Annotated in this window: 54 protein-coding genes and 1 riboswitch (2 of these 55 cut by a window edge); of the genes, 17 read left to right on the top strand and 37 right to left on the bottom strand. The window is 35.6% G+C overall.

The annotated features are described in order from the left end of the window. The 7 genes from HWV59_RS05140 to HWV59_RS05110 form a co-directional block, all read left to right on the top strand. A protein-coding gene (locus HWV59_RS05140; protein WP_102228283.1) for a hypothetical protein crosses the window boundary here: on the top strand, nucleotides 1-203 show its 3' portion. It extends 157 nt beyond the left edge of the window; the window shows 203 of its 360 coding nt (coding positions 158-360); its start codon lies beyond the left edge, outside the window; its stop codon occupies nucleotides 201-203. Nucleotides 204-332: 129 nt separating this feature from the next. After that, a complete protein-coding gene (locus HWV59_RS05135; RefSeq protein WP_175638235.1) occupies nucleotides 333-866 on the top strand; it encodes a universal stress protein in 534 nt (177 codons plus the stop codon). A 217-nt stretch (nucleotides 867-1,083) separates the two neighbouring features. After that, nucleotides 1,084-2,394: a globin-coupled sensor protein gene (locus HWV59_RS05130; RefSeq protein ID WP_175638234.1), complete on the top strand. Its 1,311-nt coding sequence runs from the start codon at nucleotides 1,084-1,086 to the stop codon at nucleotides 2,392-2,394. A gap of 180 nt (nucleotides 2,395-2,574) precedes the next feature. After that, nucleotides 2,575-3,948, top strand: a complete 1,374-nt coding sequence (gene nhaC, locus HWV59_RS05125) for a Na+/H+ antiporter NhaC (RefSeq protein ID WP_175638233.1) — start codon at nucleotides 2,575-2,577, stop codon at nucleotides 3,946-3,948. Between the two features lie 193 nt (nucleotides 3,949-4,141). Continuing rightward, the gene (locus tag HWV59_RS05120) at nucleotides 4,142-5,008 is read left to right on the top strand and encodes a LysR family transcriptional regulator (protein ID WP_175638232.1); all 867 of its coding nucleotides are present in this window, start codon (nucleotides 4,142-4,144) and stop codon (nucleotides 5,006-5,008) included. A 152-nt stretch (nucleotides 5,009-5,160) separates the two neighbouring features. Then, on the top strand, nucleotides 5,161-5,529 hold the full coding sequence (locus tag HWV59_RS05115) for a CidA/LrgA family holin-like protein (protein ID WP_102228278.1): 369 nt from the start codon (nucleotides 5,161-5,163) through the stop codon (nucleotides 5,527-5,529). Continuing rightward, nucleotides 5,526-6,218 carry an LrgB family protein gene (locus tag HWV59_RS05110; RefSeq protein ID WP_102228277.1) on the top strand — a complete coding sequence of 231 codons (693 nt, stop codon included), beginning with the start codon at nucleotides 5,526-5,528 and terminating at the stop codon, nucleotides 6,216-6,218. Before HWV59_RS05115 ends, HWV59_RS05110 begins: the two co-directional genes overlap by 4 nt. Before the next feature lie 459 nt (nucleotides 6,219-6,677). Here the strand turns inward: HWV59_RS05110 and HWV59_RS05105 are convergent, their stop codons facing one another. From HWV59_RS05105 to gsiB, 25 genes are all read right to left on the bottom strand, one after another. After that, a complete protein-coding gene (locus HWV59_RS05105; protein WP_102228275.1) occupies nucleotides 6,678-7,454 on the bottom strand; it encodes a phosphatidate cytidylyltransferase in 777 nt (258 codons plus the stop codon). Nucleotides 7,455-7,726: 272 nt separating this feature from the next. After that, nucleotides 7,727-8,059: a chaperone CsaA gene (csaA, locus tag HWV59_RS05100; protein WP_102228274.1), complete on the bottom strand. Its 333-nt coding sequence runs from the start codon at nucleotides 8,057-8,059 to the stop codon at nucleotides 7,727-7,729. Between the two features lie 15 nt (nucleotides 8,060-8,074). Next, nucleotides 8,075-8,983: an EamA family transporter gene (locus HWV59_RS05095; protein WP_175638231.1), complete on the bottom strand. Its 909-nt coding sequence runs from the start codon at nucleotides 8,981-8,983 to the stop codon at nucleotides 8,075-8,077. 90 nt (nucleotides 8,984-9,073) lie between these two features. Continuing rightward, complete coding sequence (locus tag HWV59_RS05090) at nucleotides 9,074-9,769, bottom strand: helix-turn-helix transcriptional regulator (protein WP_235991798.1); 696 nt, start codon at nucleotides 9,767-9,769, stop codon at nucleotides 9,074-9,076. Nucleotides 9,770-10,024: 255 nt separating this feature from the next. Further along, entirely contained in the window at nucleotides 10,025-10,993 is a 969-nt protein-coding gene (locus tag HWV59_RS05085) for a S8 family peptidase (protein ID WP_102228272.1), read from the bottom strand. A 146-nt stretch (nucleotides 10,994-11,139) separates the two neighbouring features. After that, on the bottom strand, nucleotides 11,140-11,271 hold the full coding sequence (locus HWV59_RS27240; RefSeq protein WP_268921748.1) for a hypothetical protein: 132 nt from the start codon (nucleotides 11,269-11,271) through the stop codon (nucleotides 11,140-11,142). 285 nt (nucleotides 11,272-11,556) lie between these two features. Further along, nucleotides 11,557-12,168, bottom strand: a complete 612-nt coding sequence (locus tag HWV59_RS05080; protein WP_175638229.1) for a DUF3267 domain-containing protein — start codon at nucleotides 12,166-12,168, stop codon at nucleotides 11,557-11,559. 221 nt (nucleotides 12,169-12,389) lie between these two features. After that, complete coding sequence (locus HWV59_RS05075) at nucleotides 12,390-14,054, bottom strand: hypothetical protein (protein WP_175638228.1); 1,665 nt, start codon at nucleotides 14,052-14,054, stop codon at nucleotides 12,390-12,392. A gap of 99 nt (nucleotides 14,055-14,153) precedes the next feature. Then, nucleotides 14,154-17,477, bottom strand: a complete 3,324-nt coding sequence (pelA, locus tag HWV59_RS05070) for a pectate lyase (protein WP_175638227.1) — start codon at nucleotides 17,475-17,477, stop codon at nucleotides 14,154-14,156. A 271-nt stretch (nucleotides 17,478-17,748) separates the two neighbouring features. Beyond that, a complete protein-coding gene (locus tag HWV59_RS05065; protein WP_102228268.1) occupies nucleotides 17,749-18,066 on the bottom strand; it encodes a DUF3243 domain-containing protein in 318 nt (105 codons plus the stop codon). 377 nt (nucleotides 18,067-18,443) lie between these two features. Continuing rightward, the gene (locus tag HWV59_RS05060) at nucleotides 18,444-19,436 is read right to left on the bottom strand and encodes a lipoate--protein ligase (protein WP_175638226.1); all 993 of its coding nucleotides are present in this window, start codon (nucleotides 19,434-19,436) and stop codon (nucleotides 18,444-18,446) included. A gap of 119 nt (nucleotides 19,437-19,555) precedes the next feature. Then, nucleotides 19,556-20,437, bottom strand: coding sequence for an aminoglycoside 6-adenylyltransferase (locus HWV59_RS05055; protein WP_102228266.1), 882 nt, complete (start codon nucleotides 20,435-20,437; stop codon nucleotides 19,556-19,558). Nucleotides 20,438-20,520: 83 nt separating this feature from the next. Next, nucleotides 20,521-21,030, bottom strand: coding sequence for a tetratricopeptide repeat protein (locus HWV59_RS05050; protein ID WP_102228265.1), 510 nt, complete (start codon nucleotides 21,028-21,030; stop codon nucleotides 20,521-20,523). 517 nt (nucleotides 21,031-21,547) lie between these two features. Next, on the bottom strand, nucleotides 21,548-23,752 hold the full coding sequence (locus HWV59_RS05045; RefSeq protein ID WP_175638225.1) for an MMPL family transporter: 2,205 nt from the start codon (nucleotides 23,750-23,752) through the stop codon (nucleotides 21,548-21,550). A gap of 94 nt (nucleotides 23,753-23,846) precedes the next feature. Beyond that, entirely contained in the window at nucleotides 23,847-24,728 is an 882-nt protein-coding gene (locus tag HWV59_RS05040) for a HesA/MoeB/ThiF family protein (RefSeq protein WP_102228263.1), read from the bottom strand. A gap of 21 nt (nucleotides 24,729-24,749) precedes the next feature. Next, complete coding sequence (locus HWV59_RS05035) at nucleotides 24,750-25,655, bottom strand: hypothetical protein (RefSeq protein WP_102228262.1); 906 nt, start codon at nucleotides 25,653-25,655, stop codon at nucleotides 24,750-24,752. A gap of 1 nt (nucleotide 25,656) precedes the next feature. Next, a complete protein-coding gene (locus HWV59_RS05030) occupies nucleotides 25,657-26,853 on the bottom strand; it encodes an acyl-CoA dehydrogenase family protein (protein WP_217708439.1) in 1,197 nt (398 codons plus the stop codon). A 15-nt stretch (nucleotides 26,854-26,868) separates the two neighbouring features. Continuing rightward, nucleotides 26,869-27,255: a hypothetical protein gene (locus HWV59_RS05025; RefSeq protein ID WP_102228260.1), complete on the bottom strand. Its 387-nt coding sequence runs from the start codon at nucleotides 27,253-27,255 to the stop codon at nucleotides 26,869-26,871. An 842-nt stretch (nucleotides 27,256-28,097) separates the two neighbouring features. After that, nucleotides 28,098-29,171: a DUF4179 domain-containing protein gene (locus HWV59_RS05020; protein WP_175638224.1), complete on the bottom strand. Its 1,074-nt coding sequence runs from the start codon at nucleotides 29,169-29,171 to the stop codon at nucleotides 28,098-28,100. Then, on the bottom strand, nucleotides 29,155-29,697 hold the full coding sequence (locus HWV59_RS05015; protein ID WP_102228258.1) for a sigma-70 family RNA polymerase sigma factor: 543 nt from the start codon (nucleotides 29,695-29,697) through the stop codon (nucleotides 29,155-29,157). The genes HWV59_RS05020 and HWV59_RS05015 overlap by 17 nt, the downstream gene beginning before the upstream one ends. Before the next feature lie 183 nt (nucleotides 29,698-29,880). Next, entirely contained in the window at nucleotides 29,881-30,507 is a 627-nt protein-coding gene (locus tag HWV59_RS05010; RefSeq protein ID WP_102228257.1) for a class I SAM-dependent methyltransferase, read from the bottom strand. Nucleotides 30,508-30,755: 248 nt separating this feature from the next. Beyond that, a complete protein-coding gene (locus HWV59_RS05005; RefSeq protein ID WP_175638223.1) occupies nucleotides 30,756-31,436 on the bottom strand; it encodes a DUF1129 family protein in 681 nt (226 codons plus the stop codon). A 463-nt stretch (nucleotides 31,437-31,899) separates the two neighbouring features. Next, nucleotides 31,900-33,954: a catalase gene (locus HWV59_RS05000; RefSeq protein ID WP_102228255.1), complete on the bottom strand. Its 2,055-nt coding sequence runs from the start codon at nucleotides 33,952-33,954 to the stop codon at nucleotides 31,900-31,902. Nucleotides 33,955-34,188: 234 nt separating this feature from the next. Then, nucleotides 34,189-35,040: a squalene/phytoene synthase family protein gene (locus tag HWV59_RS04995; protein WP_102228254.1), complete on the bottom strand. Its 852-nt coding sequence runs from the start codon at nucleotides 35,038-35,040 to the stop codon at nucleotides 34,189-34,191. 836 nt (nucleotides 35,041-35,876) lie between these two features. Then, nucleotides 35,877-36,326, bottom strand: coding sequence for a glucose starvation-inducible protein GsiB (gene gsiB, locus HWV59_RS04990; RefSeq protein WP_102228253.1), 450 nt, complete (start codon nucleotides 36,324-36,326; stop codon nucleotides 35,877-35,879). 202 nt (nucleotides 36,327-36,528) lie between these two features. Here gsiB and HWV59_RS04985 point away from each other — a divergent pair, with 202 nt between their 5' ends. Further along, complete coding sequence (locus tag HWV59_RS04985; RefSeq protein WP_102228252.1) at nucleotides 36,529-36,783, top strand: hypothetical protein; 255 nt, start codon at nucleotides 36,529-36,531, stop codon at nucleotides 36,781-36,783. A 92-nt stretch (nucleotides 36,784-36,875) separates the two neighbouring features. Continuing rightward, nucleotides 36,876-37,622 carry a TrkA C-terminal domain-containing protein gene (locus HWV59_RS04980; protein ID WP_102228251.1) on the top strand — a complete coding sequence of 249 codons (747 nt, stop codon included), beginning with the start codon at nucleotides 36,876-36,878 and terminating at the stop codon, nucleotides 37,620-37,622. A gap of 13 nt (nucleotides 37,623-37,635) precedes the next feature. Here HWV59_RS04980 and HWV59_RS04975 read toward each other — a convergent pair whose 3' ends face one another. Both HWV59_RS04975 and HWV59_RS04970 read right to left on the bottom strand, forming a co-directional pair. Continuing rightward, nucleotides 37,636-38,931 (bottom strand): hemolysin family protein, encoded by a 1,296-nt coding sequence (locus HWV59_RS04975; protein WP_102228811.1) that lies wholly within the window; start codon nucleotides 38,929-38,931, stop codon nucleotides 37,636-37,638. Nucleotides 38,932-39,082: 151 nt separating this feature from the next. Next, nucleotides 39,083-39,259, bottom strand: a complete 177-nt coding sequence (locus HWV59_RS04970; RefSeq protein ID WP_235991666.1) for a hypothetical protein — start codon at nucleotides 39,257-39,259, stop codon at nucleotides 39,083-39,085. Nucleotides 39,260-39,560: 301 nt separating this feature from the next. Continuing rightward, nucleotides 39,561-39,736: riboswitch (cobalamin riboswitch) on the top strand. 132 nt (nucleotides 39,737-39,868) lie between these two features. On the opposite strand from HWV59_RS04970, the gene HWV59_RS04965 reads away from it, so the two are divergent. The 3 genes from HWV59_RS04965 to sda all read left to right on the top strand — a co-directional run bounded on the left by HWV59_RS04965 (nucleotide 39,869) and on the right by sda (nucleotide 43,623). Next, entirely contained in the window at nucleotides 39,869-42,145 is a 2,277-nt protein-coding gene (locus HWV59_RS04965; protein ID WP_102228249.1) for a ribonucleoside-diphosphate reductase subunit alpha, read from the top strand. A 68-nt stretch (nucleotides 42,146-42,213) separates the two neighbouring features. Beyond that, a complete protein-coding gene (locus tag HWV59_RS04960; protein ID WP_102228248.1) occupies nucleotides 42,214-43,263 on the top strand; it encodes a ribonucleotide-diphosphate reductase subunit beta in 1,050 nt (349 codons plus the stop codon). 210 nt (nucleotides 43,264-43,473) lie between these two features. Further along, nucleotides 43,474-43,623 carry a sporulation histidine kinase inhibitor Sda gene (gene sda, locus HWV59_RS04955; RefSeq protein ID WP_102228810.1) on the top strand — a complete coding sequence of 50 codons (150 nt, stop codon included), beginning with the start codon at nucleotides 43,474-43,476 and terminating at the stop codon, nucleotides 43,621-43,623. Here sda and HWV59_RS04950 read toward each other — a convergent pair whose 3' ends face one another. The 3 genes from HWV59_RS04950 to HWV59_RS04940 all read right to left on the bottom strand — a co-directional run bounded on the left by HWV59_RS04950 (nucleotide 43,624) and on the right by HWV59_RS04940 (nucleotide 45,511). Beyond that, a complete protein-coding gene (locus HWV59_RS04950; RefSeq protein WP_175638222.1) occupies nucleotides 43,624-43,827 on the bottom strand; it encodes a hypothetical protein in 204 nt (67 codons plus the stop codon). 72 nt (nucleotides 43,828-43,899) lie between these two features. After that, a complete protein-coding gene (locus HWV59_RS04945; protein WP_102228247.1) occupies nucleotides 43,900-44,496 on the bottom strand; it encodes a DedA family protein in 597 nt (198 codons plus the stop codon). A gap of 118 nt (nucleotides 44,497-44,614) precedes the next feature. Next, nucleotides 44,615-45,511: a YitT family protein gene (locus HWV59_RS04940; RefSeq protein ID WP_407941538.1), complete on the bottom strand. Its 897-nt coding sequence runs from the start codon at nucleotides 45,509-45,511 to the stop codon at nucleotides 44,615-44,617. 412 nt (nucleotides 45,512-45,923) lie between these two features. Here HWV59_RS04940 and HWV59_RS04935 point away from each other — a divergent pair, with 412 nt between their 5' ends. Both HWV59_RS04935 and HWV59_RS04930 read left to right on the top strand, forming a co-directional pair. Next, the gene (locus HWV59_RS04935) at nucleotides 45,924-46,568 is read left to right on the top strand and encodes a cobalamin B12-binding domain-containing protein (protein ID WP_175638221.1); all 645 of its coding nucleotides are present in this window, start codon (nucleotides 45,924-45,926) and stop codon (nucleotides 46,566-46,568) included. Nucleotides 46,569-46,581: 13 nt separating this feature from the next. After that, the gene (locus HWV59_RS04930; protein ID WP_175638220.1) at nucleotides 46,582-47,328 is read left to right on the top strand and encodes an STAS domain-containing protein; all 747 of its coding nucleotides are present in this window, start codon (nucleotides 46,582-46,584) and stop codon (nucleotides 47,326-47,328) included. Nucleotides 47,329-47,369: 41 nt separating this feature from the next. Here the strand turns inward: HWV59_RS04930 and HWV59_RS27235 are convergent, their stop codons facing one another. Next, entirely contained in the window at nucleotides 47,370-47,498 is a 129-nt protein-coding gene (locus HWV59_RS27235) for a hypothetical protein (protein WP_268921747.1), read from the bottom strand. Nucleotides 47,499-47,657: 159 nt separating this feature from the next. Between HWV59_RS27235 and HWV59_RS04925 the strand changes: the two genes are divergently transcribed. Further along, the gene (locus HWV59_RS04925; protein ID WP_175638219.1) at nucleotides 47,658-49,340 is read left to right on the top strand and encodes a catalase; all 1,683 of its coding nucleotides are present in this window, start codon (nucleotides 47,658-47,660) and stop codon (nucleotides 49,338-49,340) included. A 74-nt stretch (nucleotides 49,341-49,414) separates the two neighbouring features. Here HWV59_RS04925 and HWV59_RS04920 read toward each other — a convergent pair whose 3' ends face one another. The 5 genes from HWV59_RS04920 to HWV59_RS04900 form a co-directional block, all read right to left on the bottom strand. Next, a complete protein-coding gene (locus HWV59_RS04920; protein WP_175638218.1) occupies nucleotides 49,415-50,101 on the bottom strand; it encodes a YesL family protein in 687 nt (228 codons plus the stop codon). Between the two features lie 93 nt (nucleotides 50,102-50,194). Next, complete coding sequence (arfA, locus tag HWV59_RS04915; RefSeq protein ID WP_175638217.1) at nucleotides 50,195-51,706, bottom strand: arabinosylfuranosidase ArfA; 1,512 nt, start codon at nucleotides 51,704-51,706, stop codon at nucleotides 50,195-50,197. Between the two features lie 36 nt (nucleotides 51,707-51,742). Beyond that, complete coding sequence (locus HWV59_RS04910) at nucleotides 51,743-52,591, bottom strand: carbohydrate ABC transporter permease (protein WP_102228242.1); 849 nt, start codon at nucleotides 52,589-52,591, stop codon at nucleotides 51,743-51,745. 3 nt (nucleotides 52,592-52,594) lie between these two features. Beyond that, nucleotides 52,595-53,542, bottom strand: a complete 948-nt coding sequence (locus HWV59_RS04905; RefSeq protein WP_175638216.1) for a carbohydrate ABC transporter permease — start codon at nucleotides 53,540-53,542, stop codon at nucleotides 52,595-52,597. Between the two features lie 215 nt (nucleotides 53,543-53,757). Then, nucleotides 53,758-55,065, bottom strand: coding sequence for an ABC transporter substrate-binding protein (locus HWV59_RS04900; RefSeq protein WP_175638215.1), 1,308 nt, complete (start codon nucleotides 55,063-55,065; stop codon nucleotides 53,758-53,760). A gap of 334 nt (nucleotides 55,066-55,399) precedes the next feature. On the opposite strand from HWV59_RS04900, the gene HWV59_RS04895 reads away from it, so the two are divergent. Beyond that, entirely contained in the window at nucleotides 55,400-56,317 is a 918-nt protein-coding gene (locus HWV59_RS04895; RefSeq protein ID WP_175638214.1) for an ArsR/SmtB family transcription factor, read from the top strand. Between the two features lie 188 nt (nucleotides 56,318-56,505). Here HWV59_RS04895 and HWV59_RS04890 read toward each other — a convergent pair whose 3' ends face one another. Then, on the bottom strand, nucleotides 56,506-57,492 hold the full coding sequence (locus HWV59_RS04890) for a Gfo/Idh/MocA family protein (protein ID WP_175638213.1): 987 nt from the start codon (nucleotides 57,490-57,492) through the stop codon (nucleotides 56,506-56,508). A 175-nt stretch (nucleotides 57,493-57,667) separates the two neighbouring features. Between HWV59_RS04890 and HWV59_RS04885 the strand changes: the two genes are divergently transcribed. Beyond that, nucleotides 57,668-57,671 carry the beginning of a Cof-type HAD-IIB family hydrolase gene (locus HWV59_RS04885; RefSeq protein ID WP_407941537.1) on the top strand. Its footprint extends 863 nt past the window's final position, so the window shows 4 of its 867 coding nt (coding positions 1-4); it begins with the start codon at nucleotides 57,668-57,670; its stop codon lies off the right edge, out of view.

Raw genomic sequence — 57,671 nt, 5'->3', positions numbered from 1 at the left:
AGAATAAAAGCGTTATCAGTTGTGAGAACTTCACAAACCTTATTACCTATTTATTAACCGTAAAAAATGGACAAGAGATTAATTTATTCATTAAAGGATCCTATCCACATTTAAAATTAAATGATTTACAGGAGATCATTTCTCCAAAAACTAGATTTGCAAAAAAAGCGATATTACACCAAGCTGTTAAAGCAAAAATTTAATTATTGAAAATGGAGGAATGATGTATGGTACGAACAATTTTGATGGTAGTTGGAGCAATTGTCGTTATTAGCTTGTTACTTAACTTTATCTTTTAATCTGAAAAATCCAATTTGAAAGGATGATTCTAAATGAAAGAACTTAACCATTTAATTGTCGCATTTGACGGTAATGAGGATAGCAGAGAAGCGCTTGAATTAGGTATTAGTATGAGTAAAAAATTGAACTCTCAATTATCTGTTGTGTATATCAGTAAAGAAAATCCTGTTAGTCCTTTAACGGACACTGATCGATCACCATTATTCTCACCCGTTCACGCTTATCCAGTCGGGGAAATGAGAAATTATCCAGCAACTCCTGTACTGCCGGAACAACAGGAAGAAGTGAACCCTGATTCTTCACACGATTATCCTAACAAGAGTCACGAAGACATTGCTATGGAATCAGAAGCAAATCGTATATTACAACATCACCATATGAAAGCAGATATCGCTGTTTCTTACGGGGAACCTTCTGATGCAATCGTCTCCTATGCCGAAGAAAACAATGGTGATTTAATAATCGTTGGAAATCGCAATATTAGCGGATTAAAAAAATTAATTTTTGGCAGTGTCAGTGAAAAGGTTTCACAGTTATCCACGATTCCTGTATTAATTGCAAAATAGTATATTTTCTAAAGGTAGAATTTAATTTCTACCTTTTTTGTACGATTAAACACATAAATTTTTATTGTTAATCGTATAAGAAATAACAGTGACTTCCACCATTCTTTGCGGTAAGTCGTGTTCTTCTACTCATTATTAATATAAAAAAACTAAATACTCTGATACTCCATGCCGATATACCTAATAAGTATATATTACGAAATGGGGAATCTTTTTCATGGGTATCTTATCGTTTAAGAAAGAGAAGAAAGCCGTTACTAAAATAAACAATGAAGAATATGAGGCACTTTTATCAAAGGTAGTGCTAAAAATAGACGAACCAGAACTCCTTTCACAAATCAACATGCTTGGAATCACCAAGCAGGACCTGGCTTTAGCATTAAAGGTTAAGCCGTATATTGAAGAAAACATCCAGGACATTGTTCAAACCTTTTACTCATCATTTGAGGCCGGACAAGGTCTTATCGATATTATTAACAAACACAGCTCTGTTGACCGTTTAAAAGAAACACTTAAAGCACATGTTTTGAAAATGTTTAATGGACAAATGGATACAGAAGATGTTAAACGAATGAGAAGAATTGCGCATATCCATGTAAAGATCGGTCTTGAGGCAAAATGGTATATGGCCGGATTTCAACAGCTTCTTGCTTCTGTTATTCGTACAATTGAGCCTCATTTCAACTCAAAAAGTGAAATCATACTAGCTATCCAAAGCATCAGTAAGCTATTTAGCCTGGAACAGCAGATCGTTTTAGAAGCATATGATAATGAATATGCTGCAATTCGTAATGAAAATGAGCAAGAAAAAGAACAGATCCGTGCTGAAGTGAACCAAATGGCTGCACAGTTAGCAGAAACAACGGAACATACAAAAGCGTTTATTGAAGAAATTCTTGCCCAATCGCAAGAAATTGCTTCATACTCAATTGATCATTCAGAAGCTGCTGCAACTGCGGAAAAACAAGCTCATCATGGAAAAAGCGACTTGGAAAAGCAAAATGAACTCATGACATTCATAGAAAAGAGCACAGTTGAAATTCTGGACAAAATGAAGTCTCTTGAACAAACATCTGAGAAAATTAACCAAGTCGTCTCCATCGTTACATCAATTGCGGAACAAACAAACTTATTAGCTTTAAATGCAGCGATCGAATCAGCACGGGCTGGTGAATATGGAAAAGGCTTTGCAGTCGTAGCAAGTGAGGTTCGCAAGCTTGCTGAAGAAACAAAAAGTTCTGTACAAGGCGTATCAAGCTTAATTTCTAATATTCACACTCAAATTGACAGCATTTCTGACTCTATCAATAAAGTAGCAGACTTAACAACCAAAGGAACTGATCAAATGTGTGAAATGAACACATTCTTTGATAACATTCTCGGTATTATGAATAAAAACAAACAACAAAGCGAACAATCAAAAACAGACTTAACAAACTTTACAAATGTCATAAATGAAGTCTCAAATAGCATCCATTCTATTGCAGACACTTCAGACCAATTAAAAAATATGGCGAGAACAATTTAATGAAGCTTTTATAAATCAGTGAATTTTTTCACTGATTTTTCTTTTTAATCTATTCCAACATAATATTTTTTAAATTACAAACATTCTAAATACTGATTTAAATTGACATAAAAAACTAGATTGGTATAATACTTTTATGCAAGAAAGCGTAAAAGCGTTTAAGTTATGAAGGAGTATTTCATGAATAAAGAAAAAAATTTCCATTTTAATGAAGCAGTCCTGCTTCTATTTCTCATTTTAGCTGTTATTTTTTCAAGTTTATTTCTATTAAAAACTGAACCACATATCGCATTACTCAACTGCTTGTTGATAATATTAGCGATTGGGCTGATGAAAGGATTCAAATGGAAGCAATTAGAGACAGGCATTGTAAAAGGAATCCAAAATGGTGTGCAGCCCATCGTTATTTTAGGATTAATCGGGATGTTAATTGGCGCCTGGATGAGCAGTGGGACAATTCCGACGATCATGTCGTATGCATTAACCATCATTAATCCCAATTACTTGCTCATTACATCACTATTTTCTTGTATGGTCATTTCAAGTTTAGTTGGTAGTTCATTTACAACCGTTAGCACAATCGGGGTTGCTCTTATGGGTGCGGGGGTTGCAGTCGGCTTACCAGTTGAATGGGTTGCAGGTGCTATTATTTCTGGAGCGTGTTTTGGGGATAAAATGTCTCCTATGTCAGACACAACAAATTTTGCCTCAGGTGTTGCAGAAGTTGATTTATTTACTCATATTAGGCATATGTCTTTAACGACTCTACCAAGTATACTCATTACAACCGTGATCTTTTTTATACTAGGAAGAATAGCACCAATCGATGTTACGTCACTTAATGAAATGAAAATCATGGTCTTAACGATTGAATCACATATACAGGTAAGTAGCTTAACCTTATTATCTCCTATTCTTGTGATCATTATGGCTATTAAAAGAGTACCAGTTATTCCGTCGTTAATTGCAGGTATTATAACCGCAGCCATAACGGCAGTCAGCTTACAAGGCGTTTCATTTAGTCAGTTTCTAAGTGTTTTACAAAACGGTACCTCCTTTCAAATTGACAATGAACAAATAAGCAATATGTTAAATCGCGGTGGCTTACAATCGATGATGTGGTCTATTTCACTTATTTTGATTGCATTTGCTTTTGGCGGATTGCTGGATTCTCTTAGTATTATTCCTACACTATTAAACGGATTAATAAATCGAATTCATTCTAAAGGACAGCTGATTCTATCAACAGCCACATCTTCCTTCGGTGTCAATTTACTAACAGGTGAGCAATATTTATCCATTTTAATACCAGGACAATCATTTAAAGGACTATTTGAAAAAATGCACTTGGATCGAAAATATCTATCTAGAACTCTAGAAGATGCTGGAACATTAATAAACCCGCTTATACCATGGGGAGTTAGCGGTGCGTTCTTTGCTCAAACTTTAGGTGTACCTGTTTTGGCCTTCTTACCTTTTGCATTTTTCTTATATCTCTCCCCTGCTTTTACACTTTTTTATGGGTTTCTAAAGGATCGTCGCACCGTCTCTTAAGGGAGACGGTTTTTTTATTCTGTACATGCGATTGAAGCTATTTAAAGTTATTCGATGACTTTTGCAGTTAATTCAACCACTTTAAACTTTTTTCAACCACATCCCATCTGAAGCCACCTGTTCAACACTTTTGCCAATATTGAATTTTTACAATAAAGCCAAAACATTTATAATATAATTGGAGGTGTTATGGTTGGAGTTAAGACAATTACTTTATTTTTTAGAAGCGGCTAAATATAAAAACTTTACGAAAGCATCTGAAGTACTTCATATTTCACAGCCCGCATTAAGCAAAATGATTAAAAGTCTTGAAGATGAATTAGATATGACCTTAATTGTAAGGTCCAACAAGACGACCGAAATAACGGATGCCGGGTTCATCGTTATGCAATATGCTCAAAAAATCTTATCACAAATCGATGAAATGACGACCATTTTAAATGACTTAACAGAGTTGCAAAGAGGCTCCATTCGCGTAGGTATTCCTCCGATTATTGGCAGCTTATATTTTCCGAGTGTCATGGCAGAGTTTCATAAACAGTATCCGAATATTTCTATTAATATTACCGAATACGGCGGTGCAAAGGTTGTTAAATCTGTAGAGGAAGGTGAGATCGAATTAGGGGTTGCGGTTCTTCCAGTTGATGAGGAGATGTTTAATATTTATCCAATCGTGGAGGATCAGATGAAATTATTAATCCATCATCAACACCCCTTAGCAGATCTAAAACTCATCCATTTAAAGGACCTTCGGGATGAAGAATTTATTTTTTATCACGAAGATTTTGCTCTTCACGATATTATGTGGAACAATTTTATCCGCGAAGGATTTCAACCAAAAATTTTATTTAAAAGCTCACAATGGGATTTAATGTCTGAAATGGTTGGGGCCAACTTAGGGGTAACCATCCTACCTGAATCGATTTGTAACCGTGTTGAAAATAAGCATGTGAACATCATTGATATCGAACCTGTAACACCATGGAACTTAGCCGTCATAACCAAGAAGGATAAGTATCTATCATATGCTGCACAGCGTTTAATTGAATTTTTCCTCTAACTTGATTATAACTTTTAGTTATCGCGTTAATAGTTATTATGTATTTTACGAATGATAAAAAGCATTGTACCATGTTCTCATAGACAGATTAAGAATCGGTCTAGAGAGGGGCTTAGCTTGCTCCTTCCTAAATATAGGGAGGGTTATTATAAATGAAACTATTAACAATTTTTATTCAAATATTATTTATATCTTTATTTTTTCTTCTAGGCGCGGGGATAAAGGAAGTCATTTCAATTCCACTCCCCTCTTCAATGATCGGTTTAGGATTTTTATTGCTTGCTTTATTTACAGGAATAGTGAAGCTGAAATGGATTGAAAAAGGGGCTAACTTTCTATTGGCAGAACTATTGCTTTTCTTTATTCCGTCTGCCGTGGGAATTGTCAATTATGATGAAATTATGAGTTTCCAGGGCCTTGAACTAGTGCTAATTATAGCTGCTAGTACATTTATTGTAATGGCAGTAACAGCCTATACGGCAGACTTTATTCAGAAAAAACAAAGTAGGGCTGTAAAATGAGCATCATTCTTTTGACAGTGTTAACGATCCTCATTTATAAACTAATAAAGCTAACAAGTAAAAAATGGGCTAGTCCGCTTTTACATCCTTTATTACTATGTCCGATTGTCATTATCGTGTTTATTCAAATGGCGGGTATATCTGCTGATACTTATATGAACTCAGCAAAAGTGCTGACAAATTTATTAGGACCTGCTACAGTTGCATTCGCAATTCCTATATATAAGCATTTTCACTTAGTAAAAAAATATATTGGTAATATTATTGTCAGCATTACAATTGGGACGTTAGTTGCTATTTCTTCTACTTTTGTTTTATCAATTCTTTTACATTTAAAAACTAATTTCCTAATAAGTATTTTACCAAGGTCCATTACCACTCCAATTGCGATTGAAGTGTCAAAAGAAATTGGCGGAACTCCCACGTTAACAACAATCTTTGTTATCGTTACTGGAGTGACTGGAGGAATCATTGGTCCCTTTGCATTGAAATGGTTAGCGATTAAATCACCGATTGCTAAAGGATTATCACTTGGTATGAGTGCTCATGGTGTCGGTACCTCAAAAGCAATGGAATATGGTGAACAAGAGGCTACTTTTTCGACTCTGGCGATGATTTTCGCAGCCATTATTACACTTGGTTGGGGGAGCTTTCTTATTCCATTATTAATGGATATTGCACATGTTTAGTTTGGAAGTTAGTACTATAGTAAAACTATTAAAAATGTTGCAATACAAAAACGCATGGTAACTGATATCCCTTCCATGCGTTTTCATTTTACCCTCATATTAGTCTCAACAATTCCTGCAACCGTAATTCATCATGATCTTGATTATCAAAAGATAAATGAGGAAGAACCGAAGCAAAAATAATGAATTACTTTTTAAAGGCTGGTAAAACTATTTTAATGTTTATACCAGCCTTTTAAATTTTGAGCCTATGCTTTATCGGAATTTTTTTCTCAAAACGATGGAACTATGGTTTGAAATGACGCAACAATATATCAGAAAAGGTATAAAACGTTTCTCCCCTTTATATTTTAACATAAAATCCCAAAAATTAAATTCATATACTAGAATGAATTTCAATCAACTATATATAAGCAACCTAGACATCTGGTTGACCTGATTTTATTCTCAGAAGGAGAATCAGACAATCCCAAAAAGCTTCAAACAGATAAATACGAAAATCCAACTGTCTAACCTATCCAAAATCCCTCCATGTCCGGGCAGGATTTTTCCCGAATCTTTTACTCCGAAGTGACGTTTTAGTGCAGATTCTACTAAATCTCCTATTTGTCCCGAAGTTGATACTAATAGAGTTATAATTGTTGTATGTAACAAACTCTCAAATGGTTGTGCTATTGCTTGTATAAAAAATGCAATACAGATAGAAACGATAATTCCGCCAATTGCTCCTTCTACTGTTTTGTTCGGGCTGATTTTTGGAGCAAGCTTTCTTTTCCCAAACTTTCTACCAACAAAATAAGCTCCCGAATCCGTAGACCAAATGACTAATAAAATTGTAAAAGTCCACAGCAAACCTTCCTCCATTCTTGCCTCTGCAATGGAGATAAAACCAAAGCCTATATATAAAATTCCAATGAGTAATGTCCCGGCCTTTTCAATAGAAAAGTGTTCGTTAAATACTGTTGATGTAATAAAAAAGAGGACTAAACCAATGAATATTTTTATATATAAGGTTTCATTGATGGAGGATAATATAGGAAGAAACAACAAGAAAATTCCAATTATTCCCACAAACCACTTTGTACCAAAAAGTCTTAGATGAATGATTGTTGAAAACTCATAATATGCAATCCCTGCTAATAATAGGGTGAATAATGTAAACCAAATATCACCAATGTAAAAGGGAATCATAAATAATAGTGCAATGATGATTCCTGTTAAGATACGTTCCTTCATGTAAATACCTCATTTTCATATAGTCATATACCTACCAAATACTACTATATATTCTTCCCACTTGCACCAAAAATAAGCTGAATAGATCTTTTATGAACAAACATGGACTCTTAATATAAAAAAGCACTCCCCCTTTTTCTTACAGGTTTGTGCCCGATAAAGTATGACCCCTAGCCTATGCTTAACGATAAGTGAGTGCGGGTTCGAATCCCGTCAGAGTCATTTCTCTGCCATAATGGTAAAATCCCCTTTTATCCAATGATCCTATTTTATTATGAAATACGTGTTCCATTCCTAACCGGCTCATCAGGCTTCAAAAGAACCACATCTCCCTCTTCCGGAACCCCTCCTATGACCAATACCTCAGATTTAAACCCTGCAATTCGCATTGGCGGAAAGTTAACTACCCCTACCACTTGACGTCCACAAAGCTGATCCGGATGATATCTATGTGTAATTTGTGCTGATGATTGTTTTATGCCTATTTCTTCACCAAAATCAATTTCCAGCTTTATAGCCGGTTTTTTTGCTTCAGGAAAAGGTTTGGCATTAATGATCGTACCAACACGCATATCTAGTTTTAAAAAATCTTCAATATTTGCCATAATTAATTTAACTCCTTATAATTTTAATACTTTCCGATCTGTCCCAGTGCTCTTTTTATTTCCAGAATGTTCGGAAGACCAAATTAATATTCCAATCCCTAGTAATAAAAATAAAATCCCTAACCATGATATTGCGTTTAAGAATTCTCCTAATATGAAAACCCCTAATAATGCTGCTGTTAATGGTTCTGCTAACGCTAGTGTAACGGCTGTTGATGAAGAAACATTGGAAAGACCTTTCGCAAAAAGTAAATATGCTACCCCTGTGGCTAAAATCCCAAGATGAAGACTAACACTCGCACCTTGAACACTTATAAGCCAAGACATATCAAAAACAAATAATAATGGTGATAACATGATTGCACTAAGAGTGAAAACCGCTGCAACTACCAAAAGAGTTGAATATTTTTCAACTAACTCTCTACTTACAACCGTATAACCAGCAAATGATAAACCAGCCCCCAAGGCCAATAATAATCCAACTGGATCTACATGAGCTGATTCTTTGTTCACAAAAAGCATTAGACAACCTAGAATGGATAAGATAGTAGACCCCCACCAAAGGGTACCCGGACGTTTTTTAAAATAAATCCATTCAATGAACCCAGACAATATTGGAGCACTTCCAATAGCTACCACTGTTCCAATGGCAACCCCTGTTATTGTTACTGCAGAAAAAAATAATGGTTGGTACAATGCCATACATATAGAGGCCAATAACGTTGTCTTAACTGGCCAATTATTCACGTTGAATTTTCCTGTTACGAGAACAATACAGAATAGAAATAGACCTCCTACCGCTAAGCGCGTAGCACCGATTGCAATCGGGTGTGCTGTTTCCGGTGCAAGTGCCTGAGTTGTCCCAGTGGTCCCCCAAAGTATTGCTGCAAGTAATATTAATAATGAAGACACTTTTCCTTTCATTTTGCTCACCTCATTAAAAAATAAAAAGGATACGTAAACTTATAGTAAGAAATTCACCCCAAAATTTCTTTTCCAAGTTTAATATCCTTTTTATCCTTTATTAAGAAGTCTATACTTTTGCGGCGATATTCCTTCAGTATTTCCAAACCATCTTGTAAACGAAGACAAATTCTCGAAACCTAACTCTTCACTAATCCTTGAAATGGACCATACTGTTGAATTTAAAAGATGCCTAGCCTCTTTCAAACGAAGTTCAGAAATATAATCTTTGACACTTTTTCCAGTCTTTTTCTTAAACCATGCAGAGTAATATACAGGATGGTAATGTTCTATATTTGCTAAAGTTTCTAATTTAATTGACTCCTTAAAATGCCTATGAATATAGTCAATAGAAGGGGGATTAGAGATTTGAAGTTTGTTGGTCACATATTTTGTTAAATCAATTAAGGCAGATGTGTTCTCCTGACTCTTTGCCTCTTCCAAAAGCAAATAACGGATAGAAGCCCATTGTTGATCTAACCGTATATACATGCTGCTTGTATCAGCAGGTAAATATTGTACTGGGACATCTAAGATTAAGAATTCATTTCTATCTAATGATCGGTAATTATGATCGTACTCTGGAGGAAGATAAAAACAGTAATCAGAGTTGAGCTGTATCTCTTGCCATTCAGTTTGTATATCTAAAGAGCCTTGTAATGGAAAAAGAAATTGTGCAAAATCATGTCGGTGAGATGTAAATTCTCTAGAGTAGGTTCTTTTCTCACAAGTTACTTGGTTGATCATTTTCACTTGTTCCCCCTTTATCTTACTTTAAGACCTTTAACATATATTATAATTCTTAACAATGGTGTAATAAAGACCTTAAAAAAGAGGGCAGGACAACTTGTGCTCTTGTGGAACTTGGAGAAGAGCATGAAGTAGTAACATTATCCGGAAATGAGGAGCTGACAAGTACATGTCAGCTCTTTTATCGAATGAGAATATGTTCGAAGAAGATGTGGCCCTGTTGGCAGCAATCTGTGGATGATTTCCAATTTCTTATTTAGTTGCCGCTGTTTGCAAGGGTTCTGATTGTGAACCGAAGTCTAAAGCTATATTCAACATTCCATTCCCTTGAGAGCTTCTGCTGAAATTTAATGAAATGGTTCTTTTAATAAGTTGAGCGTAAATTTCAGCCTCAGTTAGAGGACGGTCAAACTCTTTTTCACATTGCTCAATAATAAGAGCAACAGCTCCTGAAACATGTGGAGTTGCCATCGATGTTCCTGATAAAACAGCAAATTCATTATTAAGATATGTTGAGACGATTTCTTCACCAGGGGCAACAAGATCGATCACCTTATTCGTATTACTAAATGTTGAAATTTCTTTTTGTAAATTAACCGATCCTACCTGTACAACTTCCGGATATGCTCCCGGGTAGGCAAACTCATCTGTCTCATGGTTTCCATCCCCTTCATTTCCTGCAGCACAGACAATGAGAATGTCTTGGCTGATTGCTTCTTGAACGGCCTTATGAAGCTCTGGATTATCCTCACTTCCCCCTAAAGACATTGAGATGACTCTAACCCGCTCGCCATTTGGTCCCCGCCATTTTGCTGCATAGCGAATGCCATCTGTCACCCATTTTGTTTCTCCATATCCTTTGCCTGAGAGCACCTTCAAAACAAGGAGCTTCGCTTTTGGTGCTACACCAATTACCCCTCGATCATTTTCCTCTGCACAAATCGTTCCACATACATGGGTACCGTGCCCATTATAATCTTTTATATTTTTGGGATCTCCCTTATCATCTGTTGTAAAATTATACACATCAATAATTTGATTTTGAAGCTCGAAATGATTGGAATCACAGCCTGTATCAAGAACAGCTATTACATTTCCGTTACCAAAATAACCTTGTTCCCACGCAGTAGGAGCGCCGACTAATTTAATACCAGGTGGAATAATTTTTGTATCTTTTAATACAGATTGAATAGTATATGGAATTAATCCAACTTTACTCAATGTGATTCCTCCTTTATTTTTTAAAAATGACATAATTCCATATTTCCTTTAATATCCAAGAAAATATCTATCTATTTTTATTTTTTAGTCACTTTTTGTAATGTTTTGTATTATAATTTACTTGTAAGCATTTTTTGACGTCTTCCTTATAGGAGGCGTCTTTTCTTTTTTGACTTTCGTTTTAAATCATCTAAGTTTTTTAACCCTAATGTGATGGACGAAAATAACGTGGCAGCAGCAACTAACAGTTTGACAAGAAGCTCTAACCACTCCAACACGACTATCACCTCCTTTTTACACAAATAGCCCTACACAGTAACAGGATAACTGGTAAGGCTGGTTTCGAAATTAGAGATAACTTCTACTTAGATATAAGGATAAATATGGAATATGTCATTTTCATTGTAGCATGACCAAGCTTATTTAGCATTATTATTATGAATTTTCGTACAATTATACTGTTTACTAGACTTGAAACCCCTTACTTAGTACCTACAATCAAGAATAATAACTAAGGAATTAGCGCCAATCCTTGTGGCAGGAACGTCCCTCCGTTAAATAAATTACGTTTGTGTTTTCCAATAAGTATCTGGTCCATTACTTTTTAAGATGGCATGTTTTGGAATCTGCTTCATAATAAGAAAGAGATTCAACATATCAACGGATGAAGCCATTGCATTTAGTAAAATCAAAAATTTTATTGTTGGTGTTAATAGACCTAAAACACTTAATATTAGTGGCAAAATAACTGAAATAATGATGAAGGGAGCAATAGTAATGAAGATATACCTTGATTTAGACATCTCTTCTTCTGTTATGACAAACCCTCCGAACAGAGTAATTCCCACAAAGGTTTTATCTGACTTCTTAAAATTCGGAATGAAAATTAAGTGAAGTAATTCGTGGAGGATTAAAAGCAAGGCTAGCCATAAAATAATACCGAAATTAATTGTTATGGATATTGAGTCAGATGTCAGTCCAAAATCGCTCAAAGAAATGGTGGAGAAGATATTTATAACTCCGATTGAAATCAAGACATTGACAATCATTAAAGGGACAGAAAAAAGAATAGCACTTCTTACATTTTTAGGTTCTTTCATTTGAACCCATCCATTATTAATCAGGTCCAAGTGTAAACTCTGTTTGCTTTTTGGCAACTTGTTTAGGATCTTCATAAACTCCCCCATTCTATCCAATTTTTAATCAACTTGAACTAGCGAAGATAAAATTCTTAACCTTCAAAGATTACTTCTATATTTTAACATATTTATTTACTTACCTTAGAAGGGTTTTTAAAGAATCAAGCTGGATGTCTTACTTGTCACTTTTCCTCAAAACAACCAAAACGCCTTAAATCCTTGAATAGAAAGGATTTATGACGTTTCAGTTAATGGTATTATTTTTTAGAATAATAATCTGTTTTCAACCAACCTATCGGACTCATATTCACTTTGTTTGCTCCTGCATAGGTTGTAAGGGTTTCCACAACACTATTTAATGGAAATACATGATACGTATAAGGTAATTCCTCGTGACTATTGTATTCAAAGGTAAATGGATCAGTCGGGGGATTCATTTTGCTCATATTTTCGCTCCCTGCAATATGTGAAGACCATGCCCAATTTCCGATTGTTGATTTGTCATACCAAGTAAACCCTTTATTAAACAGGTTTTCTCCATGATTGTCCCAACTACTTCCAGTATACGTTCCATATTTATTTGTTATATGGGAGTTTACAATTAAATTCCTATTATAAGCGCTTTGAAATAGCTCAGCCCATTGTTCATCCATGTTAGCCGTATCCAGTCCTTGAATCTCCGCACCTGTAATTGGCTCGTTAATGTCATGAAATACACAGGTATCTGAAGCAATGGAAGCTCCATTTCTGGCATTTAGTGCTCTTGACAGAGTGTCAGTGCCAAATTCAGCAATAGCACTTACATTTTCCAATACTTCATAATGAGTTGAGTTATCAAGATAACAGTTGTACATATGACCAGTACCTTGACGGATCATTGGTATTCTTTGTCCAATATTAGTATAGCGATTATAGGCTAGTGTTAAACGGATTCTTTGATTGCCATCCTTTATCTCCGTTCCACTACTACTCACATAATTTACATAGTCTTTATCACCTGATCCATTTAAATGCACCTTACTGTGGTAGGCTGCATAAGCCATGATCTGTTCTTTGGCCGCACCGCCATTTCGCATGTTATAGTATACACTATCAGCATTCAGTTCATTTGCTGCATATTTTCCTTCCATGAACTGAATCGATTGATAAATATCACTATTTTCTGATGGATGTTCATTTGCAGGTAAGCCAAATTCAGACCAAGAGATCGTTATATTGGAACCGCCATTCTCTGTATCAATTAATCCATCCGCTGCGATAGTAAATTTACAATGGTCGATCCAGACATTATTGGCTCCATTTATTTTAATAAATGTCCAACCTGCTTCCTTATGTTTTCCAGTGTCATCCCATTGCCACATACCATCAAATGTCAGATTCCTTATAACAATATCATTCGTTGATCTTTGTAATTTGAATTCAGCACTTCTAATGGTTTTCCCCTTTTTTGAAAAGATCGTTAATCCATCGATATTATTTATATCTAATTGGGAAACACCTGATGAAGCTAACTTCGGATTTGTAAATCCGTTCATTGGATCGCGATAGTTTCGTATAAACCGATATTTTTTAGCTTCTTCTGAACTTAGATTTAATGCTTTCCACCCCAGGTTTAAATCTTTCGCCACCTCAATTACTTTCACACTGCCATTTTCAGCATCCAAAATTGCCTGTAAAAACTCTCTTTCCGTTTTAACCTGGCGATAATAAGAGGTATCAATGTAATGGCTTCGATCTTTTACACCCAATGATGCATAACCGGTCACGGAAAGATAACTATTATCATAATCTTTAAATTGTCTTGTTGTATTTGGTATAGAATCAACTTCTACAGCTTTTACAAATGAGTTTCCCCCCACTAATAATGATGATATAACTAAGGATAGAACGACTAGCCGTATGAGTGTACGTTTAATTTTCAAGCTATTCCCTCCTAATAAAATATGAAAATCATCTACTATTTGCCTAAATTCTTATAAAGAGGAAGGATTGTCACTAGCAATCCTTCCTCTTTTCACTGTTCATTTCTTCGGATTCCACCCATCTAGTACATTCTCAATCGTATAATGCTTCGCCTCTTCATCTGTTAATTGAGGGCGAGAAAGATTTGCACCTGGTCCTTCGTTTTGATATTCATAAAATCTCGCGTCTTTTGCACTGAAGCCTGACATATCCGTCCATCCCTCTTGATGAATATGTGGTCCCAACTCACTATTCTTAAAGACAACACTTGCAATAGCATTAGGGTCCCCACCAGGATGCCAAGGTCTCCCTAAGTAAACGGTTCCATCTGCTGCTTTGCTAGTTAAGCGGCTATTGATGAACAAAAAGCCATACGGTTCATTTATGTCTGTACTTGCTGCTGTGATATATCCATTATTTGTTTCGGAGCCCCTGTCTACTGAGACAATCTCACAATCTTCGAAAACCGCTCTTGCTCCTCCAAAAATAAAATCAACATCACCTTCTATATAACAGTTAGTAAAATATTGTGTTCCATCATTCACATATAGAGTATCTTGGTTTCCGATAAAACGTACATTGTGAAACTTCATTCTTTCTCCACGTGTATAAACTGCAACTGCCTGGGAGCCACCTTCTACTAAACGTTCATCAAAGGAATTCTCCATTGTCATATTCTTTGCAGAAAAGTCATTTGCGTAAAGATATACACTTGCACTGCCGCTTGTACCGTATGTTCCACCTTCCGGCCTTTCCTTTTTGGCATAGTTATCATACGTAAGAATAGTTTTTTCAGCACTTTCTCCTGCCAATGTAATAAACGGTTTATTGGCAGGTACTTTTACTACTTCTTTATAAACACCGTTTTTAATGAAAATTTCAACTGGACTTGTATTATTAGCTGGTACAGCATCAATCGCTGCTTGGACAGTTTGATAATCGCCGCTGCCATCCTTCGCCACAGTCAATTTGACATGTAAATTCTTCAATTCCTCTGTCATATCTTCCACTCTACTTAGCTCCCCTTCAACAAGTTCTCTACCATAAGTGTCAACTAATTCATTAGGTAGAACCTCCACATAAACATGATGTTCAAAAAATCCGGTTGTTTTGGAAATTTCCAAAAGCTGCTTAGCATAACTTCCAGCCCATGAATATCCATCACGGCGTTCTTTTTCAATTTCGTGAATGGTTCGTTTAATAACACCATCTCTTCCGGAGAATATCGGTTCATTTGTTCCAATTTCATAGAATCGGTACCAAGTAACCGCTCCTGGATCTTCAACAAAATAAACTCCATTTGGGTCACCACTTACATAGCGAATTCCTTCTAACTTTACTTTATCAAACCATTGAAGTGCGCCTAAAATCGCATTTTGTATCTCTGGAGTTTGATTTGGACGAGACATTAGAAACTTCACAATACCGACCGACTCACTTCCAGATATCGATGGATGTTCATAAACGCGGGCATGCTGGGCTTCATAAGTGACCGGATCATGCTGTGCACACCATGCTGTCAGCTTTCCATCTACTTCTATTTGGGATTTTAATATATAATCAATGCCTTTATTCAATGATGCTTCAACCTTGTTTTTTAACGAATCATCTACTATGTTTTGATCAAAAGGATATTTTTCATTTATGACATCATCCAGCAGTTGTAAAACATTAATCATTGCATTATCGTTAAATGTGACATAATTCGAATAATACACAGAGTCCTCTGGCGAATCACCTCGTTGTGGATATACCTGCGGCCAGCCACCTGTTTCATATTGCATCGTTAATAAGAAATCAATGCCTTTTAACATACTTTCTTTTAACTTCTCATCATTTGTTTCTCTATAGACTTCAGAAATAAATCGAATTTCCTTTATTGTTGCATTGTTATCAATAGAGCCTAATTCCTCATCATTAGGACCAAATTGTGTTGTGCGCTTTTCCTGCCCATCCCAAGGCCTGCTATATTCTTCATCCATGCTTTTTGTCCAACCGCCATGATCCATCTGCCATGACACAAGATTTTCGGCCTGTTTCTTCGCTGCTTCGATATCTCCGGTAAATTCCTTTTTTTCTTCTTTCACGACCTTTCCATCTGTTAATGGTTGCTGTAGTTCATATAATACAACCGTATCACCAAATTTGTTTTCCCCAACCGCTGCACGTGTTGGATACAGATTTTCCAGGGAAGGATTTAATCCATTAAAGGAACCTGTTGCTGCTTTTACTGCTAATGCTTTTACATCAAAATCCTTCACTTGTCCATTCAACATGACAGCGACTAATTGAGGGGTAACAGACTGGGAATTCACAATATGAATCTCATTCGACTGTTGGTCTGATAGTTCCCCTATTTTTTCAATGATCCTTTCAGTTTCCGCAATTGTGACATAATCCTTTTTACCGAAGCCTGGTTTTCCTGACATGATTTCCTTAGAAACAACTGCCCCTACATCATTTTGATTGTTTCCTTTCCCATTTCCAGGTTTTAGGTCAAGAATCTTGCTTATAATGCCTGCTGCCTCTCGTCTTGTTATCTTATCTTCAGCTTTTATCTGTTCAATTTGATCTGTTGTTACATATCCTTCCAGTGTTGCTGCTTCTAATATGTAGCTCCACCAGGTATTTTTTGAGTTATCATTATTTACATTCTTAAAAGTTTCTTCCTTATTGAAACCCATAACACGATTGATACTTGCAAAAAATTCCAGCTTTGAGATTTCTTTGCCTTTTTCAGATGTATTCGTATTGATCATTCCTGTTGCGTGTAATTTCTTAAGGGTGACACCATCGATCAATTCGCTTAATGTTACCTGTTCCACCTCAACGGGTTTAGGACCATTATCTTCTGGATCTTTAGGTGAATTGTGGATCTGTAAATGATCTATGTTTGCACCACCGCTTGTACCTGCACCTTTAGCTACAATTGTGTTATCACCTGCTTTTAGGACTGTCTTTATCGAGACTGTCTGCCAATTCGTCCATTCTCCTGTAGAATTAAAAGCCAGTTCTTCACTAACTACTTGGTCGTTGACTGTGATTTCTGCAGGTCTGTTTTCAGCTGCACCATTTGCATAGCGGAATACTAATGAATACTCTCCATCTGCGGGAATATCTGTAATTGTCCATGTGATGGTTCCACCAGGTGCATTCGGTTTATAATCGACAAAACCTGTTCCAGTATAACCCGGATGTTGGTTGTCAATGATCGCTTCTTTAATCGAGGCTTCTTCTGCTTCATAAATAGAATCAAATACATCCCCCTCATCTGCGTAAGCCCTTTCATTTTGTGGTATGCCTACTAATACAGTTGAGGCAACCATGATACACGCAAACATAATAGAAAAAACAAAACGAAAACTCCCTCTCCCCTTTTTCAAACGCATCAGCCTTTCTAAAGTAGATTTTGTTGCCCCTTGAGTATAGTTTAAGTATTTTAGGGATGGATATAATCAGAATCTTAGAGGTAGGTATTTAGACTAGTATGCAAGCAAAATGTAGAGGAAATGAGTATAAAAACAAAAATGATTATAACTATTTAGCTATTCTTCTTGTCCTATTCCAGGCATGATTTTGTATAGAAAACAGCCTTTAGTAAAACAAAAACGGACATTTCCTAAAATAGGGAAATATCCGCTCTCTCTTTTATCATTATTGAACCAGCTTGACCAGCATATGAGCAAGCTTGTGCTGCTCCTCTTCATTACCAACCTTCCATAATTCTTGAAGCAGCTTTTCTTCACGATTTCGCGCTGATTCATGGTCAGCCAGGTAATCGGCAACTTTTTGCGCGGTATTAGCTAGTTGCTCCTCGTTCATTCCAAGCTTTTCTCCTTTTGATACTTTATCACCTAAGTAGTTTTTAAACGTTTCAAAACTCGCAAGTACCTCGTCCTTTTTTTCTTCACCCATAGACTGTAGTTTCTCTTCTACTTTGCCTTCTGCGTTATTGTTTGTTTCAAAAGCCATCAAAACTCTCTCCTTTTCAAGTAGTATTTGATTCACTATTCAATGCCCCTATTTTTATTGCTATAAACATTGTATGATGTTTTTTAATGCAGATTATATATGAAAAATAATCCGTTTCATTGCGCTGCAGACACTCGCTTTCCGCGGGGAGGAAGCTGAGCCTCCTTGGCTTCGCCTGCGGGGTCTCAGCCTTTCCTCACTTCCCGCAGGAGTCGAGTGTCTTCCGCTCCATTCCACTATAGGGTTAAAATAGTGTTTTATAAGCAACAAACTTTTTTATAAAACTTTGGGTTGGAGAGAATTAAAATAACCTAGAAGGAACATGTAAATTTGTATGCCCCTTCTAGGTTATTTGTTTAAGATAATCAAAACATGATTTAATAAATTAAATTTATCAAGTCAACCTTTTCAATATTTCCGAAGTATTTTTTAACATCAATGTTTTCAAATACTTTCTCGATTGCTTCTTTTTCATAGCGTGCACCAATTAAGGCATTTTCCACTTCTTCAACATCAACCGCACCGAAAAAGTCTCCATAGATTTTACAATTTTCTATGATGCCCTTCTGTACTTCGAGTCGTAAATCAATTTGTCCGACTGGAAACCGGTGTGAGTGCTGGTAGTTAAATTTCGGTGATTTCCCATAATTCCAATTCCAGTTTTGATAACGTTCTTTTGAAATTTCGTTTATCTTTTTCCAATCATCTTCCGTAAGGTCATAGGTTGGAATTGAATCAGTTCCGTCAAATATATAGCGAAGCAATAGCTCTCTAAATTGTTCAATCGTTATACGTTCATTTAAATATTCGCTAATATTTGCTACCCGGCTTCTAATTGATTTAATTCCTTTCGATTCAATTTTATCTTTTCTCACTTTTAATGCAGAAACAACACTATCAATTTCTGAATCAAATAACAATGTACCATGAGAAAACATTCTACCTTTCGTCGAGAATTGAGCATTTCCGGAAATCTTGCGGCCATCACCAGCAATGATATCGTTTCTTCCACTCAATTCTGCTTTTACGCCTAGTTTTTCAAGTGCTTGAACAACAGGCTCGGTAAACTTTTTAAAATTATGAAAACTTTCTCCATCATCCTTAGTAATAAAACTAAAATTCAGGTTTCCTTCATCATGGTAAACTGCTCCACCACCTGACAGCCTTCTTACAACATGAATATTTTTTTCTTCAACATATGATGTATTAATTTCTTCAATGGTATTTTGATTTTTTCCGATAATGATCGATGGTTCATTTATGTAAAACAATAAATACGTTTCATTTGGATCTAAATGTTTAACTGCATACTCCTCGATAGCTAAATTTATTCTCGGATCTGTGATTCCTTTATTATCAATAAAAAGCATATATTTTCCTCCATTAAACGTTTATCCCACTCAACAGTAGCACAAAAATAGCTTCTCACACAAAAGTGTTGCTTAAACAATTCTTTTTCAGAGGAGGAATTTGCCTAGGTTCATCATTATTAATAGATTTCCTTTGCATCCACAGGTAAACTTCTTACTTGTTTAAGATATGCTGTCATATTTTTATCATCCTGAATTGGATATGTAAAGGAAAAATATTCTGCAACATCTCCAGCTAACGTCCGAAATAATTCACAAGTGACAAAAATGGAATTCCACATATTTTCATCATTTCCATTTGAATAGGTTTCTTTATACATCACCCAATAAGATTCCGGAAGATACTTTTTGAAATACTTGCCCATCTTTCCTGTTGAGACGTTGAAGTCATGTTTTGTCCCAATCCACCACGAAACCATCTTATCAAGTGAAACCCGGGAAGTCTGTTCAAACATTTGTTTTGCATACGGCAACTCTTCACGCCAAATTCCTTTTGCAACGTTTTGCAAGCACCACCAAAAATCATTGCAGCAACTAAAGTACAGCGCTTCTGTTGGTTTTTTAACATGGTAGTCAATATCTGTTGGCACAGGAATGATTGGCAGACAGTTGTCTTTATCTAACAATGGGACGGTAAGTTTATCTTCCATGTATCTATCAATCATCGATTCTTTTGTTTCAATATGAAGATCAATACGATTTCCATCAGTAAAAAGCATTAAATAGCCGTAAGAACGTTCAAAATCCATTTCTTTACCACAAGCCTGATCTAGCCTATCAGGCTCTTGAATCATGAGTAAATCTCCGAAATTCTTTATCCAATTTTCATCTTCTATAAAAGAAGCTGTTTCCGTTACCACATATACAATATCGTAATCTTGAAAAATATCTTTTGGAGCATTAGCATTTGTTCTGGATCCGTTCATATAAACAGCCCTAATCCGTTCATCTCTTTGAGCTATCCCTATTATTAAATCAAACATTTCCCTCTCGCTTCTCATGACAAAATCCCTCCAAATGTAATAGTAAGAACTGAATGGTTTCAAAGGAGGAGCTCTTGAAAATTATCTACTATAAACTAGAGTTACTTAATGAACCCGTTTAGTAAATATTTTCCCCATTCCCTCATTGCAATTGCTTCTCCTGCTTCAGCAGCTTTTCTTAACCATTTTTCCCCTTCTTCAATATTTTTCTCTAATTCTCGTCCTGTTAGTAATCGATAGCCTAATATTCTCATTGCAGTTGGATATTGTAATTCAGCTGATTTTCTAAGCCACTTTTCTCCTTCTCTCACATCTTTATTTAATCCATCTCCAGTGAGTAGACGGAAACCTAATTCCATCATTGCCCATCGATCCCCTAATTCTGATGACTTCCTAAGCCATTTCTCTCCTTCTTCTAAATCCTGCTTGATTTTTTCACCTGTTAATAATTGATAGGCCAACTCATTCATAGCACCAGTCTCTCCTGCTAGAGAAGCCTTTCGCAACCATTTAATTCCTTCATCTACATTGATTTTTTCTTTTTTTTCATTTAAATCGATTATTTGGGTAAATTGCTCTGACTTATGATTTTGGTTTTCATTTTGATTCACTACATTGTCCTCCTGAAAATTTGTGCTTCTACAATAGATTTTGTCAGGGTCGCCGTTTATATTTTTCCCTCCCAATTCCTCACCTCTTACCCCCCTTGAGTGCTAAGGATTCTCTTTATATTCTATGTTAGTTCCTTAATCAGTAGTTGTTAAAAATTGAAAAAGTTCTCAATATACTTCATCTGCTTTCATAACTAAAAAGGCATTATCACAAGCATGTTTAAAAAAGCAACTGCTGGGATAACGCCTTTATTAAATCCGTCCACTTAACAATAAGGCCAGAAGAATTCTACTCTCTGCAACGAGAGATATTACAATCCTATTATAGTGGAAAAGCGGAGAATTCGACCTATTATTAGAATCCAATACAATTTCAGACGAAATTAAACTACCTATCCCCCACTCTTATATGGGGAACAGGTAGCTACGGTGTTTTTTTGTTGTCTCAAAACTGTAGGTCATTTCAACTACCGCTGTCCCTACTCACGAATAATTCTATGATTTTAATAATCTTTTACTACTTCGCAACTGCTCTTGATGGTTTCTTTACCTTCTTGCCTGGGAACCACCAGTTTAAATCCCCTAGTAAACGCATCGATACAGGAACTAAGATTAATCGAATTATCGTTGCATCAATTGCGATTGCAACGGCCATTCCTAAACCTAATTGCTGGATCGGTAAGACACTTGTAATAGTAAATGCACCAAACACAGCGATCATAAGGACGGCTGCACCGGATATCATTGGGGCAGTTGCCTGTAAGCCTGTTGCAACACTTTCTTCATTATCAAACCCTTTTTCATAATCCTCTTTTATTCTGCTGATTAAAAATACTTCATAGTCAGTACTTAAACTAAATAATAGGGTAAGTAGCAGGATCGGAACAAAATTTTGCACATAATCTGCAGGTGTGAAATTTAATAATTCCGAACCGTTACCATATTGAAACACAAAAATAAGAATTCCATAAGTTGCACCAAGAGATACTAAATTCATTAAAATTGCTTTTAACGGCAACCATACACTTTTAAATGTTAGTAAAAGAATAAAGTATCCAATAATTAGCATTACGATAAGTACTTTTGTAAAGCTGCCCTCAATTACCTGATTACTGTCTATTCCTTCCGCTGTTTCTCCACCAACATATGTGTTTATGTTTTCTGGCGTATTAACATCTTTTATTTCCTTTTTAATTTCAGACACTAAACTTCTAGTTTCCTCCGAAGCAGCAGCATGTTCAGGAATAACCTCAATAATAGCAACCATTTTCTCAACATCTATATAGCGGTTGACTAATCCTTGTAATTCCTCAGGAACATGATCTAACCCTTTTAATGTCTGAACAATTGTATCTGAATCATTATTATTGAAAATAACCGGCAGAGAATTAATAATATCTACATGATCTAGTTCACTTAACCGTTCAGACAAGTTACTAAGATATTCAACGTTTTCAACTTGTTCAAAGCTATCACCACTAGATTCCACTGTAACATACACAGGTGATGTGTAGCCTTCGCCAAAATCTTCTTGTATAATTTCATAACCCATTCGTGAATCAGATTCTTCCGGCAATATTCTGGCATCAGGTGTAAATGTACTTAAATCTTTTGAAGGTATTGCCATCACACCTAACATTATTAAGGAAAGAACTAAAAATAACACAGGTCTCTTCATTATCTTGTGTGACCAGTTGTACCAGAATTTCGGTTTTACTATTTTCTTTCTTGATAGAAAAGGAATTTTCCCTTTATTAATATTAGCACCTAAAATGTACAAAACTGCAGGTAGTAGAGTTAAGCTTACAAGCAATGTTATTGCAACAATTGCAATTGCTCCTAATGCAATTGATTGAATAACTCCTAAATCAACAATGAATAATACAGACATACATGCAATAATCGTTAGTGCTGAAAAGAAAACAGCATCACCTGCAGTTTTCATTGTAGTCGTTAAAGCCTTCTTCTTATCACCGTGTTTTGCTATTTCTTCCCTAAAACGGTTTACCATAAATAATGAATAATCAATTCCTACACCAAGACCTAGCATTGTTGCAGCATTTGTTACAAATATGGAAAGTTCTGTTTGCTGTGCAATAAATGTCATGATCCCTAAAGTTGTCACTACTGATGCAACAGCAACAATTAAAGGAGTAAGTGCAGCAACCAATGATCCAAAGACTAATAGCAATATGATAAGCACCAATGGTAAGGTTATTAATTCAGCTTTGGCTAGTCCCTCTTGGCTCAATACATTAATTTCTCCCCAAAACGAGGCAGCACCTACAAGATAGATTTCAAGATCACTATTTTTAAAATGACTTTTAATATCCTCTTGAAGAGAAGGTAATTCATTTCTAGCAAAACCGTCGTCCTCATTAAACCCAATAAATGCTACAGTTGTGTTTTCATCACCAACTAAACTCGCCTTTGCATCTTCAGGTGCATTAAGGTATGTATACATACTTGCGACGTCTAATTTTTCATTGTCCTCAATATAGTCAATCGTTTCTTGTAAATTTTGCTGATACTCTTCGGTTTTAACTTCATTCACTTTATCTCTAACTACTAAGGTAATGGATGTTCCTGATCGACCTGTAAAATCCTTAGAAAGCAACTCATTTGTTTTTAAAGAATCTGAGCCATCAACAGTCCAACCTCCTCCACTTAACAGTGGGGTCAATTGACCAGCAAATATCCCAGCTACAATGAGGATCACCACCCATGTGGTAACGATTCCCCACCTAAGTTTTGATATAACATTACTCAGAAAATTGAAAAAGTTATGCATAAAAGCTCCTTTCTTTTTTTACAGTCTATAGTTCTTTTACTAAGGAAAGTACTTTTTTATACTTTTTTAATGACAGTTTCATTTTATTACCATTGCTTAAAAACAAATATTGCAAATCAATGGCTGCATGCTCTGTTAGTTTCTTTCCAGCCAAAATATCAATAACTAATCTAGAAGAAATGGCCCCAAAAAGCATTGATGTATAAACTATCTGAGGAACGTGGTACTCTTCATTCTTCCAATTCCGTTCTAGATCTTCAAGCATTTCAAGAGAAATAGCTTGAAGCGGTAAAATTTTATATAAGATTTTAAAAATGCCAAGCTCACTAATATCCTTTTTATTAATTTTTGAATAAAATGGATCAGATCGATTTTGATAATTAAAGTACTGTACATATTGAGTTGGTCCGATATCCCAACCAGTAATAACTGATCTTTTATAAATTGCAGCATATTCGTGTAGCAACCATTTTGCTTGCCAACCCGCGCGCTCTGTTACATCTACACCGTCGATAATAATGTCAGCATCTTGAACACAAAGACTAACATTAACTTCTGTAATCCCCTCATCATAAACCCTTACTTCACAATATGGGTTTATTGAAAGAATGCGTTCTTTCATAACCTCTGCCTTATTCCGCTCAAGATCCGTTAAAAACGCAGATTGCCGATTTAAATTATTTAATTCATATGCTCCATTATCAGCAAGGATAAACCTTGTTGCTCCCATACGTACTAATGGTTCAACACTAGCCCCTCCTGTTGAGCCACATCCGGCAACTAGTATGCACGAACTTTTTAATTTTCCCTGTACATCTTCTCTAACAAAGGTACCATTTCGTTCAATTAACTGAGTATAAAAATCCAATTCATTTTTTTGGTTTTGCTTTTCAACTATTCCTTTCATACATCCACCCTCCTTTTTGGATTAGCTTCTTGAACGGACCAGATTCCTTAATGCAGAAGAAATCTTTTGTTTCCCCTCTAATAGCTTAGTAAGCATTTCTTCTTTCGAGCATACCTCTTCCGAATTTTCTGGTAGTTGGATAACAAAGGGAAGCACTTTTTTTCGCTTTTCATACATACGGTAAAATAGGTCCTGCTTAGATAAAACCGGTCTCGTATTTTCAATGACAGTAACATCTAAACCAAGTAATTGTATATGTCGAAAAGCTCCTGTTAATTCTAAATCCCCTACATAAGCGGTTAATCCTGTTGGTGTTTCTTTTATCAATCGTGTAACATACGCTAAACCTGCTAAAAGTTCCAGAGAAACACGATGACCAAAAGTATCCTTTCGTTTACTCTTAACAAACCGCTTAATCTCTCTCACAGAATGAATAGGAACACTTTGAAGCCATTCGAGTTCATTAAAAATATATTTTCCATGGGCAATTTCACATGGAAACAGAGGTCTATCTTCTGTTTCCATGTGTAAATGTGTTAGCCCTTTATACCTTTCCATTGAATAAATACAAAGGTAACAAATGATTTCGCCTGTTTGGTGATTCATCGTGACAAGATGAATATCTTCACAATGTGCCTGCTGAAGTGGCTCATGGAATATTTTTTGCTGATAGACAAGGTTGGGATCTATCCAATCTAATTTTAAATATTCACTTAATCGAAATGACATGATACCTAATAATTGATGCTGTAATAAATCCTCATTTTTAATAGCTATTGTTGATAATCCAAATCGATCTATCTTTTGATATAAAGTCTTTTTTAGCGTACACTCATCAAGTAATGAGTGATATGTTAAATGATTTTGATTATCGACTATTTCCCTAATATAACGCTCAGTATTAGTCGTAACATGAGCATTATGCATCTTACCAGACTGCCTCTTCAATTTTATCTTCTTGATATAAGAAATCAGTAATCGCTAATGCTAGAACTTCTGGTGTTCCTTCGTAAATCCGTGCCCCTAATGCTTCTCTCATATACTTCTCAAGATGATGATCTCTAATATACCCTCTTGCTCCTATTACCGACATTGCTTCCTCTGCTACTTCAATAGCGATTCGATCAGCATATAATTTAGCAACAGCCGGTTCAAACACTGGAGCCGGTAATGAATTATCTGCTTCGAAAGAGGCTTTTAAGTACAATAATCGCGATGCTTCGATTTTTGTCGCCATTTCTGCTAGTTTTCGAGCAGTAAATTGGTGTTCGTATAACTTTTTACCACCTTGAATACGTTCGCCTGCCCATTCGGTTGCTAATTCGAAAGCTCCTCTTGCAATCCCAGTTGAAATCGCAGCAACCGTTCCTCTTGCCATATTCATTTGTTGAATAGATATAAGCATCCCATTTCCTTCTCCACCAACGATGTTTTCAGCGGGAACTCGGACATTATTAAAGACTATTTCTGTTCCTAGGCATGACCTGTAACCCATTTTATCTGCAATTCCATTAAACGTTACACCATCAGTATCTAGTGGAATAACAAAGCAAGTTAAGCCCTCGGCACCTACATAGTCTTCTAGATTTGCATAAACACAAGCAAACTTAGCAACTCTTGCATTTGTAATATATTTTTTAACCCCATTAATTACATATTCATTACCTTCTTTTCTAGCGGAAAGAACATTCATTGCATATTTTGCATTTTCGGGTATTAATAGATCGCATCCAGCATCTGGTTCCGTTATTGCATTTGATGCTAATACAGGCTCATCACTTGAAAACAGCGGTAAAAATCGATTTTGCAATTCCCGATCAGCTGATAAAAGAATCGGTGCCTGTCCTAACATTGTTGCCCCAAATATTAATGCAGTACCTGCATCAACAGCGGCAAGTTCTTCCATTGCAACAGATGTCCCTAATATGCCATATCCTAAGCCACCATATTCTTTTGGTATCGGTAAACGATGCAATCCCAACTTTGCTCCTTCTCGAACAATTTTCCAATTAAAATCGTCAGCTGGTGCTTGATCTAATTCTCTTACAATTGGTTTTACATGGTTTTGTGCAAAGTTTCTTACTAAAACTTTTAGCTCCTCTATCTCCTTCGGTAAAGTAAACAATGATTTCTCCTCCATTTATACTAAACTAGTATGTTTGTTATAAATTTCATCGTATCTATTAAATGCTGGCTCTAACATTGGTACAAATTCTAATACTTTAGGAATGCTCCCTTTTATTCTTACTTTTCCCATTGCTAACGCTAAAGGCATTAACAGTTCCCCCCGCCAAAGTGAATGGGCAGTATCACATGACATTTTAATAGAAATCGCAGCATTATTGATTTCTGAATCAATAAGAACTTTATCAGGAGAAAAATACACTTCAAAATCGGGGTTTTTATGCACAATTCGTGCATCTAAATTTGCTTCTCTCATTTTTGCATTCACGTGTTCATCATGAATTAAAATCGTAAATAATTCTTCGAAAACAGCTACAGCAGTCTCTCTTGAAGTATAGATCAATTGTTATTCCTCCTTTGGTATATTTGAACTTGTGTAGGCCTAGCACAAAATTCCTATTTCATTAAACAATCGGACAAAGAAATTGTCAACTAATGTAAATTAATACAGTATTTAACACAACAGAACATTTGAAATAAAATTTTCACATTATTTTTACAATTGATTTTGACCACCATCTATATGTATTGACATAGATGACTTTTAGTCAATTCCTATCATATCCAACTCCCTCTAATGACCTATAATAAATATTTCAACTCAGAAATATTTTTGTAATATAAATGTAATATAACTATTCGTTTGAATACGCTTTCTTCAAATGGTGTAATTGAGAGTTTTCTAGGTAAGATGGTACTTAGAGATTTATCATATTTTTTTATTTTTCAGTGATTGTACCTGTAATAGATATTTAGCGTGAAAAATTTCCCTAACAGAGAAATAATCTATATAAAATGTTTTGTAATTGTAAATAAAATTGGAGAATGTGTATTATGGGGTTCTTAATCGAATTTTTCAAAATGTAGAAGCTGTTAATAAAGGAGAAGCTGCTGTTACTGAGCTTAAATCTGAGAAATATGTAATGTCACCAGAAGGAGAAATCAATGGATTACTGGATAGATATTGCTCAGAATTTATTTGTAAATGCGTTTAAGAAACAACAACTTAGTTGAACCGAACCATTAGACAGAGACACCAAACTTTTCAAGGTATCCTTAAGTTCCATTTAGAAGAACAAAATTTGGTGGCATTATATTATTTGATATCTCTGCTGAATAGAATAATTGTCTATATAAATATAGATAAAAAGAACTCAATGTCAGCCCTTTTTATCTATGAATTTATTATGGAATTTTCACTTTAAAAGAGTCAAAATCAACCGGCTGTATAAAATCTCCTTTGTATTCTAACTCTGTTTCATTACCATTTGCGTCAATTTCCACTCCTCCCCCGTCAGAAGGAATGACTAAATAAGGAGTGATTGTCAATTCAGTAACATGAGAACCAACGGAGTCAAATTGCTTACTGCTCTTGAACTCTATTCTATCCTCAACCCTCTCACCTGTTGCCCCACCGGAGTGACCTGTAATTTCATTTCCATCTTGATCTACGACCAAGAACTCGATATTTCCTCCGCGACTTATCTCAAAATCTGTTTCCTCTTCTGAACTCTCGTAAGCTATACTTAAACCAGTTTCACTAAAAGATAATTCTGTGACATTAAGGGTCAACCCATCAACAGTTTGTGAATGTTGAACAGGAATTTTATGAATATCGGCAATTTTTTCTATTAGGGTTGAGAAAAACCATGTTTCTCCATTTTTCCCATGCAACATCAAACCAAGTTCGAACTCCTCCGGCATTTCTTCTCTCACATTTATTTCTTGAATGGCAGTCCGAGTTGTTGCTGAAAGGGTATCTTCACCGTAACTCCCAGAAGATCCAGCAGGAGAATTCCCATTAATCGTAAAATCCATTCCAGCACCAAAATAAAATTCATCAAGTTCCTTTTCAGATTCAATGAAAAGACCGATTGTAAGATTATTTTGATCATATAAAATTTCATCAAGTGTAACGGAAATTCCATTGACCGTCTGTGTCTCCCCAATCTCATTCGTTAGCCCATTTTTTTGTGCTTGCTGTAAACCGATCAGATCAGAATTCCCGAAAACAGAACCGATAATTGGTATTTGTGACAAACTGCTAGCTAAAGCTGGAGAATAGTATGAGGAACCAATTAATATTCCAAAAACAGCGGCCACACTGCTTAAAGTATAAATTATTTTCCTTTTGCCATTGGTCATTCTCAAACGTCGAGGTGTATCTAATTGCTCTTGTGCTTGAACGATTCCCGAACGAATAGCTGAACGAACGTGATTCTGTGGAAACTCCTCGAAAGGATCATGTGACTTTTTCATTTAATTTATAACTCCTTTCTAATTCATTTTTCAACTTTTTCCTCGCTCTACGTAAATTTGTTTTCACTGTACTAACCGGCTTCTCCATCACTTCGGAAATATCTTTAATAGACAAGTCATGATAGTAGAATAAGATGATTGATGTTTGATAGGACGTGTTTAGCATCGATAATGCCTCACTCAAATGAAAAGAATCTATCTCTTCGTCCTGCTTGCGATCTAATCTCTTCAACAGTTCGCTTTCCTCATAAGGAATCGTTTGGTCTCGTTCTTTTAACAACCGATAGCATTCACGTATTAGAATTCTAAACAGCCAAGTTGAAAAATACTCCGGATTTCTCAATTTTCCTATTGCGAGGAATGCATTGTACGTCGTTTCCTGAATAGCATCCAAAGCATCTTCTTTTTTACCAACATAAGAAAGAGCCTTGTAATATAGCATTTTTTCTTCTTTAAAAAGCAATTCTTCAAAAGCTTCCGCATCTCCATTAATCGCCCTTTTTACCGTATGTAGATCATGTTTCATCTTGTCATCACACCCTCCTCTCACTAATTAGAGTGATTTGAACATACAGAAAGATTCAACTTTATCATTTTTTCTTAATATTTTTTTTATTAAAGTGAAAGTTGTAAAAGATACTAAAAATGACTGCCTTAATCAGCAGCCATTACGTAAATAACTGTTTTTTGGTTTTTGGTAAGATTGCCTTTATAGTTCTTTTTTACATATTACCATTAGAAAATTTATTGAAGGTTTATCTTTCATGTTCTTATTTGGCTCATCTATTTCTGATAACTCTACCAGCCCATAATTCCCAAAATCCTGTTTTATGGAGTCAGAATCATAAAAATACATTTTTACGCCTGCCATGATCTCAAAATAATCTTTATCCAACTGTTTGCCTTTTCCAAACATTGGGGCTTTTTTTGAAACAGTTGTAAAAACCATATATCCATTTGGCTTTAACTGATGATAGCAATCTTTAATAAACTTCTCTCTGTCTTGCTTATTCAATAAATGAATAAGTGCATGTGAAAATATACCATCATAGAGTTTATTATCAAAGGGCATGTCATTTACTGAACCATGAAAGATTCTACTATCAATTCCACTTTGCCTCGCCAAATTTATCGCAGTTTTTGATATCTCAATACCTGTTACATCTATTCCATTTTCAATAAATACCTTTGCATTTCTGCCATATCCAATACCTGGAATCAGTATATCCTTAATTTTCTTTTCAAGAAAAAATTCATTCGTTAAGATGGCGGAGTCTGTCGGTTCAAATCCCCACATCGTTTGTTTATCTATAAAACTTGATTCCCAGAATTCCATTACATATCTATCTCCTTTAATTAAAGATATAACGACTCTTTAATAACTATAATAAGTCTGTTTCTTTTTGTAAATAGTAATTCCTTTACAATTGAAGGAATGTAGTCCCGATATTTTCATTCTTATCCTTACCAATTCCTATCATTTATAACTTCATAATTTCTTCAAGAATTAAAAAAGCGCCTTTCCTTGTTCCAGAATCGCGCTTGATTATTAAATAAACTGTAACACCTATGTTTATTTAATAGTTATACTTTTGTAATTTGATATTTTCGATCAAACAATTTAGATATGATAAATGCTGCTCTTCCAACTAGTAAGTATAAGAATCCACCGACTTCTATAGTGTATCCAAAGGGAGGAATGAATTTAGGTATAAAAATCATACCTATAATAGAAGGAGTTATAATAAAAAATAGCGTCAAAAAATCTTTCACTTTATTTGGCACTTTGTAAACTGATTTTTGCAGCCATTTTAAGATTAGAAAAACATCGAGGAAAATAATAGCAGCAACGATAAAAAAAGTAACAACAGCTGTCCCTACATATACTGTCTGATTGCTATCTCTAATAAAGTGTATAATGATGTCTCCGATTCCGTTCACAATAGCAAAGATGCTTGCTAGCTGCAGTAATAAAAATCCTATAAAAAATAGTGTACTTTTCCCCGGTTCTTTAGGTAATTGCTTTAACATTTCATCACAGTATGCTGATGGATTGTCTCCAAATACATCCTCTGCGCGTTTTCCTTCGGCCTGCGCCTCTATTAAATGATCTAAAAGCTCCATTAATAATTCTTCGGATTGTTGTTCTGATGCTGTAACATTCGTTCGGATATAAATTAGCATATTGCTGTAATATTCTTCATTTTCCTTCGAAAGCTCTTTACGTTTTTTATTGTTAAGTCGAATCAATTTTTTAGCGTTCATTATCAAAACTCCTATTCAATAGTGAGTAGATCAATTGTCTCAGAGTAAAATAGCTATTTGGTCACAAGTTATAATACTTTTATATATACAATATTTTACATTTTTACACGTCAGGAAAATACTGTTATTTCAATGATAATTAAAAGATTAAAAACCTAAAATTATTATTTTAATAAAACAAAAACAAGCTTTAACTCCTATGTGCTTCTGAATCAAATAGCATAATTACAAAAACGCATAGGTAAAACGGTATGTTTTGTAATCGTTTTAGATAATTAATTATTCCCAAAAAGCTGTCAGGCCTATATTGACAACTTTTATTATTCATCGACAAAACAAACTACTTTCTTCCTATTTTCTACATTTCTTTCTCTCAAACTTATCCACGCTAGCCTTCATTAAAAATAAAAAAGTAGAGAAACCCGCTTATTTGTTCGGATTTCTCTACTTACATAATTCCCTATTATTTAACTATCTGGCGATTCCAGTGGCGGTGTGCTGAAACAGCTTGGACAAAGTTTTGAGCAAATTGATTCATATTTTCATCTTCTATAATGACTCCAGGACTGTCTGTCATTACGTCCTTCGGCAGCCAGTCAATACCTTCAAATGTTGCTCCAATTGCTTTGTAATGAGAGAATGCTTCCTTAATAAAGTAAGCAGCTTCCTCTTTGAATGTTTGATTTACACCTTTTCCACCTGCAGCATAAATCGCATCAAATTGAACCGAATCGCTAGTTAGGAAGGTATGATCTACGGTAAGTTCTAAACCATCAAATCCTTTTTTATTTCCAAGTTTATCACTGATTATTTCAACTTGAATACCTTCAGATTTTAAATCGTGACAAATATTTATTACGTCTTCCCCTTTAAAGTCGGGACCGATAATGACTCCAACTTTGCGTGTATTCGGTAAAATTTTTGTATTTAATTGGCTTAGCGCCGGTGAAGATTTCGTTACCTGTGATTCCCCTTTTTGGGGTGCTGTCACACCAAGTGCTGAAGCCACTTCAGATGCTAACTCTACACTCACATTAGCAAACATATCAACTACCTGCTGCTGTACGGATTTGCTTTTTACCTTTCCAAGCTCAAACTTAAATGCTTCAGTGATATGTTGCTTCTCAGGTTCGCTCATACTATTCCAAAACATAGTAGCTTGAGAGAAATGATCTTTAAAGCTTTCACTTCTTCTTTGGACCTTACGCCCTTCTACTTTTTCCTGATAATGCACATATCCTCCTTCTTCTTCGCTTGCAGGAGCTGGTGTATTGGCAGCAAGTGAATTTTTATGATAGCTTACTTGGCCAACATTAATCGTTTGGCGTCCAAAGCCATCGCGTTGATTATTATGGAATGGACAAACAGGACGGTTTATTGGCAGTTCATGAAAGTTTGGACCTCCAAGACGGAGTAATTGTGTATCTGTATAGGAAAATAAACGTCCTTGCAGCAATGGATCGTTCGTGAAATCAATACCTGGTACAACATGACCAGGGTGAAACGCTACTTGTTCTGTTTCTGCAAACACATTATCTACGTTTCTATTTAATGTCATCTTTCCAATGATTTTAACCGGGATATCTTCTTCCGGCCAAACTTTTGTCGGATCAAGGACGTCAAAATCAAATGTAAATTCATCCTCTTCAGCAATTAACTGGACACCTAACTCGTACTCCGGATAATTTCCTGCTTCAATTGACTCCCACAAATCACGGCGATGAAAATCAGGATCTTTACCAGCGATTTTTTGTGCCTCATCCCAAACGAGTGAGTGAACACCTAACACAGGCTTCCAGTGGAATTTGACAAAATGCGCTTTTCCTTCATCATTAACAAAGCGGAATGTATGGACACCGAACCCTTCCATCATTCGAAAGCTTCGAGGTATAGCACGGTCAGATAAATGCCACATAATCATATGAGCTGATTCTTGATTATTGGCAATAAAGTCCCAGAATGTATCGTGTGCACTAGCTGCTTGCGGCATTTCATTATGAGGCTCTGGTTTAACCGCATGGATGAGATCCGGAAATTTAATTGCATCCTGAATAAAAAAGACAGGGATGTTATTTCCAACAAGATCATAATTCCCTTCTTCTGTATAAAACTTTGTCGCGAAACCACGGACATCTCTTACTGTTTCAGCAGAACCACGCGAGCCAGCTACTGTTGAAAACCGTACAAAAACAGGTGTTTTTACAGATGGATCTTGTAGGAACTTTGCTTTTGTATATTTTTTCATTGAATCATATACTTCAAATTCACCGTGTGCTGCAAAGCCGCGTGCATGAACAACCCGTTCAGGAATTCTCTCATGGTCAAAATGAGTCATTTTTTCACGAAAATGAAAATCCTCCATTAATGTCGGTCCACGTTCTCCTGCTTTTAAAGAAAATTCATCTTCCGATACGTTAAGACCTTGATTTGTCGTCAGCTTTTCCCCTTCATCACTAACACGGAACTGTTCCAATTGCTCATTTTTGCTATTTTCATTCTTTTTCCCTTTATTATGCATAGAATTGCTCCTCCCACAGGTTCTTTATATGTAAAACACATTCACATTACTTCCTACCCTTATGTGAGTTCGAGCAAACGGGAAATTTTGAAAGACTATGAGATTCTCTTCATTAATTACATATGAAACCGAGTAGTCCCTCTCCTTTGCACAATAAAAGGTCAGCCAGTTTTTCTGGTTGACCTTTATAATGCAGAAAATTATGATCTTGTGGTTAGCAAAAAAAAGTTCTACCTATTTTAAAGACAATTTAGTATCAGTCAAATCAGCTTGTACTTCCTGAACAGTTTCTTCTACTTCCAGTCGACTTACTTTTTCACGACCCTCTTTTATTGCTTTCAATGTTTTGTGTGCAATTGCTAATGGTAATTTACAGAACAGTAAAATCGGTTTTTTATTAATACTCTTCATATATTCATCTGCCATTTCCAAGTTTTCAGTAGCATATGCGATTAAGTCTTGTTTATTCCAACCATCCGGAAGAAAACTTACACCTCGTTGATCCATATCTTCATCCTGGTTACGCAAAATATTAATCGCCTGTAATCCCCGTCCATATCCAATGGCTAATTGACGATCTGTTTCAATCCCGTCGTGCCATTTCCATAAATCTGAAAGCATAACCCCGACAAGACCGGCAACATAATACGTATAGTCATCCAATTCTTCGCGGGTTTGGATTTTCCAATTCGCTTTCGCCCACTTGGCCATCCCATTTGCCATTTCACTGGTTGCAGCTTGGACACACTTTTTCGCCCCTGCTGGAGCTAATAATAGCCAATCTGCTAAACGTAATGTCACTTCCGGCAATACATTCGCATAAGGTGAGACTAGCGTTTTATATTTATGCTGATTAAAATCTTCCTCAAGTAATAACTCACTTACTTCTGTCAGTAAATAGTGTTTCACATCATTAGAAATTTCTTCGTGGTCTTCAATTTCATCAATAGCACGCATCGCTAAGTAAGCAACTGCTACGGCATCTTTTAGTTCCTTTTTTAAAAACATAATGGGTATGTAAAATGTTCGACTTGTTTTCTTAAGTACTTCCATTGCCTCTTTCTTCAATACCTTTTGTTCTTTCATCCCGATTCCTCCGTTTAGGTTTGAGACAGGTGCAGTCCTTGTCCAAGGTTTCTCTCACTTTTTCCTAAATTAATGATCAATTATTTAAATCGCCATATATCCATTCAATAGTATTCCCCTAATACATTTTAACAGCAATCGTGAATAAATTCCCGATTTGAATAGACCGGTCGTCTGTAACAGAAAACTAACTTAAAATGAAAAGGCATGAATTTACTATTATCGCTATATTGTAAAAATATCGTTATTTATCTAAAGTGCAAAAGTTTTTCAAGCTGAAGATTACGTTCTTTAAGCAGAGTTTGTCCCAAAACTATCTCTCCCCATTATACATTTCTTTTAATATTCTATTAAGTAAATGCTATTCCTTCTGCCCAAAATAAAGCTTCTGTATCATTATTTTCTTCACAATATTTTCAAATATGATCTGATATTCTTTTACAACAAAAAGTAGAAGTTATTTTCTGAGGTTAAGTCGTATTCAAAAGTAAAAAAGATGGTCAATTCTTTTATCATTTGCAGTGCTGTTTTGAATACCAATTTTATTGAGGGATCGAGATGGTCCGCGTTTATCGGTTGGGGTATAAGGTAAAGCAGGAGGAATTGGAAAAGAAACAGCAAAGTTATTTTTGGAGCATGGCGCTAAGGTTGTGCTGGTAAATGTACTTATTATCAAATTGAATATTATTGATAGAAATCTAACATTTTATCAATAAAAATGAAAATGGTTTACAGTTTTTATAGTAAAAATAATAAAAGCTGCATACAACAAAACCCGATGTATGCAGCTAACTTATATTTACCTATCTATAAATAGAAAAACTGACTCTCAAGAGTTAGTCATTATTATTTTGTTTTCTACGTGATTCTCCACCTTTTTCACCAATTTCCTGATAAAATTCTTTATCATGATTTTTTGAAGTGGCTTCTCCACCTTTTTGGCCAATTTCCTGATAAAACTCTTTATCATGATTTTCGGCAGTGGCTTCTCCACCTTTTTGGCCAATTTCTTGATAAAACTCTTTATCATGATTTTCTGAAGTAGCTTCTCCGCCTTTTTGACCTATTTCTTGATAAAACTCTTTATCATGATTTTCAGATGTAGCTTCTCCGCCTTTTTGACCTATTTCTTGATAAAATTCTTTATCATGATTTTCGGCAGTGGCTTCTCCACCTTTTTTTCCTATTTCCTGATAAAACTCCTTATCATGATTTCTTGAAGTAGCTTCTCCACCTTTACGTCCCGCTTCCTCTAATGTCATTTTTTTATTATTATCTTTTGCCATCTTTAACATCCTCCTTTAAGTCATTTCATATTTGCTTACGCTAATCTTGTACCACCCTATCATTTTTCTAAAACCTATTTTCTGTGTTTAATATTTTTGTAATATTTTTAATCTATTAGTTAGTTTTCAAAAGGTTTTATCTGTTATTTCCAGGGTATAAAAAATAAAAATAAGAGAGTTTACATTTAAAGGAGGACTAGTTATGAAAAAGGTTTTGATGGTTGTTGGAATAGGAGCAACTGCTTCAATGTTGTTATCTTCTAAGTCAAATAGAATTAAGCTTGAGAATTCATTTAGAGATTGGATGCGGAAAATAAAACCTTCCAGTTATGCTAAAAATAATAATCTCCCAATTGAAAAGGGAGGAAACCCTCACCCTCAAGATTTGGAAGACAATAAAATGGTAAGTGAAGGTGCTATGTATTCAGTTAATTTTTATAATGAAAAATTACAATAATAACAGATTAAGCGGGGGTATACCCCGCTCATTTTCCTTTTAAGAGCAGTTTTTAAAGTTCAATTAATAATTCGTTTTTTGTGAGGTGGAAAATGGCTTTATTTTTCTTAGTTATTTATTTCATCGTCATTGCAACGGTAATTGAAATCCACGTTATTTTGTTTCGGTTAACAGATCTTAAATTGGAGGTATCAAGGTTTCAAGTTATATCGCTTATGACAGGAACAGGTTTTACTACTGGTGAATCTGAGCTTATTTTGGGCCATCCTATTCGCAGAAAATTAGCGATTTTTCTTATTTCATTTGGGGCGGTCTCACTCGCTGTGATTATATCTTCTATTAGTAATTTCCTATCAAGTAATATGAACACGAAAGAAGTTATCTATATTGCCGGAGGAGCCATCCTTATCCTAGGCTTATTAAAACTGCCATTCATTCAAAAAACATTATCAAAGCTCTTTACTTATCGTTTGAAAAGAAATGTAGAAATAGGTGACTTGCCGATTCGGGATGTCTTTTTAACAGAGGAAGAGGATGATCTTCTCAATCTACATATATATAAGGAATCTTCACTTGCTTCAAAATCAATTAATCAAGTGATAACAGAGCATGATCAGTTAGAGTTTGTCGTTCTTTTCATCAAAAGAGGCGAAATGAAAATTAGAACAAACCTATATGATACAAAAATACAGGAAGGGGACCAAATCCTTTTATTCGGAAACGAAAAAGTAATGAACGAAAATTTCAAAAATGATATTAATATTATGGAAGAGCAATTAGATAAGCAGATTCATGTTCCAATAGATGAACATTCGGTAAATAACAAAAAAAGCCCTTGAATGGGCTTTTTTGTTAGATCTTTTTAACTTCCAAATACATAATTTGATGACCTTTACTTTCATAAACTTTAAATAAGTATCCATCATGAGAAACTTCTGCACCCTTTTTGAAGTCAAAGTTTTGAGTCAGAAACCATCCGCCAATTGTATTCATTTCTTCATCATATAAATTGATATCAAGTAATTGGTTCACATCACGAATTAATACTTTGGCATCTAATAAGTAATGGTTTTCTTTTATTTTTCGGATGTCAGTAACTTCCGTTTCATCAAATTCATCTCTTATATCTCCAACAATTTCCTCAATTATATCCTCCACAGTGACTAAACCTGAAGTTCCTCCGTATTCATCTATGAGAATTGCCAAATGATGATTTTCTCTTTGCATTTTTCTTAGTAAATTTCGAATAGGGATAGTTTCAATGACACGAATAACCGGCTTAATAAAAGATTTCACATCCAGCTCTGCTTCCTTATTTCCCTTTATACTTGTTGCGGTCAAAAACTCTTTCATATTCATCATCCCAATTATGTGATCTTTATCATCTTCAACGACTGGATAGCGTGTATATTTCTCCGTTTTCACCTTATTAATAACCTCATTAGCTTTATCACCAACTGATAACGTAATCATATCCGTACGGGGGACCATAATTTCTTTGGCAATTCTTTCATCAAATTCAAAAATATTGTTCACATACTGTAATTCGTTTTGATTAATTTTCCCACTCTTATAGCTTTCTGCCAAGATGATCCGAAGTTCTTCTTCCGAATGTGCATTTTCATGTTCAGATGCAGGCTTCAAGCCAAATAAACCTACCAATAAGCGTGCGGACCCATTTAATAGCCAAATAAAAGGATACATTACCCGATAAAACCAAATAATTGGAGCAGAGAAAAGAAGTGCAACCGTTTCAGCCTTTTGAATGGCTACTGTTTTAGGTGCTAGCTCTCCAACAACTACATGTAAAAACGTTACTACAACAAAGGCGATCCCAAAAGAAAGAATATGTGAGACAGATTCATTTACATGCAGAAGAGAAAAAACTGAATGCAGCAACGTTTCTACTGTAGGCTCCCCTAACCAGCCAAGTCCCAAAGCAGTTACAGTTATCCCCAATTGACATGCTGATAAATATTCATCTAAGTGTGTAATCACTTTTTTTGCTGAAACAGCACCCCTTTTTCCTTCTTTCACCAATTGGTTGATTCTCGATGTACGTACTTTGACAATTGCAAATTCTATCGCCACAAAGAAGCCGGTTAGAGCGATTAAAAGGGCAATTAATACTAAGTTGAATATAGTCATCGAATCACTAAACATAAACGTCATTTCCCTCCTAAACCTCGGTTCGTTCATTGTATTCCTATTAAAAAACACCGTTCTCAGGTTTTCGAACGGTGTTAAAATCATTGTTTATAACGAGTTTTTTATTTACCGTATAAAATCCAAATTGTTACTAAATTTGATTCCAAACTCGTTGCAGATTTAGAGGAACATACACTTTATCTCCATGAATTTCTCTATGAATGATATGATTTTCACTATCTAGATTTTCGCGGCCAACATTATTTCTGCGTCTCGCTCTATTATTTTTTCCTAATAGGTTATCAAAGCTTACTTTACTAGTTTTCATATCCATTCTCCTTTTCAATTAGTTTAGTAGTTTCTTTACCGAATTTTTACCCATATCTCTAAAAGATGAAACAAAAAAATTGACATGTTTTGAAAACATCTATTTTCCAGTGAAAGCTTTTATTTTGAGTTCCATTCATTTTCCTGTTATCTTTGTTCTATGTGACTTCTTAATTAACTAAATCTATTAATCTTATTTGCTTTAAAAATTGTGTTGCTAATTCTACCCAACTGCTTTATGATGGAATTATATTAAAAATCAACTATATATTGATTTTGAAATTTAAAATAAAACTATATATTGTATATTTGCAAGAATAGGCGCTTTTTAGCTTAATAGGGAATCTGGTGAGAATCCAGAACTGTCCCCGCAACTGTAAGTGTGACGAATTGAGATGACCACTGTACCACATGTATGGGAAGGACTCATAGTAGGAAGAACATAAGTCAGGAGACCTACCTAAACCTTGTGATAGTTTCAATTTCTTCGGGGGCTGAGAAGATGAAACGATAGTGAACCTCTTGAGCTATTCAACTTCTTTGAACTTGCTCTCTTTCTGTCGTTTTATCTCCCTTCCCCGCAAAAAAACGACCAGATGGAGGAATATACATGAGCAAGACAACTTTATCCCCAATGATCAATGGACAAGAAGCCTTTGATCTCACAAAACTAACTACCTTTATCAATAATATCCATCAACACTTCCCAACAATTACTATTGATGAGTATCTTACGCGAATTGAAAATACGATTCTTCAAAGAGATTCCTATACATCTGAACAATTAACTAATCTTCTTATTCTAGAAGGACTATCGAATATCCATGAACATGAGCCAGAGTGGACTTATTTTTGTGCGCGTATTTATTTATCAAAGCTTTATAGAGAAGCAGCACTAAATCGAGGATATGAGAAAGAACATAAATACGGAGATTTTTACGAACTCATTTCAACCCTTGTATCAAAAGGACTCTACAGCTCAAACTTACTAGAGAATTATACGAAGGATGAAATTGATCAAATCGGTGCTTTTGTAAATCCTGAAAATGACTATCTTTTTACATATATTGGCCTTCGAACATTAGCAGACCGCTACTTAACAAAGGATTTCTCTAAACAGGTATTCGAGTTACCTCAAGAGCGATTCTTAATAATTGCCATGACATTAATGGCTCGCGAGAACAAAGAACACCGTCTAGAACTCATTAATCAAGCTTACTGGGCTATGAGTAATCTTTATATGACAGTAGCAACACCAACACTTTCAAATGCAGGAAAACCTGTTGGACAGTTATCAAGCTGCTTTATCGATACGATCGATGATAGCCTTCAAGGAATTTTTGACAGCAATACAGACATTGCCAATCTATCTAAATCCGGTGGAGGAGTTGGAGCTTATCTTGGTAAAATCAGAAGCCGCGGAAGTGATATTCGAGGATTTAAAGGTGTTTCCTCCGGCATTATTCCATGGATGAAGCAATTGAACAATACAGCTGTCAGTGTTGATCAGCTTGGTCAACGTAAAGGAGCGATCGCAGTTTATCTTGATGTGTGGCATAAAGATATCTTCTCTTTCCTTGATGCAAAGCTTAATAACGGTGATGAAAGAATGCGGACACATGATATTTTTACAGGCGTTTGTATTCCTGATCTTTTCATGGAGCAGGTTGAAGCACGCGCTGACTGGTATTTATTTGATCCACATGAAGTACGTAAGGTGATGGGCTTTAGTATTGAAGACTTTTACGATGAGCAAAAAGGTGACGGAAGCTTCAGAGAGCGTTATTGGGCATGTGTTGAAAATGAACAGCTTTCAAAAGAAAAGGTTCCTGCGATTGAGATTATGAAAAGAATTATGATTAGTCAATTAGAAGCAGGAACTCCTTATATGTTCTATCGTGATGAAGTAAACCGGAAAAATGCCAACTCACACCAAGGGATGATTTATTGCAGTAATCTTTGCACAGAAATTACTCAAAACCAAAGCCCGACGACAGTGGAAGAGCAATATACCGAAGATGGAAAAATCATTACCATTAAAACACCTGGTGATTTTGTCGTATGTAACCTATCTTCTATTAATCTTGCTAAAGCAGTTACAGATGATGTGCTGGAAAAACTTATCCCGATCCAAGTGAGAATGTTGGATAACGTGATCGATTTAAATACCATCCCTGTGCTTCAAGCAAGATTAACAAATGAAAAATACCGGGCTATCGGATTAGGAACCTTTGGCTGGCACCACTTATTAGCTCTAAAGCAGCTTAAGTGGGAGCATGAAGAAGCGATTCAATTTGCTGATGATTTGTACGAGAGAATCTCCTTCTTAACGATTTCTGCAAGCATGGAACTTGCAAAGGAAAAAGGTGCCTACTCTGTGTTTAAAGGCTCTGATTGGGAAACAGGTGCTTACTTTGACAAACGTGGGTATCAATCTCAAAAAAGCAACTTTGATTGGGATGCTCTAAAAAATAATGTAGCAAATCATGGCGTTCGAAATGGATATTTAATGGCGGTTGCACCAAATGCTTCAACCTCTATTATTGCAGGAAGTACAGCAAGTATTGACCCGATCTTCCAGAAGGTATATTCAGAGGAAAAGAAAGACTATAAAATACCTGTTACGGTTCCAGACCTTAACTCGACGACAACCTGGTATTATAAGTCTGCTTATTTTATTGATCAGCATTGGAGCATTAAACAAAATGCAGCACGACAACGCCATATAGACCAATCCATATCTTTTAATATATATGTTCAGAATACTATTAAAGCTAAGGATCTGCTTGACCTTCATTTATCTGCATGGAGAGAAGGATTAAAAACAACTTATTATTTACGATCTACATCCAGCACGATTGAAGAATGTGATTCTTGTGCTAGTTAATTTGTTAAGAGAATGACTTTACTAAAAGTCATTCTTACTATTTTTTATCAGCAAAAAGGAGAATTCATATGGAAACCACTACTTCTTTAAACAAACGCAAAATTATGGATGCAGCTGCACCAAACTGTTCAACAGGTATTATTAATGGTGAAAGCTCCAACGTATTAAACTGGAATGATGTCTCATTTCCTTGGGCATATCCCCGCTATAAAAAAATGCTGGCCAATTTTTGGACTCCTTTTGAAATTAATATGGCTCAAGATATCAAGCAATATCCTGATTTAACAGCAGATGAAAAAGAAGCTTTTCTAAAGATTATCGGATTGCTGGCATTATTAGATAGTATTCAAACAGATTATGCCGGCAAGGTTTCTGATTATATTACAGATTCCAGCATTAATGCGTTGATGATCATGCTTGCCCAGCAGGAAGTCATTCACAACCACTCCTACTCCTATGTTTTATCAAGCTTGGTCCCAAAACATGTTCAGGATGAGGTTTTTGAATACTGGAGAAGTGAACCGATTTTAAGAAAGCGAAATGAGTTTGTGACAAATGGATACCATGCCTTTGCCGAACAACCGAATGTGAAGAACCTGCTTAAGTCAATCGTGTATGATGTGATTTTAGAAGGCCTTTTCTTCTACTCCGGATTTGCCTTCTTTTACAACTTGGCCAGAAATCAAAAAATGGTTGCGACAAGTACAATGATCAACTATATTAACCGAGATGAACAAATTCATGTGGATTTATTCGTTCAAATTTTCAAAGAAGTTCTGAAGCAATACCCGGAATACGATACAGAAGAGCTTGCTACATTCGTAAGAGAAACGTTTATTCAAGCAACAGAACTTGAAATTGAATGGGGTCAATTCATCATTGGTAATAAAATCGATGGAATTAATATAAAAGATGTTGAAGATTATATTAAATTCTATGCGAATGTTCGATGTAATCAATTAGGATTTGAGCGCCCCTTTGAAGGATATCGTACAAATCCACTCAAATGGATTAAAGCATATGAAGAAGTCGATCTTGGTAAATCCGACTTCTTTGAGCAGAAGTCAAGACAATATACGAAGGTTAACCATGCTGATAACGGCTTTGATGATCTATAATCAAACCGTTTGATAGAAAGGGAAGCAACTAAAATGCTCTCCCTTCTTTTTAGATTCTGGTCACTATTTTTCTCACCTTTTCAATAAAGTTAAAACATTCCTTCTGCACTTTTTAAACAAATCTTGTTTAACATCCAATTAATAGTGGTAAAGGACATAATAGATAAACAAGTATTGTACTGGTAGAGGATGATGAACATGAGGTTTTCAATGCTTTCAAACAAGACCTTATTACACAGTTTTCAAGAAGCGATACGGATAAAAGCTAATCCTGATTTTATTCAGTTGCTTGAGAAAGAAATTAAGGAAAGAGGTCTACATAAACCACAAATGCTAGAAAAACTTAAAAAAATAAATTAATCATATTAGCTGGCTATCTAAATGGACAGTCCTTAAGACTGTCCATTTGTTTATTCTTCTTCTTGAACTAAATCTTTGATTTGAAAAAACATTAAAAGATTGGTTCAGTATTAATGCTGAATGATTCGCTTCCTTAGGATGTTGTACCACTTCAGCCTGAGCAAAAACGTCATGATCATAAAACTCCTGATCTTTTTCCTTCATTTCCCTTCACCACCCCTATATGTCATTTGTTTCAATAACATTTTTCCACGAAGTGGTGACTTTATGTAGTATTTAGTTTGACCTTGGCTGTTTAAATTTTTTCATTAAATAATATACAGTTGCAAGCATAAGAGCCGTACAAATAATTGGGATGAAATAAGGTTTAGCAGCTTCCTTAATATACATCCAATTGCTTCCGAGTTCGATACCTAAATACAAGAAAAAGATTGTCCATGGTATCATCGCAGCTACAGTATACAAAGTAAATTTCCATAGTGACATTTTAGAAATTCCTGCCGGTATGCTGATGGCATGTCTAACAACCGGTATAAACCTGGCACCAAAGATAACACCAGAGCCGTATTTTTCAAACCATAATTCAGATAGCTCAATATGATGTTTTGTTATGAACAAGTATTTTCCATACTTTTCAAGGAAAGGTCTTCCCCCCAAGCTTCCGATCCAGTATAAAATTAGTTGTGCAATGGTTCCTCCTATAACACCCGCAAGAAAAGCGCCTAGAAAACCAATCTTTCCGAGCACAATCATATAGCCGCCATACCCTAATACAATTTCACTCGGAATCACCTCAAGCATCAATCCAATCGCAATTCCAACATAACCAAGATTTGTTAACAAATCTAAAACATCTAAGATGACATTTTCCATTCCTACACACCCTTTATCAAGAACTTGTACTTCCTGTCCAATAGTAATAGGTATGAAAAAACATGTAGAAATAGTATGTGAAACGACTAAAAAAACCTGTGGCACTGCAACAGGTTTTTTAGTGAATATCTTTTTTCTTAAATCTTCCGCCTCTTACTTCAGCTATATTCGCAACTGCCAAAAAGGCAGATTCATCTAAGTCCTCAACAATCGATTTTAATTTTGCCTCTTCAAGACGTGTAATTACACAGAAAATCACTTTTTTATTATCGCCCGTATAGGCACCCTCACCATTAAGATAAGTCACTCCACGACCTAACCTGGCAAGAATGGCTTCCCCTATTTCTTGATAATGCTCACTGATGATCCAAGCCGATTTCGACTCATCAAGCCCCTCAATAACAACATCAATTGTTTTAAATGCAACAAAATAGGCAATTAATGAGTACATCGCTCTATTCCATCCGAACACAAAACCTGCACTTCCAAGAATAAAAATATTAAAAAACATGATAATTTCACCAACAGAAAATGGAAGCCTTTTATTCGCCAGAATAGCCAATATCTCAGTACCATCTAATGAACCGCCATAGCGAATAACAATCCCAACACCGACACCTAATATGATTCCACCAAATACTGTGGCAAGAAGAATATCCTCTGTAAATGCAGGGACAGGGTGCAAAAGTGTTGTTGTAATCGATAAAACGGTAATACCGAATAAAGTTGAGAGAGCAAATGTTTTCCCAATCTGTTTATACCCTATAAAGAAAAAGGGAATATTTAAAATAAAGATGAACAACCCTAATTTCCATCCAAGCAAGTGAGAGAGAATAATGGAGATTCCTACAATCCCTCCATCAATAACTTGATTCGGTACTAAAAAAATCTCAAGCCCTACACCCATTAAAACAGCACCAATAAAAATAAAAAGTGTTCGCTTCAGTATTTTTGACTTTGATAAACCTTGATGTTTCTTTATTTCTCTTTGTACTTCCAATGGCATTTCTGTCATAAAACTCCCCCTGTTCGAATAAAAGATTGTCTCTATTATAAATAACATTATATATTTTCAATTTCCTTTATTATAGCGCAGTAGTTCTGAAAATTGTAATAATTGTACTTCAAGAAGAGATAAAGCAATTGCTTAGTTTTTCACTATAGTTAGATCATGTCATCCTTCAAAGCATTCTCGATTATTTTGCAACTGCCAATTACACGATTGTTTCCAAGATGCTGAACATATGACAATAGCCTGCCATGTATGAGCGATCCCCAAAATAATCCTTTCCATTAATTACTCAACTTTCCGACCAAACATCCTGCTAGTCAACAGAACTAAGAAAGATATGTTAAAATAAAAATAAGCAAGAATTTTTGCAAACCCCTTACTTGTGCACAAAATTCCCCTGTAGTGAGGTGATCGCATGACATGCACGGTGTATGAATTAGCCGATTCACTCCTGAAAGGGAACCAGGACGATGCCTGGAACATTGTGATGAACGAAGTCGGCCATGATATTAGTCGTAAAGAGGTATTGGAAAATTTAATAACAAAAGCAATGCAATATATCGGTAACTTATGGGAAGTAGATGAAATTTCAGTAGCAGATGAACATCTTGCTACATCTACTTGTGAATATATTCTCGTTCGATTTGATTTCCATATGAAAAAAAATCATCGTTTCAACCAAGTTGAACCCAAAAAAGTGATGTTATTATGTCTTGAAAAGGAACAGCATGACCTTGGGATCAAAATGGTCGCTCAACTATTTGAAGAGCATGGATGGAATACAAAATTACTAGGATCAAATTTACCATTGGAAGAAGCAGTTCGTTCTGCTGAGAAGTGGAAACCTGATGTCATTGGACTTTCTTTTTCAATCTGGTATCATGCAGAACTACTAGGTACATATAGTAAAGCATTGGAGGCTCTTCCGCATAAACCAACCGTTATTGTCGGTGGCCGCCTTTTAGAAAACTATGACTTTTCTCCTTATGTTTCTAGCAGAACAAAATTATTTCCATCATTGTCTGAACTTCAAGAATGGATAAAGCAATATTCGATATAAGGAGGTATTCGACTTGTCCGCAATAAAGCATCTTCCACTTCCGTATTTTACGATTAATCAAGACTTTCACATTATTGATGCCTCTGATATTGCACGCCATACATTCGATGAATCTGATCGTTTTTTAGAAATCGTTGACCTTGAAAGTCAAAAGAAAGCATTACGAACTCTCACATCTGCTACCTTTGTAACAACTGAACTTGTTTTAAAAACGAAGAACTCTCCTTATGCCTTATTTCAAATACAAATCAATTGGCAAAATAATCTTGGGCATATTGTATGTATTGAACAAGATGATCGAATTCAATCATTGATTGATGCGGTTGAACAGCATCGAAAGCGTTTATCAGAAACAAATTTTGAACTGTTAGAAAAAAAGGAACAGCTTGAAAAATCATTTGAACGGATACTGGAATTATCTGTCCCAATTATTTATCTTGCAAAAGGAATGATTCTTGTTCCCCTTATCGGTGAGTTAAATATTGAGTTAGTAAAGAAAAATCACAACCGTATAGTAGAAAAAATTACGGACCAGCAAATCGAGCGAATTCTTATTGACTTTCACGGCATTGGTGACATTACTAATGAAGGAATTCGAGCGCTGCGCACCTTAGTTTTAGAGCTTAGAGTAATGGGCACAGACTCGTATATTATTGGAGTTAGCCCTCTTCATGCGAAGGTGTTAAACAGTCTTCCTGTTAATCCAAATACATATTTTTTAAAAGATTTACACTCTGCTATTAGGAGCTTTATTATCTAATATCGTTAAAAGACCCCAGAAAATCTCTGGGGTCTTATTTATTATCTTGATCTTTTTTCGTTGTGTTTTCTTTCCGCTAAGTCATTCCCAAAGTCTTTATCGGTATTAATAGCATCACTTGCTTTCTTCATCTTTTTTTGTTGATTTTTATGACTATCTCTTTCTGCCATCTGTCAAACCCTCTTTTCTCAACCATTTTTTCACCTTCTATTGTTTGCAGCGAAAAAGAATTCATACAAAGTTTTTAAATAAACATCAATATGTATAATTTTGGGCACCTTAGCAAATAAATGTAAAAGGTCATTTATTTTGTTTTAGGAGGCAAACCATTGAAAAAAGACAATTCCCATCATGAAGAATTTGAAGCATCAAATGAGAATTCAGTAAATGGCAATAAGACAAATCAGGTTTCTGATGACACGTTAACAACCCGTCAAGGTCACCCTGTGTTTGATAATCAAAACATTCGTACCATTGGAGATCGCGGACCAGCTACACTTGAGAATTATCATTTCATTGAAAAAATTTCTCATTTTGATCGTGAGGAAGTGCCAGAGCGTGTGGTACATGCACGAGGATCCGGTGCATTTGGCTATTTTGAGACGTATGGAAAAGCAGGAGATGAACCGGTAGAAAAGTATACACGTGCGAAAGTCTTTTCCGGAGCAGGGAAGAAGACACCTTTAATGGTTCGTTTTTCTACAGTGGCGGGAGCGAAAGACTCACCGGAAACAGCAAGAGACCCTCGTGGTTTTGCCGTAAAAATGTATACGGAAGATGGAAACTGGGATCTTGTTGGAAACAACCTGAAAATCTTCTTTATTCGTGATGCTATGAAGTTTCCTGATATGATTCACGCGTTTAAAGCAGATCCGGCTTCAAATGTTCCAAATCCTGAAAGAATGTTTGATTTTGTTTCCCGTACACCTGAGGCGACACATATGATTACATTCCTCTTCTCTCCATGGGGAATTCCAGCTACATACCGTCATATGCAGGGTTCTGGAGTCAATACGTATAAATGGGTGAATGCCGAGGGTGAAGCTGTTTTGGTCAAATATCACTGGGAGCCAAAACAGGGAATCCGTAATTTAACACAAGAAGAAGCTGACTCTATTCAAGCGAAAAACGTAGGACATGCAACACAGGATTTATATGAAGCAATTGAGCGTGGAGATTATCCAGAGTGGGAACTTTTTGTTCAGATCATGGAAGATGATTATCATCCTGAACTCGACTTTGATCCTCTTGATGATACGAAGCTTTGGCCTGAGGATAAGTTTCCATGGTTGCCGGTCGGGCGTATGGTTCTTGATCGTAATCCAAAGGATTTCCATGCGGAAATTGAGCAAGCTGCTTTCGGTACAGGGGTTCTTGTTGATGGTATGGACTTTTCAGATGATAAAATGCTGCAAGGCCGTACTTTCTCTTACTCTGATACACAACGCTATCGAGTTGGAGCAAACTATCTAAAACTGCCGGTTAATGCACCAAAAGCTCCTGTTCATACAAATCAGCAGCGTGGGCAAATGGATGTACGTGATCCGGAAGAGTCAGGACCTAATCCACATATCAATTATGAGCCATCAATGCTCGGCGGCTTTAAGGAAGCAAGTACAGAAGGTCGCAAACCGCACCGTCCAACATATAATGCTGCTGCCATGACTGCACCAATTGATCGACCTAACAATTACGGTCAAGCTGGCCATACATACCGAAGCTTGGAAGATTGGGAGCGCGATGAATTAATAAAAAATCTTTCTGAAGCACTCGCAGTATGTGATAAAAAAATCCAGGATGCAATGATCGAACACTTCACACAAGCAGATGAAGATTACGGCCGTCGTGTGAAGGAAGGCATTGAGATGAAAATGAAAGGTATGAAAGATATGGAACTGAATAAAGTTCCTGGTCGTGAATCTGGTCAATCAAGATATGGGCAGGGTACATTAGCTGCGAATGAAGCAACCGAAGAGGCTGTTAAGAAAAGCCACGAAGCAGATCCATATTAATATGTAGGGGATGTCCCCAGATCAGTGAAAGCTGATTTTTGGGACACCCCCTGTTTATATCTTCGCTTTTTAAATTAAATTTTACTACTCTCCTGAACTTTTCGGAATAGGTGGTAATATCCTTTAAAAGAAACAAAAGCTATTGTTGTTCCCATGAAAAATGGGATAAATGCCGTAAATAATTGAAAACTAACATACAGGATTATAACATTGATAAATAAAATACAAAGGTTGTATACGGGATTAATTAAGGAAAGGATCATAGAGTTTTTCATGTTATCCCAAAATGATAAGGTTGTATGGACACTATTAGCAAAAAAGAAGATCATAAAATGAAAACTAAAGAATAAGGCAATGATAAACAGACCACTTATCATTGGATTAATTGTTGAAAAATAATAGATATCTAACGTTAAAATAGCGAAAACAAATGTAATGAAGATTCCACTTAAAAAGCTTCTTTTATAATTTTCTTTATATATCTTCCAAAATGAGAAAAAGAGAGGAACATCGTCCACACCGATCACCCATTTTCTCACAACACCGAACATAGCCATTGTTGCAGGAAAAAAGAAGAATGGTGCCATAATAGAAAGAAACAATAACACCGTAAATACTCCTGAAGCATCGTCAGCAAAAAAAACTGGAATTGTGATAAAAATAATTGGTAGACAAAAGGTTACCCATATTAAATTAATAACGGAAAACTTCATGATCCATACCAACAAACGAGTGATTCCTTCCGTAAGTTGTGCAGCCAATATCCCCATCTCCTTCAAAACAAACATTCAAAATAAGTAACTTCTAAGAAAATAGCTGTCGATGTTCACGACAGCTATTCCAGTAAATTTTTTTTAGGATTTCTTTAACCCTAAACGAATTACGTTCCACGAATGTTTAGATAACGGAGCTACCACGTTACCGCCTTCAAGAACAGCTTTCCCTCTGTTGTGTGGAGCAACAGCCTGTTCTTCTAATGTATTAACAGCCTTTAGATCTTCATTTTCTAAAACAATATGTTCAATAATTTGATAATCAGAGAAGCTGCGGACATCACACTCTAACGATAAGCTTTCTTCCAGACTACGATTTAAAGCAAAAATCGTAAGCTCTTCTTTTTCCGGATTATGAACAGCAATTGAATCTAAGTAAGGAACATCTGTAAATTCCTTGGAATCATATTTTGGTGAAGAAATAACCGGTTGTAACGCAACACCACGTCCGTACATTGATACATGCTGATATGGATAAAAGATTGTTTGCTTCCAAGCTCCACCTTTATTATTGGTCATAATTGGAGCAATAACATTTACCAGCTGTGCCATACAAGCCATTTTTACACGATCTGAGTGCTTTAGCATTGTCATTAGCATGCTTCCTACTAACAATGCATCTTCAAAATTGTAAACATCCTCTAATTGAGGCGGTGCGATTGACCAAGGCTCGATTTTTTTGTCAGCTTCATTTGAGTGGAACCAAACATTCCATTCATCAAAGCTTAAATACATTGTTTTCTTGCTGCGTTTTTTCGCTTTAATATAGTCACATGTCGAAATGATTGTTTTAATGAAGTGATCCATATCCATTGAATATGCTAGATAGCTGGCTGTATCATTATTTCTGTTTCCGTAATATTGGTGTAATGAAATATAGTCTGCAGCTTCATACGTATGCTCAAGTGTTGTTGCTTCCCATTGTGGGAATGTAGGCATTGATGTATTTGAGCTTCCGCAAGCAACAAGTTCAATCGTTGGGTCCACCCATTTCATCGCCTTTGCTGTTTCAACAGCAAGTCTTCCGTATTCTTCAGCTGTTTTATGACCGATTTGCCAAGGGCCATCCATTTCATTCCCTAAACACCATGTTTTAATTTTATGAGGTTCCTTATAACCGTGTTGTTTTCGTAGATCACTATAATAAGTACCACTCGGGTGATTACAGTACTCTACTAGGTTTCTTGCCGCATCAATTCCTCTCGTACCCAGGTTGACCGCCATCATTACTTCTGAATTGACCTTTTTCGTCCAATCGACAAACTCATTCGTTCCAATTTCATTTGTTTCAATTGTTCTCCAAGCTAGTTCCAATCGTTTTGGTCGTTCTGCTCTTGGCCCTACGCCATCTTCCCAGTTATATCCTGACACCATGTTCCCGCCGGGATATCGAATAATTGGTACATCTAATTCTTTTACTAAGTCAATAACATCTTTACGGAAACCATTTTCATCAGCAAGCGGGTGATCCGGCTCATAAACACCACCATACACAGCACGACCTAAGTGTTCAATAAATGACCCATAAATTCTGGAATCTACATCCGATATTTTAAAGTCCTTGTCTACAACCATTCTCGCTTTTAATGTCATGCTTAATTCCCCCATTTTTAAGTAATTTTATAGTAATTAACCCTTTACTCCTCCAGCTGTCATACCTTCAATAAAGTATCGTTGGAAGAAAATAAATACGATCAGAATTGGAATGATAGCCAAAACAGAACCAGCTATTAATACATCGTAGTTATTTCCATAAGGAGTTAATAAGGTAGATAATCCAATTGGTAACGTAAGTTTTTCACTTGATCTTAATACAATTAGCGGCCATAAGAAGTTATTCCAGCTAGCTAAAGCCTGTAATATTGCCATTGATGAGAAAGCAGGCAGCATTAGCGGCATCATAACACGGAAGAAAATCCCTAATTCTGTGGAACCATCTACCCTTGCTGCGTCTAGTAAATCTCTAGGTAATCCACTTGCATATTGTCTAAAGAAAAAGATAGGAATTGGTGCTACTATGAATGGTAGAAATGCCCCTACTAATGTATCCATTAATCCTAAACTCATTGTTAGCTTATATAAAGGAAGCATAATAATTTCCACCGGGACCATCATGATCACGAGTACCATTCCAAAGATTAAGTTTTTAAATTTAAAGTCATATACTGCAAGACCATACCCAACCATACAAGTTAATAAGAGGCATAGCACTGTGGAAACAATGGTAATAAGAATACTATTTTTATACCAAATAAAATAATCAGAAGCTCCTGAAAAAATAAAGGCATAGTTATCAAAAGATAAAACCTCAGGCTGTAATTTTAAATTCAACCCAAATCTCATAATCTCTTGAGATGGTTTAAAGGATGCTAAAGTGATAGCTAGTAAAGGAAATAAAGCAAATATTGAGATGGCTATAAAAACAATGAGTAGAATAATTGTTGACAGTTTCCATTTTTTTCGTTGCTTTGTTTTCATCCATTATCCCTCCTTCTTGAACATCCCAGATAATGATAGCTGAATCATTGTAATCACAAAGGTAACGAGTAATAATGTAATCCCAACTGCTGAACCAAATCCTAAATTATTTTGCTCAATACCATTACGATACAAGTAGCCGACAATTGTTAATCCCATATTGTTAGGTGAATTATTACTGCCATAAAGCATATAACTCTCCGCAAACATTGAGTAACCGCCATAAATACTAATCGTAAATACATAAATCGTGATCGGTTTTAATAATGGCACTGTTACATTCGTAAACTTCTTCCAAGTAGAAGCACCATCAACATCCGCTGCCTCATACAATTCCTTAGGTATATTTTGTAACCCCGCCAAAAAGTAGAGAAGGTTTATCCCCATCCATTTCCAGGTGGCTAAAACAACCAAAGCAAACATACTTAACCCGGCATTATTCAGCCACTCTTTTGGGTCCATTCCGAAGACACCGATAATAGAGTTTAGTAGGGCCCCATCTTGTGAACCAAAAATTAATCGAAAGATAATACCGGCAACAACAACAGATGTTAACGCAGGAATAAAGATGACTGATCTAAAGAAATTCTTTAAAACCATGATCTTAGAGTTTAAGAACACCGCTAATAAAAGTGGTATCGGTATAAGAACTAATAAGGTCAGTGCTGTATATACAGTGCTGTTCTGAAGAGCTTTAAAGAAAATCGGATTCAGTAATTCTTGATAGTTTTGAAAACCAATAAATGTCACCTGGCCAGGTAATACCTCTTGAAAACTCATGACAACAGTAGAAACGACCGGATAAGCAAAGAATATTGCAAAAGATAAAAGAAAAGGTAAAACAAAGAAATACGGTGCAATCTTTTGTGAGTAAAGAAGGTTTGAAAGCTTCTTCTTCCTTCCAACTTCTATAGATTGATTATTGCGAATATTTAAGTTGCTATTCGCCATCGAAATACCTCCCTTGTAAAAGGTTGACGTTATAGAGTGACTCCCCCCTAAAGATATTAGAAAAACTTGGCTTGTCATCAAGGTCTAATGGCGAAAGCCTCAGTTTTTCTTATACTATCACCCATAAAATTTATATACTTTTTGATAGTATAAAGAATCCTATATCTTTAGGGGAGAGATCTGACCCTATTTCATGCCAGTCCCTTATTATGTGATTATTTCACCTGATCTTGTGCTTCTTTAAGTACCTTCTCAGGATCTTCTTGATCCTGTAGTATGCGGAATAATACTTGGGTGTCAATGACTTCCATCACAGTTGGTGTTTTTTCTCCGATGTTAACGCCTTCAATTTCATCTTTTACTTCAATTAACGTATCAAAAATATCCGGTCCAAAATATTCAGTAAACTTATTTTCTTCTTTTAATTCAGGTAGATCCCATACTTCACTTCGTGGAGGGTCAAATCCAAGCTGTTTCCACAATTGGATATTTCCTTCTTTTGATAATTTGGCAAAAGCAATGAACTCTTTCGCTAAATCAGGATTTTCAGCTTGAGCCGTTACAGTTGTACCTGTACCACCCATACCTGCTGAGCGAGGGCCTCCCTCTTCCCAAGCCGGCATTGGCTTAATGACGATTTTCCCTTTTAAGTCAGGCATATAATCTGTAAATCTCCCCATATACCACATTGGCATCCAAACAGATGCAGCACCACCATTGTTCATGAGGCCGTAATATTCTTCTGAATGATGGCCATTTCCAGAAACTACTTCCGCAATGCCATCTTTCACTAGATTTTGTTGATATTTTAAGATTTCTAGAATTCTTGGATCATCTAAATTCGGTTCACCATTCTCATCTAGTAAATCATCAGATCCTTCTAATTGTGCAACTTGCGGCCATAATGACCAATGATCAGTTGTTTCAACCGTTGTCATTGGAACACCTGTTTTTTCTAAAACTGTCTTACCTGCTTTTGCGTAATCATCCCATGTTTTAATATCATCAGGATTCACACCAGCTTTATCTAAAATTTCTTTATTATAGTAAATGACTGCAGCTCCGACGTGGAAAGGTAATCCGTAATATTCTCCTTCTTTAGAGTAAATGTCTAATCTTGATTGAACGATTTGTCCTTCTTCCGGTTCTACTACATCATTTAATGATAATAGTTGAGGCTGACCTTTTAAGAAATTCGGAAATTTCCCCACCTCAATATCGGCAATATCCGGAGCCCCTTTACCAGATTGAAGAGCTACTAATAATTTGTTATGCATGTCATCAAAAGGGTAAACATTTGCTTTTAATGAAATTTGATTATCAGGGTTTGCTTTGTTCCATTCTTCCGCCATGAATTCATAATACTTACCATGTAATTCGTTAAATGTCCAAAGTTCTAACTCATTTCCGTTACCTCCACTTTCACTACCACCTTCGTTAGATGTTTTATCCCCAGAACAACCTACTAAGATGACTGAAAATGCGAGAATCATAGACAATAATACAAACAGATGCTTTTTCATCTTTCTCCCCCTTGTGTTTGATATATGCTTAACCTTTTCAGGATAAAGCCTATGATATTATGTTTTAGAAAATGCTAAAACATTTTATGTTTTTATAATAAATTATCAATATTTTTATTGTCAACAGGAAAATGTATGCGTTTTCTTTTACTAATTAGTTAATAAATAGACTTAATTCATTATAATACCAGTATTTTCAGTACTATTAGCATATTAAATTATGTAATGAAATTTATTTTAGGTAAATATAAAACAAACTGCTTCTAATCATCTTTTATTTATTTTATAATGAACTAAAATAATATAAATGTTGGTAAAAAAGGGGGATTCGTCATTGATTCATATTAAGGATCTACATTCAGGGTTAAATATATTTAAAGCGTTAAGTTCCGAAACTCGGATTGAAATTATAAACCTTCTAAACAAATACGACAGTTTAAATTTAAATGATCTAGCTGAGAAATTAAATTTAACAAATGGTGCCGTTACGATGCATATAAAAAAGCTGGAAGACAGCGGTATTATTGATATTACAACAACTGTTGGAAAGCATGGCATCCAAAAAATGTGCTATCTGAACGAGGATATACTAACAGTGGAGTTACAAAACAAAGAAGAAATTGGGCACTCGTATGAATATGAGATTAAGATTGGTCATTATTGTGATTATCATGCAGAGCCTACCTGTGGTTTAGCCACAAAAGATAGTATAATCGGAGAGTTTGACGATCCACGTTACTTTGCTGACCCGGATCATATCAATGCAGAAATTATTTGGCTGAATAATGGTTTTCTTGAATACCGTATACCAAATTACCTAAAACGAAGTGAAGAATTCAGCGAATTACAATTTATTTTTGAGTTAAGCTCTGAAGCCCCTGGTTACAGTGACGAATGGCCTTCTAATATTTACTTTTACATTAATAATATTGAATTAGGTTTTTGGACATCCCCCGGTGACTACGGTGAGGTAAGAGGAGATAATAATCCTAATTGGTGGCCGGGACATCTTAATCAATATGGTAAAGCGAAATTACTCCGAATTAACAAAGAAGGCTCCTTTATTGATGGATGCCGCATCTCAAATGTGACCATTTCCGATATTCAATTAAACATGAAGTCTGATATTAAATTAAAGCTTGCTGTTTTCGATAACGAAAAGGGTGGTGGAGGTTTAACACTCTTCGGGGAAAAATTCGGAAATTTTAATCATGATATTATCGCTCGGGTTTTATATGAAGTGAAGAAATAATACAATCTAATCCTCAGGATAATTCGTAATATAGAGTGAGGGCCGTCTCCATTTAGACAACCCCCTTAATCTTACTGGTCTTTGATCCGCGCAAAAGATGATAAAAAACTATGGTGGAAAATTAAAATCTAAGCTTTCTTGGATTTCCATTATTTCGTTAATGGGGCTGTCCTATTAGTCCCTCTGCTTTATTTTTGGTCAGCTGGATAAACAAGCCCTATTTGCTTACGAGCTGCTCCTAAAATATTTGCTGTTATGAATGAATTTTGATGAGAATTAAGTTCAGATTGTTGTTTATTTTGAGAAACTAAAGAAATAAATTCTTTCGCCTCATAATACATGCTCTCCGAAACTTGCTCTCTTGTAATGTCTTCAACTGTGCCGTCTTTGTACTGTATTTTTACACTTTCAGGTGTATGAATTTTATCAATGATGATGCTGCCGTTCTCCCCTTGAATTTCGGAAGGCACATAAGAATTTGTTATTTTAGAATACATGATAACAGCATCCATTTCGTCATATGTAAGCAAAAGACTTCCTTCTCCGTCCACACCCGACTCCAGCATGTAACTGGATGCTTTTACCTCCTTCGGCTCACCGAATAATGCCACTGCTGGATACACACAATAAATACCAATATCCATTAATGATCCATTCGAAAACTCTGGTTTAAAAGCGTTTAACACAGTTCCTTCCTTGTATTTATCATAACGTGAAGAGTATTGGCAATAGCTTGCAAAGTATCTTCTCACCTTGCCAATTTTATGTAAATTCTCTTTTATAGCTAGGAAGTTAGGTAATTGTGTTGTTTTTAAGGCTTCCATTAAGACCACATTATTCTCCTTAGCAGCTGCAATCATTTTACTTACTTCATCTGCATTGGATGCCATCGGCTTTTCACAAATAACATGCTTGCCATTTTGCATACAAAAAATAGCTTGGGATGCATGTAGTGAATTTGGACTTGCAATATAGACCGCATCAAATTCAGGACTGCTCACAAACTCATTTAAGTCTGTGTATGTATATTCCGCTCCAAATTTACTAGCAAACTCACCAGCTTTTTCACTTGTTCTCGAATAAACAGCTGTAAGTTTGAAATCTTCTATCTTACTTGCTGCTTCAAGAAAACGTTCTGTTATCCAATTTGTTCCGATAATACCGAATCTAACCATTTCATTCTACCTCCAAAAGAAAGTTATTCTACGAGCAAGTATATCTTTTTTTTCTAAAAAGAAAAAGCATTTGCCATTTTTCAAACGTTTTTCTAATGAATTTGTGTAAAGTATGTCATAATAGATAATTGAGTGAAGATATGGAAATACATAGATAAGTTTTTACAAAGGAGTAATGA

Origin of the sequence: Metabacillus schmidteae, from assembly GCF_903166545.1 — a bacterium.
In the GTDB taxonomy this organism is placed as follows: domain Bacteria; phylum Bacillota; class Bacilli; order Bacillales; family Bacillaceae; genus Metabacillus; species Metabacillus schmidteae.
The sequence above is the reverse complement of the archived record's forward strand: the minus strand, read 5'-3'. Positions and strand labels throughout refer to the sequence as shown.

Excerpts from the sequence above, each read along its gene's own strand:
- HWV59_RS05135 (WP_175638235.1), top strand. The coding sequence starts at position 333 with ATGAAAGAACTTAACCATTTAATTGTCGCATTTGACGGTAATGAGGAT.
- HWV59_RS05130 (WP_175638234.1), top strand. The coding sequence starts at position 1,084 with ATGGGTATCTTATCGTTTAAGAAAGAGAAGAAAGCCGTTACTAAAATA.
- nhaC (WP_175638233.1), top strand. The coding sequence starts at position 2,575 with ATGAATAAAGAAAAAAATTTCCATTTTAATGAAGCAGTCCTGCTTCTA.
- HWV59_RS05115 (WP_102228278.1), top strand. The coding sequence starts at position 5,161 with ATGAAACTATTAACAATTTTTATTCAAATATTATTTATATCTTTATTT.
- HWV59_RS05110 (WP_102228277.1), top strand. The coding sequence starts at position 5,526 with ATGAGCATCATTCTTTTGACAGTGTTAACGATCCTCATTTATAAACTA.
- HWV59_RS05105 (WP_102228275.1), bottom strand. The coding sequence starts at position 7,454 with ATGAAGGAACGTATCTTAACAGGAATCATCATTGCACTATTATTTATG.
- csaA (WP_102228274.1), bottom strand. The coding sequence starts at position 8,059 with ATGGCAAATATTGAAGATTTTTTAAAACTAGATATGCGTGTTGGTACG.
- HWV59_RS05095 (WP_175638231.1), bottom strand. The coding sequence starts at position 8,983 with ATGAAAGGAAAAGTGTCTTCATTATTAATATTACTTGCAGCAATACTT.
- HWV59_RS05090 (WP_235991798.1), bottom strand. The coding sequence starts at position 9,769 with ATGATCAACCAAGTAACTTGTGAGAAAAGAACCTACTCTAGAGAATTT.
- HWV59_RS05080 (WP_175638229.1), bottom strand. The coding sequence starts at position 12,168 with ATGAAGATCCTAAACAAGTTGCCAAAAAGCAAACAGAGTTTACACTTG.
- HWV59_RS05065 (WP_102228268.1), bottom strand. The coding sequence starts at position 18,066 with ATGGCTTTTGAAACAAACAATAACGCAGAAGGCAAAGTAGAAGAGAAA.
- HWV59_RS05060 (WP_175638226.1), bottom strand. The coding sequence starts at position 19,436 with ATGCTTTTTATTGATAATAAAGGAATCACAGATCCGAGAATAAATTTA.
- HWV59_RS05055 (WP_102228266.1), bottom strand. The coding sequence starts at position 20,437 with ATGAGAAGCGAGAGGGAAATGTTTGATTTAATAATAGGGATAGCTCAA.
- HWV59_RS05040 (WP_102228263.1), bottom strand. The coding sequence starts at position 24,728 with ATGAAAGGAATAGTTGAAAAGCAAAACCAAAAAAATGAATTGGATTTT.
- HWV59_RS05035 (WP_102228262.1), bottom strand. The coding sequence starts at position 25,655 with ATGCATAATGCTCATGTTACGACTAATACTGAGCGTTATATTAGGGAA.
- HWV59_RS05020 (WP_175638224.1), bottom strand. The coding sequence starts at position 29,171 with ATGAAAAAGTCACATGATCCTTTCGAGGAGTTTCCACAGAATCACGTT.
- HWV59_RS05015 (WP_102228258.1), bottom strand. The coding sequence starts at position 29,697 with ATGAAACATGATCTACATACGGTAAAAAGGGCGATTAATGGAGATGCG.
- HWV59_RS05010 (WP_102228257.1), bottom strand. The coding sequence starts at position 30,507 with ATGGAATTCTGGGAATCAAGTTTTATAGATAAACAAACGATGTGGGGA.
- HWV59_RS05005 (WP_175638223.1), bottom strand. The coding sequence starts at position 31,436 with ATGAACGCTAAAAAATTGATTCGACTTAACAATAAAAAACGTAAAGAG.
- HWV59_RS05000 (WP_102228255.1), bottom strand. The coding sequence starts at position 33,954 with ATGCATAATAAAGGGAAAAAGAATGAAAATAGCAAAAATGAGCAATTG.
- HWV59_RS04995 (WP_102228254.1), bottom strand. The coding sequence starts at position 35,040 with ATGAAAGAACAAAAGGTATTGAAGAAAGAGGCAATGGAAGTACTTAAG.
- gsiB (WP_102228253.1), bottom strand. The coding sequence starts at position 36,326 with ATGGCAAAAGATAATAATAAAAAAATGACATTAGAGGAAGCGGGACGT.
- HWV59_RS04985 (WP_102228252.1), top strand. The coding sequence starts at position 36,529 with ATGAAAAAGGTTTTGATGGTTGTTGGAATAGGAGCAACTGCTTCAATG.
- HWV59_RS04980 (WP_102228251.1), top strand. The coding sequence starts at position 36,876 with ATGGCTTTATTTTTCTTAGTTATTTATTTCATCGTCATTGCAACGGTA.
- HWV59_RS04975 (WP_102228811.1), bottom strand. The coding sequence starts at position 38,931 with ATGACTATATTCAACTTAGTATTAATTGCCCTTTTAATCGCTCTAACC.
- HWV59_RS04970 (WP_235991666.1), bottom strand. The coding sequence starts at position 39,259 with ATGAAAACTAGTAAAGTAAGCTTTGATAACCTATTAGGAAAAAATAAT.
- HWV59_RS04965 (WP_102228249.1), top strand. The coding sequence starts at position 39,869 with ATGAGCAAGACAACTTTATCCCCAATGATCAATGGACAAGAAGCCTTT.
- HWV59_RS04960 (WP_102228248.1), top strand. The coding sequence starts at position 42,214 with ATGGAAACCACTACTTCTTTAAACAAACGCAAAATTATGGATGCAGCT.
- sda (WP_102228810.1), top strand. The coding sequence starts at position 43,474 with ATGCTTTCAAACAAGACCTTATTACACAGTTTTCAAGAAGCGATACGG.
- HWV59_RS04950 (WP_175638222.1), bottom strand. The coding sequence starts at position 43,827 with ATGAAGGAAAAAGATCAGGAGTTTTATGATCATGACGTTTTTGCTCAG.
- HWV59_RS04945 (WP_102228247.1), bottom strand. The coding sequence starts at position 44,496 with ATGGAAAATGTCATCTTAGATGTTTTAGATTTGTTAACAAATCTTGGT.
- HWV59_RS04940 (WP_407941538.1), bottom strand. The coding sequence starts at position 45,511 with ATGACAGAAATGCCATTGGAAGTACAAAGAGAAATAAAGAAACATCAA.
- HWV59_RS04935 (WP_175638221.1), top strand. The coding sequence starts at position 45,924 with ATGACATGCACGGTGTATGAATTAGCCGATTCACTCCTGAAAGGGAAC.
- HWV59_RS27235 (WP_268921747.1), bottom strand. The coding sequence starts at position 47,498 with ATGGCAGAAAGAGATAGTCATAAAAATCAACAAAAAAAGATGAAGAAA.
- arfA (WP_175638217.1), bottom strand. The coding sequence starts at position 51,706 with ATGACATTAAAAGCGAGAATGGTTGTAGACAAGGACTTTAAAATATCG.
- HWV59_RS04910 (WP_102228242.1), bottom strand. The coding sequence starts at position 52,591 with ATGAAAACAAAGCAACGAAAAAAATGGAAACTGTCAACAATTATTCTA.
- HWV59_RS04905 (WP_175638216.1), bottom strand. The coding sequence starts at position 53,542 with ATGGCGAATAGCAACTTAAATATTCGCAATAATCAATCTATAGAAGTT.
- HWV59_RS04900 (WP_175638215.1), bottom strand. The coding sequence starts at position 55,065 with ATGAAAAAGCATCTGTTTGTATTATTGTCTATGATTCTCGCATTTTCA.
- HWV59_RS04890 (WP_175638213.1), bottom strand. The coding sequence starts at position 57,492 with ATGGTTAGATTCGGTATTATCGGAACAAATTGGATAACAGAACGTTTT.